Source organism: Streptomyces sp. NC-S4 (genome assembly GCF_054353315.1).
Map to the genome: position 1 here is coordinate 6,340,007 of NZ_CM135937.1, position 57,671 is coordinate 6,397,677.

Annotated in this window: 37 protein-coding genes and 1 riboswitch (2 of these 38 running past the window's edge); of the genes, 16 read left to right on the forward strand and 21 right to left on the reverse strand. The window is 73.3% G+C overall.

Annotation, left to right across the window (positions count from 1 at the left end):
* Positions 1-302, forward strand: partial view of a DUF485 domain-containing protein gene (locus ACXNSR_RS28655; RefSeq protein ID WP_458638246.1) — the 3' portion only. It extends 187 nt beyond the left edge of the window; 302 of the gene's 489 nt are visible here — the last part of the coding sequence; its start codon lies beyond the left edge, outside the window; the stop codon is at positions 300-302.
* Complete coding sequence (locus ACXNSR_RS28660; RefSeq protein ID WP_458638247.1) at positions 299-1,891, forward strand: solute symporter family protein; 1,593 nt, start codon at positions 299-301, stop codon at positions 1,889-1,891. Before ACXNSR_RS28655 ends, ACXNSR_RS28660 begins: the two co-directional genes overlap by 4 nt.
* Positions 1,892-1,940: 49 nt before the next feature.
* On the opposite strand, the gene ACXNSR_RS28665 is transcribed toward ACXNSR_RS28660, so the two are convergent.
* The 5 genes from ACXNSR_RS28665 to ACXNSR_RS28685 form a co-directional block, all read right to left on the reverse strand.
* Entirely contained in the window at positions 1,941-2,600 is a 660-nt protein-coding gene (locus tag ACXNSR_RS28665; protein ID WP_455680291.1) for a response regulator, read from the reverse strand.
* Between the two features lie 38 nt (positions 2,601-2,638).
* A complete protein-coding gene (locus ACXNSR_RS28670) occupies positions 2,639-4,255 on the reverse strand; it encodes a sensor histidine kinase (protein WP_458638248.1) in 1,617 nt (538 codons plus the stop codon).
* A 72-nt stretch (positions 4,256-4,327) separates the two neighbouring features.
* Complete coding sequence (locus tag ACXNSR_RS28675; RefSeq protein ID WP_458638249.1) at positions 4,328-4,822, reverse strand: cupin domain-containing protein; 495 nt, start codon at positions 4,820-4,822, stop codon at positions 4,328-4,330.
* Positions 4,823-4,896: 74 nt separating this feature from the next.
* On the reverse strand, positions 4,897-5,316 hold the full coding sequence (locus ACXNSR_RS28680) for a DUF4267 domain-containing protein (protein ID WP_458638250.1): 420 nt from the start codon (positions 5,314-5,316) through the stop codon (positions 4,897-4,899).
* Between the two features lie 48 nt (positions 5,317-5,364).
* On the reverse strand, positions 5,365-5,760 hold the full coding sequence (locus tag ACXNSR_RS28685; protein WP_458638251.1) for a hypothetical protein: 396 nt from the start codon (positions 5,758-5,760) through the stop codon (positions 5,365-5,367).
* Positions 5,761-6,188: 428 nt separating this feature from the next.
* On the opposite strand from ACXNSR_RS28685, the gene ACXNSR_RS28690 reads away from it, so the two are divergent.
* A complete protein-coding gene (locus ACXNSR_RS28690) occupies positions 6,189-9,566 on the forward strand; it encodes a BTAD domain-containing putative transcriptional regulator (RefSeq protein ID WP_458638252.1) in 3,378 nt (1,125 codons plus the stop codon).
* 73 nt (positions 9,567-9,639) lie between these two features.
* Here ACXNSR_RS28690 and ACXNSR_RS28695 read toward each other — a convergent pair whose 3' ends face one another.
* Complete coding sequence (locus ACXNSR_RS28695) at positions 9,640-10,875, reverse strand: citrate synthase (RefSeq protein ID WP_458638253.1); 1,236 nt, start codon at positions 10,873-10,875, stop codon at positions 9,640-9,642.
* Positions 10,876-10,940: 65 nt separating this feature from the next.
* Here ACXNSR_RS28695 and ACXNSR_RS28700 point away from each other — a divergent pair, with 65 nt between their 5' ends.
* Positions 10,941-12,107 carry a citrate synthase gene (locus ACXNSR_RS28700; RefSeq protein ID WP_458638254.1) on the forward strand — a complete coding sequence of 389 codons (1,167 nt, stop codon included), beginning with the start codon at positions 10,941-10,943 and terminating at the stop codon, positions 12,105-12,107.
* A 24-nt stretch (positions 12,108-12,131) separates the two neighbouring features.
* Positions 12,132-13,226, forward strand: a complete 1,095-nt coding sequence (locus tag ACXNSR_RS28705; protein ID WP_458638255.1) for a CobW family GTP-binding protein — start codon at positions 12,132-12,134, stop codon at positions 13,224-13,226.
* A 16-nt stretch (positions 13,227-13,242) separates the two neighbouring features.
* Here the strand turns inward: ACXNSR_RS28705 and ACXNSR_RS28710 are convergent, their stop codons facing one another.
* Both ACXNSR_RS28710 and ACXNSR_RS28715 read right to left on the reverse strand, forming a co-directional pair.
* The gene (locus ACXNSR_RS28710; RefSeq protein WP_458638256.1) at positions 13,243-15,330 is read right to left on the reverse strand and encodes a restriction endonuclease; all 2,088 of its coding nucleotides are present in this window, start codon (positions 15,328-15,330) and stop codon (positions 13,243-13,245) included.
* Positions 15,331-15,437: 107 nt separating this feature from the next.
* On the reverse strand, positions 15,438-17,894 hold the full coding sequence (locus ACXNSR_RS28715) for a DNA gyrase/topoisomerase IV subunit A (RefSeq protein WP_458638257.1): 2,457 nt from the start codon (positions 17,892-17,894) through the stop codon (positions 15,438-15,440).
* Positions 17,895-18,159: 265 nt separating this feature from the next.
* Here ACXNSR_RS28715 and ACXNSR_RS28720 point away from each other — a divergent pair, with 265 nt between their 5' ends.
* The 4 genes from ACXNSR_RS28720 (at position 18,160) to ACXNSR_RS28735 (ending at position 22,965) form a co-directional block, all read left to right on the forward strand.
* Positions 18,160-19,521 (forward strand): M16 family metallopeptidase, encoded by a 1,362-nt coding sequence (locus ACXNSR_RS28720; RefSeq protein ID WP_458638258.1) that lies wholly within the window; start codon positions 18,160-18,162, stop codon positions 19,519-19,521.
* Between the two features lie 20 nt (positions 19,522-19,541).
* Complete coding sequence (locus tag ACXNSR_RS28725) at positions 19,542-20,909, forward strand: M16 family metallopeptidase (protein WP_458643421.1); 1,368 nt, start codon at positions 19,542-19,544, stop codon at positions 20,907-20,909.
* A gap of 216 nt (positions 20,910-21,125) precedes the next feature.
* A riboswitch (cyclic di-AMP (ydaO/yuaA leader) is annotated at positions 21,126-21,285 on the forward strand.
* Between the two features lie 12 nt (positions 21,286-21,297).
* Positions 21,298-22,101: a M23 family metallopeptidase gene (locus ACXNSR_RS28730; protein ID WP_458638259.1), complete on the forward strand. Its 804-nt coding sequence runs from the start codon at positions 21,298-21,300 to the stop codon at positions 22,099-22,101.
* 186 nt (positions 22,102-22,287) lie between these two features.
* On the forward strand, positions 22,288-22,965 hold the full coding sequence (locus tag ACXNSR_RS28735) for a GntR family transcriptional regulator (protein WP_458638260.1): 678 nt from the start codon (positions 22,288-22,290) through the stop codon (positions 22,963-22,965).
* Positions 22,966-23,444: 479 nt separating this feature from the next.
* Here ACXNSR_RS28735 and ACXNSR_RS28740 read toward each other — a convergent pair whose 3' ends face one another.
* Positions 23,445-23,726 carry an HPr family phosphocarrier protein gene (locus ACXNSR_RS28740; RefSeq protein WP_030012489.1) on the reverse strand — a complete coding sequence of 94 codons (282 nt, stop codon included), beginning with the start codon at positions 23,724-23,726 and terminating at the stop codon, positions 23,445-23,447.
* Between the two features lie 183 nt (positions 23,727-23,909).
* Between ACXNSR_RS28740 and ACXNSR_RS28745 the strand changes: the two genes are divergently transcribed.
* The 4 genes from ACXNSR_RS28745 to ACXNSR_RS28760 all read left to right on the forward strand — a co-directional run bounded on the left by ACXNSR_RS28745 (position 23,910) and on the right by ACXNSR_RS28760 (position 29,274).
* On the forward strand, positions 23,910-26,699 hold the full coding sequence (locus tag ACXNSR_RS28745) for a bifunctional acetate--CoA ligase family protein/GNAT family N-acetyltransferase (protein WP_458638261.1): 2,790 nt from the start codon (positions 23,910-23,912) through the stop codon (positions 26,697-26,699).
* Between the two features lie 50 nt (positions 26,700-26,749).
* Positions 26,750-27,349 (forward strand): DUF5998 family protein, encoded by a 600-nt coding sequence (locus tag ACXNSR_RS28750; RefSeq protein ID WP_069924106.1) that lies wholly within the window; start codon positions 26,750-26,752, stop codon positions 27,347-27,349.
* Positions 27,349-28,551: an alkaline phosphatase family protein gene (locus ACXNSR_RS28755; protein ID WP_458638262.1), complete on the forward strand. Its 1,203-nt coding sequence runs from the start codon at positions 27,349-27,351 to the stop codon at positions 28,549-28,551. Before ACXNSR_RS28750 ends, ACXNSR_RS28755 begins: the two co-directional genes overlap by 1 nt.
* Before the next feature lie 72 nt (positions 28,552-28,623).
* The gene (locus ACXNSR_RS28760) at positions 28,624-29,274 is read left to right on the forward strand and encodes a thymidine kinase (RefSeq protein WP_030009682.1); all 651 of its coding nucleotides are present in this window, start codon (positions 28,624-28,626) and stop codon (positions 29,272-29,274) included.
* A gap of 90 nt (positions 29,275-29,364) precedes the next feature.
* Here the strand turns inward: ACXNSR_RS28760 and ACXNSR_RS28765 are convergent, their stop codons facing one another.
* The 3 genes from ACXNSR_RS28765 to sbnA form a co-directional block, all read right to left on the reverse strand.
* Positions 29,365-37,443, reverse strand: a complete 8,079-nt coding sequence (locus tag ACXNSR_RS28765; RefSeq protein ID WP_458638263.1) for an amino acid adenylation domain-containing protein — start codon at positions 37,441-37,443, stop codon at positions 29,365-29,367.
* Positions 37,440-45,440, reverse strand: a complete 8,001-nt coding sequence (locus ACXNSR_RS28770; RefSeq protein WP_458638264.1) for an amino acid adenylation domain-containing protein — start codon at positions 45,438-45,440, stop codon at positions 37,440-37,442. Before ACXNSR_RS28770 ends, ACXNSR_RS28765 begins: the two co-directional genes overlap by 4 nt.
* Positions 45,441-45,556: 116 nt before the next feature.
* Complete coding sequence (gene sbnA / locus ACXNSR_RS28775) at positions 45,557-46,537, reverse strand: 2,3-diaminopropionate biosynthesis protein SbnA (RefSeq protein ID WP_458643422.1); 981 nt, start codon at positions 46,535-46,537, stop codon at positions 45,557-45,559.
* A gap of 264 nt (positions 46,538-46,801) precedes the next feature.
* Here sbnA and ACXNSR_RS28780 point away from each other — a divergent pair, with 264 nt between their 5' ends.
* Positions 46,802-47,449 (forward strand): response regulator, encoded by a 648-nt coding sequence (locus tag ACXNSR_RS28780; RefSeq protein WP_458638265.1) that lies wholly within the window; start codon positions 46,802-46,804, stop codon positions 47,447-47,449.
* Between the two features lie 26 nt (positions 47,450-47,475).
* Here the strand turns inward: ACXNSR_RS28780 and ACXNSR_RS28785 are convergent, their stop codons facing one another.
* The 7 genes from ACXNSR_RS28785 to ACXNSR_RS28815 all read right to left on the reverse strand — a co-directional run bounded on the left by ACXNSR_RS28785 (position 47,476) and on the right by ACXNSR_RS28815 (position 54,125).
* On the reverse strand, positions 47,476-48,624 hold the full coding sequence (locus ACXNSR_RS28785; RefSeq protein WP_458638266.1) for an acyl-CoA dehydrogenase family protein: 1,149 nt from the start codon (positions 48,622-48,624) through the stop codon (positions 47,476-47,478).
* Positions 48,621-49,253: a hypothetical protein gene (locus ACXNSR_RS28790; protein WP_458638267.1), complete on the reverse strand. Its 633-nt coding sequence runs from the start codon at positions 49,251-49,253 to the stop codon at positions 48,621-48,623. The genes ACXNSR_RS28785 and ACXNSR_RS28790 overlap by 4 nt, the downstream gene beginning before the upstream one ends.
* Complete coding sequence (locus ACXNSR_RS28795) at positions 49,250-50,125, reverse strand: hypothetical protein (protein ID WP_458638268.1); 876 nt, start codon at positions 50,123-50,125, stop codon at positions 49,250-49,252. Before ACXNSR_RS28795 ends, ACXNSR_RS28790 begins: the two co-directional genes overlap by 4 nt.
* 2 nt (positions 50,126-50,127) lie before the next feature.
* A complete protein-coding gene (locus ACXNSR_RS28800) occupies positions 50,128-50,400 on the reverse strand; it encodes a phosphopantetheine-binding protein (protein ID WP_327737849.1) in 273 nt (90 codons plus the stop codon).
* Between the two features lie 66 nt (positions 50,401-50,466).
* Complete coding sequence (locus tag ACXNSR_RS28805; RefSeq protein ID WP_458638269.1) at positions 50,467-51,756, reverse strand: type III PLP-dependent enzyme; 1,290 nt, start codon at positions 51,754-51,756, stop codon at positions 50,467-50,469.
* Positions 51,753-53,168, reverse strand: coding sequence for a preATP grasp domain-containing protein (locus ACXNSR_RS28810; RefSeq protein ID WP_458638270.1), 1,416 nt, complete (start codon positions 53,166-53,168; stop codon positions 51,753-51,755). The genes ACXNSR_RS28805 and ACXNSR_RS28810 overlap by 4 nt, the downstream gene beginning before the upstream one ends.
* Before the next feature lie 30 nt (positions 53,169-53,198).
* Positions 53,199-54,125, reverse strand: coding sequence for a 3-oxoacyl-[acyl-carrier-protein] synthase III C-terminal domain-containing protein (locus tag ACXNSR_RS28815; protein ID WP_458638271.1), 927 nt, complete (start codon positions 54,123-54,125; stop codon positions 53,199-53,201).
* 457 nt (positions 54,126-54,582) lie between these two features.
* Here ACXNSR_RS28815 and ACXNSR_RS28820 point away from each other — a divergent pair, with 457 nt between their 5' ends.
* Positions 54,583-55,626, forward strand: coding sequence for a hypothetical protein (locus ACXNSR_RS28820; protein WP_458638272.1), 1,044 nt, complete (start codon positions 54,583-54,585; stop codon positions 55,624-55,626).
* 530 nt (positions 55,627-56,156) lie between these two features.
* On the forward strand, positions 56,157-56,867 hold the full coding sequence (locus ACXNSR_RS28825) for an AfsR/SARP family transcriptional regulator (protein ID WP_458638273.1): 711 nt from the start codon (positions 56,157-56,159) through the stop codon (positions 56,865-56,867).
* 13 nt (positions 56,868-56,880) lie between these two features.
* Here the strand turns inward: ACXNSR_RS28825 and ACXNSR_RS28830 are convergent, their stop codons facing one another.
* On the reverse strand, positions 56,881-57,594 hold the full coding sequence (locus ACXNSR_RS28830; protein WP_458638274.1) for a 4'-phosphopantetheinyl transferase family protein: 714 nt from the start codon (positions 57,592-57,594) through the stop codon (positions 56,881-56,883).
* Positions 57,595-57,597: 3 nt separating this feature from the next.
* Positions 57,598-57,671: the final stretch of an ATP-binding cassette domain-containing protein gene (locus ACXNSR_RS28835; protein WP_458638275.1), read on the reverse strand. It continues 880 nt past the right edge of the window; only the last 74 of its 954 coding nucleotides appear in the window; its start codon lies off the right edge, out of view — the gene reads right to left on this strand; its stop codon occupies positions 57,598-57,600.

Genomic DNA, 57,671 nt, shown 5'->3' on the forward strand with positions numbered 1-57,671 from the left:
AGGTGCGCAGCCGCTACCGCAGGTTCGTCGTCCCCGCCACCGCCGGGTTCTTCCTCTGGTACGTCGCCTACGTGGTCGCCGCCACCGCCGCGCCCGGCCTGATGGCCCGGCCCGTGGTGGGCGCGGTCAACGTGGCCATGCTGGCGGGGCTCGGACAGTTCCTCAGCACCTTCCTGCTGACCTGGGCCTACGCCCGGCACGCGCGGCTGCGCCGGGACCGGGCAGCGCTCGATCTGCGCTGGACCGTCTTCGAGCAGGAACGCGGTCAGGAGCGGACGCGGGCGAGGAGGGCCGGCCGGTGACCACCGAGCACCAGACCCTCGCGCTGATCCTGTTCAGCCTCTTCATCGCCGTGACCCTCGGCATCACCACCTGGGTCAGCCGGAACCGGCACGGTTCGGCCGAGGAGTTCTACGCGGGCGGGCGCTTGTTCTCCCCGATGGAGAACGGCTTCGCCATCGCCGGCGACTACATGTCCGCGGCCTCGTTCCTCGGGATCTCCGGCCTGATCGCCCTCTTCGGCTACGACGGGCTGCTGTACTCGGTGGGCTTCCTGGTGGCGTGGCTCGTGGTGCTGTTCCTCGTCGCCGAACTGGTCCGCAACTGCGGGCGCTTCACCCTCGCCGACGTGATCGCCGCCCGGATGAGCGAACGTCCGGTGCGGATCGCCGCCGGCATCTCCTCGGTCGTCGTCTCCGTCCTCTACCTCATTGCGCAGATGGTCGGAGCGGGCAGTCTGGTCGGCCTGCTGCTGGGGAATTCGGGCGCCGTCGCCCGGACCCTCACCGTGGTGGGGGTGGGCGCGCTGATGGTGGTCTACGTGTCCTTCGGCGGGATGCGGGCCACCACCTGGATCCAGATCGTGAAGGCCGTACTGCTGATGGGCGGCGCGGTCACCCTGACCGTGCTCGTGCTGCTGCGCTTCCACGGGAACTTCGACCAGTTGCTCACCAGCGCCGCCGACCGCAGCGGGCACGGCCGGGCGTTCCTGGGCCCCGGCCTCAAGTACGGCGGGGACTGGACCGCCCGCATCGACTTCATGAGCCTCGGTCTCGCGCTGGTCCTCGGGACCGCCGGGCTGCCGCACATCCTGTCGCGGTTCTACACCGTGCCCACCGCGCGGTCGGCGCGCCGTTCGGTGGTGTGGGCGATCGCGCTCATCGGCGGGTTCTACCTGATGACCATCGTGCTCGGCTTCGGGGCGGCCGCGCTGGTGGGGCCGGACGAGGTACGGGCCTCCAACGCCTCCGGGAACACGGCCGTTCCGCTGCTCGCGGCCTTCCTCGGCGGGGGCGCCGACTCCACCGGGGGCGCGGTGCTGTTCGCCTTCGTCGCCGCCATCGCCTTCGCCACCATCCTGGCCGTGGTCGCCGGTATCACCCTGGCCTCCTCGGCCTCCGTGGCGCACGACCTGTACGCGTCCCTCAAGCGCCGGCACGCCCGCCAGCGCAGCGAGGTCGCGGTGGCCCGGGGCGCGGCCGTCGGCATCGGGGCGGTCGCGATCGCCCTCGGGCTGCTCGCCCAGGACCTCAACGTGGCGTTCCTGGTGGGGCTGGCCTTCGCGGTGGCGGCTTCGGCCAATCTGCCGGTGCTGCTGTACTCGCTCTTCTGGCGCGGCTTCACCACGCGCGGAGCCGTCTGGTCGGTGTACGGCGGTCTGATTCCGGCGGTGCTGCTGGTGCTGGTGTCGCCGGTGGTGTCGGGCAGCGCCGATTCCCTCTTCCCCGGTGTGGACTTCCAGTACTTCCCCCTCCAGAACCCGGGGATCGTCTCGATCCCGTTGGGCTTCCTGGCGGGCTGGCTGGGCACGGTCACCTCGGGCGAGGAGGCGGACGAGGCGAAGCACGCGGAGACGGAGGTCCGTTCCCTGACCGGAGCCGGAGCGGTCTGAGGGGTGGAGCGGCCGGTCGGGCAGGAGGCCGGGCGGTCGGCCGTCGCTGTCAGGCAGGCCCCTCCGACGGGAGCCAGGTGTAGCGGTGTTCCGGGCGGCCGGTCTCGCCGTAGCGCAGGGCGAGGCTGACCCGGGCGGTGCGTTCGAGGAGCTTGACGTAGCGCTGGGCGGTCTGCCGGCTGATGCCCGCACGGTCGGCGATCTGCTGGGTGGACAAGGGGCCTTCGGCGGACCGCAGCACCTGGCGGACGAGCTCCGCGGTGCTGGCGGAGTGGCCTTTGGGGAGCTCGTTCGGGGATCCCGCGGCGGCGAGGGCGCCGAAGATCCGGTCCACCTCGGCCTGTTCGGCCTCACCGCCCGTGTCCAGGGTGCGGCGCAGGGCCCCGTACGCCTCCAGCCGGCTGCGCAGTCCGGCGAAGGTGAAGGGTTTGACCAGGTACTGCAGGGCGCCGAGGCGCATGGCGGCCTGCACGGTGGCGAGGTCGCGGGCCGCGGTGACCATGATCACATCGGTGCGGTGGCCGAGCTGGCGCAGCCGCCGGACGAGGTCCAGGCCGTTCTCGTCGGGGAGGTAGTGGTCCAGGAGGACGAGGTCCACCGGATGTGAGGTGAGCAACTCCAGGGCTTCGGCGGCCGAATGTGCCTGTGCCGTCACCAGGAATCCGGGAACCTTTGCGACGTACGCCGCGTTGATCCGGGCAACACGCATGTCGTCGTCGACGACCAATACGTGGATCGGGGTCTCGTTCACCGCAGGGCCTCCGGGAGTACGACGGAGAATTCCGCCCCTCCGTCCGCTGCTTCACCGGCCCGGGCGCTGCCGCCCTGCCGCTCCGCGAGGCGGCGTACGAGGGCGAGACCCAGCCCGCGCTCGCGGTGGGCCTTGGGCTGCTTGGTCGACCAGCCCTCTGTGAAGATCTCCTCGCGGCGCGCGGCAGGCACCCCGGGGCCGCTGTCGCGCACCCGCAGCACGGCGGTACGGCCCTCCGCGCGCAGCTCCACCTCGACCAGGGGCGCCGCCGAACCCGCTGCGGCGTCCAGGGCGTTGTCCACGAGGTTGCCGAGGATCGTGACGAGGCCGCCCGGGTCCACAAGGCGGTCGGGCAGCAGGGTGGAGCCGGCCAGCCGCAGGGGAACGCCGCGCTCGGCGGCGACGGCCGCCTTGCCCACCAGCAGGGAGGCCAGAAGCGGATCGTGGACCTTCTCGGTGACCTGTTCGGCCGTCGTGCGGTGCACGCCGGCGACCTCGGTCACGAACTCCACGGCCTCCTCGTGCAGGCCCAGCTCCAGCAGGCCGAGGAGGGTGTGGAGGCGGTTGGCGTGCTCGTGGTCCTGGGCGCGCAGGGCCTCGATCAGGCCCCGGGTGGAGTCGAGCTCGCGGCCCAGGTGCTCCAGTTCGGTGCGGTCGCGCAGGGTGGCGACGGCGCCGCCGTCCTCGGTGGGCATGCGGTTGGCCACCAGCACCCGGGGGCCCTGGACCGTGAGCAGGTCCCGGCCGACGACACGGCCCGACAGGACGTCCGCGGTGCGGCCCGCGCCCAGTACGTCCTCCAGCGGGCGTCCCGCACAGCCGTCGGCGCCGTCCGGGGCGAGGCCCAGCAGACGGGCGGCCTCGTCGTTGACCAGCCGGATCCGGCCGTCGGGGGCCAGGGCGATCACGCCCTCGCGGATGGAATGCAGCATGGCCTCGCGTTCGGCGAGCAGGCCGGCGATGTCGGAGAAGGCCAGGTCGCGGGTCTGCCGCTGGATGCGGCGGGAGAGCAGGTAGGCGGCGAGGGCGCCCGCGGCCAGGGCGCCGCCCGCGTAGGCGAGCAGACCGGGGATCGCGCCGAGCAGCCGGTCGCGGACGCTGTCATAGGCGATGCCGACCGAGACGGCGCCGACGATCTCGCCGTCGGCCGCGAGGAGCGGGACCTTGCCCCGGGCGGAGCGGCCCAGGGTGCCCTCGTCGATCTCCATGACCTCGCGTCCCGCCAGGGCGTCGCTCGGGTCGGTGGAGACGGGCAGCCCGATCCGGTCGGCGCTCGGGTGCGAGCGGCGGATGCCGTCCAGGTCGAGCACGACCACGTACTCGGCTCCGGTGGCGCGGCGGATCCGCTCGGCCGAGGACTGTACGGGGCCGTCGGCCGAGGGCCCGGAGCTCAGGACCCCGGCGGCCAGCGCGGGGTCGGCCGCGGCGCTCTGCGCTATGGCCAGGGCGCGCCGCATGGCCTGGTCGTCGAGCTGGGCGCTCAGCGGAGCCAGGAACAGGCCGGTCGCCAGTACCGCGACCCCGGCGGCGATGGCCAGCTGGGTCAGCAGGATCTGGGAGACGGCCCGTCTGGGCAGCCCGAGGCGCCGAGAGCTCGTGAGGGGGAACCGCATGGGCAGCAACGGTAGGTCGGCACCGGCGCAAGCGGAATGCTTTCGCCCGGCTTGTCGGGTACCCCACTCCCGTCATGCCCGGACCGTGTTCCACACCTCACTGCGGGTGAAGTAGGTGTCGTAGAGCTCCTGGACCTCCAGGAGGGAATCCGGCGGCACCTTTCCGTAGGCGATCCGTTCCAGGTGGCGGAAGTACTCGAACCGCTCGATGCCCGGCGTGATCACGATGAGGATGTCGGCGTTCTCGCCGGGCGCGGCGGCGAACGCGTGGTCGAGGCCGGGCGGCACGATGACGAGGTCGCCGCGTTCCGCGGTCACCACCTGGTCGCCCGACAGGAGCTGCGCGGTGCCGTCGAGCAGGTAGAAGAGCTCGGCGGACCGGGAGTGGCGATGGGGCGCGGCGCCATTGGCGCCGTCCAGCAGGCTCACCCGCTGGGTCGACAGGGCGCCGCCGGTGGAACCGCCGTCGGCGAGCAGCCGGATGGTGGTCGGGGCGGCGCCGAGCGTCTCGGCCTCGGCCGAGCGCACGATCACCGATTCGTCGAAGGAAGGCACGATCAGGGACATGTCGTCGTCTCCTGGGAGATGGGAGAGGTGGGAGGTGAGGGCCGGAAGCCGGTGCGGGCGGGCGGGTCCGGTGCTCACGCCCGGGCCGGTGCGGCGGCGCTGACGGGAGGGGCCGGACGCTCGCGCAGCAGGAGCCCCGCGGTCAGGGCGACGGCCAGGGCGGTGACCCCGTGGACCCCGTAGGCCTGAGCCGCCGGACCGCCGCCCGCGAGGACGATCACCATGTCGCCGGCGGGGACGAAGGCGATCGCCGCCATCGCCCAGCCGAGCGCCCGGCGCTGCCGTGCGAGCAGGAGGGCGAAGATGACCAGCCCGGTCGCGATATCGCGGACGCCCTTGACGGCGAGGAAACCGGCGCCGTCGTGCCGCGGCCAGGTCGGCAGACCGAAGCCGGCGGCGGTGGCCTGCGGCGCGAGCAGGTAGCTGAGCCCGACGTACACGATGAACGCGGCGCCGATGGCGGCCAGGGCGGTGGTGAGGTGCTTGAGGGACATGGGAGGTCTCCTGAAAGCGGATGGGAGGGCCGGCGGACGTGCGGGGGATCAGCGCGCAGCGCGGGCGCGGCGGACGGCGCGCGTCCGGCGGACGTAGGCGGGACGCCCGACGGTGTGCCACAGCAGGCGCCCGGCGAGGGGCAGCGCGGCGAGCATCGCCGCGCGCTCTGCCCGGTCGGCGTCCTCCAGGACCATCCCGAGGAAGAACAGCAGCTTCGGCTTGGGCGTGCTGGTCAGGAAGTGTTCGCCCAGCCGGTCCCACTCGTGCGCGGACAGGTGGCGGGCGGCGAGCGGCAGCAACGATTCCTCCTCGTCGGCCAGGTGCTCCAGGAGCACGGTCCGGTGCTCCGCGAGAACCGACACGAGAGCGTCGCGCTCCGCCTCCCCGGCCCCGCCCTCCCAGGCGGGCAGCGCCTCCCCGGCGGCCGCGAGACTCGCGGCCACCCGCTCGTGCTGGGCCCATGCGCAGGACGAGATCCGCTTCGAGGTCGACCCGGGCCATCAGCGGCGGCCACAGGTACGCGTCCTCGCCGTGGTGGTGGCCCGTCAGACCGAGCCGGTAGTCACGGAAGTGGTCCCCGAGGAGCTGTGCCCGGGCCGTGTCGCCGGGGGCCACCGAGGCGATCAGCTCGACCAGCAGGCGCGCCTCGCGGCGCAGGCCCCGGTGGATGACCACCATCTCGTGGGTGTTCGGCCGTGCCGTGCTCCGGTGCGGTCGCGGCGCCCGTGCCGCTCGTTGCTGCGTCGTCTTCATGGGAAGAGACTCGGCGCCGGTACATGGAGGGTTCTTGGAAGGCACTTGGAAGGTTCCGTGACCTCATCCGGTCCAGGGCGGGCCGGAGTTGGCCGAGGCGGCGTACGTTGGTGGCGTCATGGTCCACATACGCGTACTCGGCTCCTTCGTGGCAGAGCGGGACGGCGAGGCGATTCCGCTCGGCGGCCACCGCCAGCGCTCCGTGCTGGCCCTGCTCGTATCGGCGCGCGGCCGGGTCGTGTCCGTCGACCGGATGATCGAGGAGCTCTGGCAGGGGGCGCCGCCCGCCCGGGCCGTCGCCTCGCTCCAGGCCTACGTCTCCAACCTGCGCCGCCTCCTCGAACCGGGCCGGGCCCCGCGCACCCCCGCCCGGCTGCTGGTGAGCGCCCCGCCCGGGTACGCGTTGCGGCTTCCCGAGGACTCCGTCGACGCCTGGCGCTTCGAGCGGCTGCTCGGACGGGCCCGCGAGGCCCTGCCCGCCGAGCCGGACACCGCCGGAGCCCTGCTCCGCGAGGCGCTGGCGCTGTGGCAGGGGCCGGCGTACGCGGACACGGCGGACGAGCCGTGGACCCATGCCGAGATCATGCGGCTCGGCGAGCTGCGGCTGGCCGCCCGCGAACTCGGCATCGCCGCCGGGCTGCGGGGCGGCGGCGACATCGCCGGGGCGGTCGCCGAGGCCGCGATGCTGACCCGGGACGAGCCGCTGCGGGAGGAGGCCTGGCGGCTGCACGCCCTCGCGCTGTGGGCGGCGGGCCGGCAGGCCGACGCGCTCTCGGCGCTCCGCAGGGCCAGGACGGTACTCGCCGACGAGGTGGGACTGGACCCCGGGGCCGCCCTGGTCGAGCTGGAGAAGGCGGTCCTGGCCCAGGACCGCCGGGTGCTGCGCGAGGCCACGCGGCCACCGGAGCACGTGCGACACGTGCGACACGTGCAACACGTGCAGCAGGTGCTGCCGGTGCCGGATGCGCCGCCCGTACCCGAGGTGTCCGCGGCGCCGGCCGCCACCGGGTCCGGACTGTTCGTGGGGCGCGCGGAGGAACTGCGTCGGCTGACGGCGGCGGCGCACCGGGCCCGCGCGGCCGGCCCGGGCGTCGCGCTGGTCACCGGCGAGGCCGGGATGGGCAAGTCGGCGCTGCTGCGCGCCCTGGGCGACCGGCTCCGCGCCGAGGGCTGGCTCGTCGCCTTCGGGCGCACCACCGACGCCGAGGGCGCGCCACCCGCCTGGGCCTGGGTCGAAGCGCTGCGCGCCGTCGCGGCGACCGCCCCGCCCGCTCCCGAGTCGGCCGCCGCGCTGGAGCCCCTGCTGACCGACGGACCTCCCGCCACCGGCCGCGCGCCCGGCGGCGAGGACGTCGCCGCCGGGCGGTTCCGGCTGCACCGCGCCGTCGGCCGGTGGCTGGCGGAGGCCGCGCGCGGGCGGCCCGTCGCCGTCGTCCTGGACGACCTGCACTGGGCCGACGCCGAGACCCTGGCGCTGCTGTCCGGCGCGGCCGATCTCCCCCCGGGCAGCGCGCTGCTCCTCGTGGGTGCCTACCGGCCGGAGGAGGCGGACGGCCGGCTCGACGACACCCTGGCCGGACTGGCGCGGCGTTCACCGGCCCGGATCGCGCTGCGCGGCCTCACCGAGGAGGCCGTGGCCGAGGTGGTCCGAGCCGTGGGCGGCCCGCAGATCGACGCGGAGGTCGTGACCGCGCTGGCCGACCGCACGGGAGGGAACCCCTTCTACGTCCGGGAGAGCGCCAGGCTGCTGGGCAGCGAGGGCTCGCTCGTGGCGCTGTCCGAGGTGCCCGAGGGCGTGCGGGACGTGCTGCGCCGGCGGCTCGGACGCCTCCCCGAGGCCGTGGTGGCCGTACTGCGCCTGGCCGCGGTGGCCGGCCGGGAGTCCGGGGTGGAGGTGCTGGTCGGGGCGGCGGACACCGGGGAGGACGGCGTACTGGGTGCGCTGGAGGCCGGTCTGCTCGCCGGGCTGCTGGCCGAACCCGGGCCAGGGCGGGTCCGGTTCGCCCACGCGCTGGTACGCGACACCCTGCTGGCGGACCTCAGCCGGCTGCGCGCCTCGCGGATGCACGGCCGGATCGCGGCCTGCCTGGAGCGGCTCGCCCCGGACGACGTCTCCGCGCTGGCCCACCACCACGTACGCGCGGCCTCCTCGGCGACGGCGGCGAAGGCGGTCGCGTACTGCCTGCGGGCCGCCCGGCTCGCCGAGAGCCGGTTCGCCCATGACGTGGCCGCCACGCTGCTCACCGAGGCGGTGGAGTGCTTCGAGCGGGTGCCCGCGGGGTCCGGCGGCGACCGGGACACCGAGCGCGCCGAGCTGCTGGGCCGGCTGGTGCGGGCCCAGGTGCGGGCGGGAGCGGTCATGGCGGCCCGTACGACCCGGCGTACGGCGATCGACCGCGCGGTCGGCTCCGGCCGGGACGACCTGCTGATCGCCGCGTTCACGGCATGGACCGAGCCGACCCCGTGGCAGACGCGGCCCTACGGCGTGGTCGACGGCCCGGTGGTGGAGCTGCTGGAGCGCCTGCTGGCCCGGCCCGGTCACGAAGGCGCCGTACGGTGCGGGCTGCTGACGGCGTACGCCGCCGAGCTGTCCGACGCCAAGGTGGCGGGCGTACGGGCGGCGGCGCGCGAGGCGCGCGTCCTCGCGGAGGGCACCGGGGACCCCGCGCTGCGGGCGGGGGCGCTCGCGGCGCTGGTCAAGGAACTCGACGCCGACCTGGAATGGCCCGAACGCGCCGCGCTGGGAGGCGAACTCGAACGGATCGGTGCCGCGCACGAACTGCCGGGGCACCAGTGGTACGGGATGTTCGTCCGCTCCACGGCGCTGGCCGCCGAAGGCGATGTGGCCGGTGCCCGTGGGCTCGTGGAACGGTGGACACGGTTCGCGCGGACCTACCGGATGCCCGGACCGGTGGCCGTCGGCGAGACGGTCGAGGCGACCTGGGCCCATGTGGAGGGTCGGTTCGAGGAGGCGGAGCACCTCTACCGGCAGGCGGCCGCGCGGATGGCCCGGCAGGGTTCCCCGCACGCGGAGGGCATCCTCGCGATCGCGATCGCGACGCTGCGGGCGAGCCAGGGGCGGCTCGCCCAGTCGCTGCCGGGGCTGCGGCAGGTGTACGCGGCCTTCGGCCCGCCGGCCGGGGACCTGCTCGCGGTCGCGCTGGCCGCGGCGGGCGAGGAGCGGGAGGCCCGCGAGGTCCTCGACCGGGCGGGACCCCTGCGGACGGACTACTTCTTCAAGGTCTTCGCGACCTTCCGGGCGACGACCCTGGTCATGCTCGGGGAGCGGGCGGGTGCCGGGGAGCTGTACGCGGCCCTGCTGCCGTACCGCGACGCCCCGCCGACCTCCTCCGGGTTCACCGTGGCGGTCCGCCCGGTCGCCCGCACCCTGGGGGAACTCGCCGTGCTGCTGGGCCGCGAGGGGGAGGCCGCCGGCCACTTCGCGCGCGCGGCGGACATCGCCGAGCGGTGGCACAGCCCGTGGGGGGCGGCCTGAGGTCGGGAGCCGCCCCGACGTCAGGGGCCGGGACCTCGGAGGCGCGGGCCGGGCCCCGGGCGGCGCGGACCCGTCACGGCATCGGCCGGGGCGGGCGGGGCCCGTGGTACTGCCCGCTCGGCCGCATCCGTAGCGGCCGTTCCTGGTACTCCTCCAGGGCGTGCGCCATCCAGCCCGCCGTACGGGCGACCGCGAAGACCGTCTCCCCGGCCTCCGCCGGCATTCCGCACGACACCGTCAGCACGGCCAGCGCCAGGTCCACATTGGCGTGCAGCCCGCCCTGCCGGGCCATCACCGTGGCCACCTCGCGCGCCGCGCCCAGCGCCGGACCGGCCTGTTCCAGCCCTTCCAGCCGCGCGAAGAGCACCCGTGCGCGAGGGTCCTCGCCCCGGTACAGCCGGTGGCCGAGCCCGGGGACCCGCCGTCCCGCCCGCAGGTAGTCCGCCACCACCGGCGCGGCCCCGCCCTGTTCCAGCACCTCCACCAGCATCCGGTGTGCGAGCCGTCCGGCCGCACCGTGCAGCGGGCCCTCCAGGACACCCAGCCCGGCGGACACCGCCGCGTACGGATGGGCCCGTGCGGAGGCGGCCACCCGTACGGCCAGGGTCGAGGCGGCCAGGTCGTGGTCGACCAGCAGGGCCAGCGCGAGGTCCAGCACGGCCAGCGCGTCGGGGTCCGGCTCCCGCGCCGTCAGCCGCGGCCACAACTGCCGGGCGATGCGGCCGTCCCCGGCCCACCGGGCCGCACCCACCATCGGCAGCGCGCCGACCAGCGTGGGGATCAGGGCCCGCGCGGAGCCGAGCACCGCAGCCTCGGACAGGTCGAAGCGCAGCGGATCCGCCACCGCGGCGGCGGCGACCGCCACCCGCAACCGGTCGATGGGGCCGCCGTGTTCCGGCAGCGCGGCCACCGCCCGCCGGGCGGCCTCCAGGGTCTGCGGGGGCGCGGTGAACCGGGCCCCGGGCGTGAGGGTGCCCGTCCAGAGCCACTCGGCGACCTCCTCGTAGCGGTACCGGGAGGCCAGCTCCACGGCGTCCACGCCGCGGAAGTAGTACCGGTCGGGCTCGATGAGGGTGAGCGCCGTACGGACGGAGAGTTCCCCGGTGGGGGCCGCCGCCTCGCGCCGGCTCCGCCGGGCCAGAGCCTCCACCTCGGCGGCGTCGAAGCTGCTGCCCCGCCCGGCGGGATCGCGGCGGCTGCTCAGCTGGCCCCGGCTGACGTACGCGTACACCGTCGCCGGTTTCACCCCGAGTGCGCGGGCCGCCTCCTGGGTGCTGAGCCTGTGCCCGCTGTCCGTCTGGTCGCTCATGACGAACACCCTACAGATGGATAGACATGTTGATTCAATCAATATTGACATCGATTGAATCCATCATGGATGGTCGATCCATGAACACCACCTTGGAAGTACCCCGCGGCCTCGCGGGAGTCGTCGTCACCGAAACCGGGCTGGGTGACGTCCGGGGCCGGGAGGGCTTCTACCACTACCGCCAGTACTCGGCCGTCGAGCTCGCCGCCGCCCGCAGCTTCGAGGACGTGTGGCACCTGATGTTCCGCGGCACGCTCCCGGCGGACGCCGCCGAGCGCGCCGCCTTCGCGGCCGAGATCGCGCCCCTGCGCCGCCTGCCCGAGGAGGTACGGGACGCACTGCCGGCCCTGGCCCGGGCCACCCGGCTCTCCGGCCCCCTGGCCGGGCTGCGCACCGCGCTCTCGCTGCTCGGCGCCTGCGCCGGCTTCCGTCCGGTCTACGACCTCGACCCCGGCCGCCGGGCCGCCGACGCGCTGGCCGCCTGCGCCGCCGTACCGACCCTGCTCACCGCCCTGCACCGGCTGGGGCAGGGCCTGGAGCCGGTGGAGCCGCGCGAGGACCTCCCGTACGCCGCCAACTACCTCTACATGCTCACCGGCCGGGAACCCGACCCGGTCAAGGCCCGCGCGGTCGAGCGGTACCTGATGTCCACCGTCGACCACGGCTTCAACGCCTCGACGTTCACCGCCCGGGTGATCGCATCCACCGGCGCCGACGTCGTCGCGTGCCTGACCGGGGCGATCGGCGCGCTCTCCGGCCCCCTGCACGGCGGCGCCCCCAGCCGGGCCCTGGACACCCTCGACGCCATCGGGACCGTGGACCGGATCGGGCCGTGGATCCGCGAGCGGGTCCTGGCGGGCGACCGGATCATGGGCTTCGGCCACCCCGTCTACCGCACCGAGGACCCCCGTTCCCGCATGCTGCGCGAGATCGCCCTCCAGTTCGGCGGCCCCCTCGTGGACTTCGCCGTCGAGGTCGAGCGGCAGGTCGAGGAGATCCTCGCCGAACTGAAGCCCGGGCGGGAACTGCACACCAACGTGGAGTTCTACGCGGGCGTGGTCATGGAGCTCTGCGGGCTCCCGCGCGAGATGTTCACCCCGACCTTCTGCGCGGCCCGCGTGGTCGGCTGGAGCGCGAACATCCTCGAACAGGCCACCGATTCGAAGATCATCCGCCCGGCCGCCCGGTACACCGGCCCCACCCCGCCCCACCCGGTGCCGCCCCTGCACTGACGGAGCCTGGCTACGATCGACCGGGTGAACAGCAGGCAGCCCATCCCCGTCGTCGTCCTCGCCGGTTTCCTCGGATCCGGCAAGACCACCGTGCTGAACCACCTCCTCGCCGGACGCGGCGGAACCCGCATCGGGGTCGTCGTCAACGACTTCGGATCGATCGAGGTCGACGCGATGTCGGTGGCCGGACAGGTCGGGGACTCCATGGTCTCCCTCGGCGGCGGCTGCCTGTGCTGCGCCGTCGACGGCAGCGAGCTCGACGCCTACCTGGAGAAGCTCTCCGCCCCCGTCCACCGGATCGACGTGATCGTCATCGAGGCGAGCGGACTGGCCGAGCCCCAGGAGATGATCCGGATGCTCATGGCCAGCGAGAATCCCGCCATCCGCTACGGCGGGATGGTGGAGGTCGTCGACGCCGCCGAATTCGACGCCACCCGGGCCAGGCACCCGGAGACCGACCGCCACCTCGCCGTCGCGGACCTGGTGGTGCTCAACAAGACGGACCGGGTGGACGCGGCCGAGCGGGCCCGGATCGAGCAGGAGCTCGCCGTGCTCTGCGCCCCGGGCACCCCGGTCGTCGGCGCCGACCACGGGCGGATCGACCCGGAACTGCTCTTCGACCGCAGGCCCTGGACCGAGACCCGCGGGCAGCTCTCCTTCGAGGACCTGCTCGCGGAGGCCGACGGCGACGACCGCGGCCACGACCGGTGCGGCCACGCGCACGCCGCTTACGAGAGCACGGAGTTCACCTCCGAACAGGCCCTGTCCCCGCGCCGGTTCATCGACTTCCTCGACCGGCGTCCGGCCGGGCTCTACCGGATCAAGGGCTTCATCCACTTCGGCGTACCCGGGCACCAGGAGTGCTACGAGGTCCACGCGGTCGGCCGCTTCCTCCGCTTCGCCCCGAGGCCCTGGGGGCGGGGCGAGGCACGCCTGAGCCGGCTCGTCCTGATCGGCTCGGGCACCGACGGGCCGGGCCTGCTGCGCGAGCTGGAGGCCTGCCGCGAACCGGCCCCGCACGAGGCGCGCCCCGAGAGCATGTGGGGCGTACTGCGCTACGTGGCCCGCCCCGCGGAGCCGGGGCCCGAAGCTTCCGTGACCGACCGGGACGGGAGCTGAGACCGGCCTGGGCGGCCTAGGCGACCTCGACGCCGTACTCGCGCAGCAGGTCCTCCAGGCCGCCCCGGTAGCCCTTGCCGCCGATCACGAAGTCCCAGTCGCCGTTGGAGCGGTGCCGGAACGAGCCGAGGACCAGGGCGGTCTCGCCGGCGCGCCCGTCGGAGACGTCCAGCCGACCCAGTTCCTCGCCGCCCGCGGACAGCAGCCGGATGTGGGCGTCGGTGAAACCGGCCAGGTCGGCGTGCGGATCGGCCTCCGGGTCGACGGCGGCCACCAGCACCAGCCGGTCGGCCTCGCGCGGCAGAGCCTCGAAGGAGACCTCCAGCGCCGCCTTGTCGGGCGCCGCGTGCGCGCGGGCCCGCACCGAACCATCGGGGGTCCGCGGGTTGTTGAAGAACACGAAGTGGTCCTCGCTGAGCACCCGGTTGCCCGTGCAGACGAGGGCGCACACGTCCAGTGCGACCCGGCCGGACCAGGTCATGCCGAGCACGTTGTGGTCGGCGGTCGGGGCGGGCTCGGGAGAACGCTGCGCCGGGACCGGCCCCGCCGGACCGCCGCCGAGGCGCCCGCGCAGCCCGTACTGGTGCAGGAGCTCCACCAGCTTGTCCCCGGGAACCAACTCCAGCGGCTTGCCGTTGGAGAAGGTGTACGACGTGGGGCCGAAGGACGAGGTGGTGACCAGCACCCCCTTGTTCGCGCCCTTGTCCTGGACCGTGCCGTACAAGTCCCTTACCGCCGTGGGCGGCACGGTATTCCGGTAGCGCTTGACCTGCACCACGATGCGTCCGCCCGTGATCGGGGAAGGGTCGTTCGCCTCGATGTCCACACCGCCGTCCCCGGATCGCTGGGTGGTCACCGCTTCCATGCCCATCGCCCGGAAGAGCTCCGCCACCAGGTTCTCGAAGGCAATGGGGTCCATCACGAAGAGGTCCGGCTCGTCCTCGTCGCCCGCGTGCCCGCCGTGGCTGACGACTCCTCCGCCGACCTCGTCGGGCCTGCGTCCCGGGCGCACGGCCGTCAGCTGGTCGGGGCGCGCCGACAGCTGCCCGCGCAACCCCTCCACCAGGCAGTCCACCGCGCTGACCTGCTCCAGCCGCAGCCCGGCGAAGGCGGAGCGGGCCGCCGACACCGAACCCAGGACGATCTGCGCCTCCTGCCCCGTCACCGGATCGTGGTCGTCCACGAAGCCGTTGACCACCACCGACTCCAGGGCGCCGAACTCGTCCGCCGCGTAGAGCTCACGCACCACCAGCAGCAGGCACTGCGCCAGCAGATCCCGGTACAGTGCGCGCCGCTGCGTGGCGGGACGGGCCGTCTCCTTGTCCTGGTCCGTGCTCGGCATGTACCGGACCGACTTGGCCTCGGGAACCACCTGGAATCCCGGAAGCTGCCAGTCCAGAACCAGCTCTCGCCCGCCCCGGTCGTAGGCGGCGGCCAGCTGCCTGGGCAGCGCTTCGGGCCAGGCGGTGGAGGCGTAGAGCGCGGCCGAGAAGTACTCCACGGCGGCATCGGCGTCCCCCGCGCGCAGGGCCCTGCCCAGCTCGGCGAGACCGTTGTTGTGCTCGCGGATCCCGGCGAGCTGCTGCGCCGCCCACTGGTCGTATTGCTGTCGGTACGCCGCCAGTTGCTGCTGCCGCTGCAGTTCTGCGGTATGGGCCGCCTGCCAGGCCTGGGTGTAGCGGGCGTGCGCGTCGCGCTCCGCCTGCGCCCTTCTGTTCGAGCCGAGGGTCCAGCCGGTGTTCTGCTGCTGGAACTGCTCGATGCGCGGCATCGGCAGAGGATGCGCCAGGTTCCCCGGGGCGAAGGGTTCCAGCCGTTCGGACCTGACCAGCGCGGCCGTGCGGAACGCGGGTGTCCGGCAGCCCGAGGCCAGCAGTCCCTGCAGGGCGGCGACCTCGGCCTCGATGTGCTCGGTACGCCGTCGTGCCTCGGCCTCCCGGTGCTGACGGTACGCGGCCTGCTGCTCGCGCTGCCCCCGGGCCGCCTCACGTGCGTACGCCCGCTGCCTGCGTTCCGCCTCGCGGTGCTGGATCAGCTGTGTCTGCTGCATCCGGCGCTGGGCCTCGGCCCAGTCCCCGATCAAACCGCCCGACCGACGACTCATCAGCTCTGTGTTCTCCCGCCCCACCCGACAGTGCCAAGAGGGAAAACACTAGTCGCCATTCGGGTGGTACGTCCCCAGGACGTACCACCCGAATGGTCTGGAACCTCCTACAGCACGGCTCCCGCCAGCGCCGCGACCGCCGACGGCAGCGCCGCCCCCGAGCCGTCCCGGCGCGGGTCCACGGCCGGCAGCTCGGCCGGAGTGCCGTTCGCCGCCGCGGCGCGGACGGGGGAACCGCCCGCCCAGGCCAGGACCAGGACGTCCTCGCCCTTCAGGAACCGCTGGCAGCGCACGCCGCCCGTGGCCCGGCCCTTGCGCGGGTACTGGTCGAAGGGGGTCAGCTTCCCGGACAGCACCGAGCCGTCCAGGGTGCCGTGCGAGCCCGCCACCGTGAAGACCAGGGCGTCCCGCGCCGGGTCCACGGCCGAGAAGTGGATCACCTTGGCGCCGTCGGCGAGCTTGATGCCCGCCATGCCGCCCGCCGGACGGCCCTGCGGGCGGACCTGGCCCGCCGGATAGCGCAGCAGCTGGGCGTCGTCGGTGATGAAGACCAGGTCCTCCTCGCCCGTGCGCAGCTCGACCGCGCCGACGATCCGGTCGCCCTCCTTGAGGGTGATGACCTCCAGCTCGTCCTTGTTCGCCGGGTAGTCCGGCACGACGCGCTTGACCACGCCCTGTTCGGTGCCCAGCGCGAGGCCCTGCGAGGACTCGTCCAGCGAGGTCAGGCAGACCACCCTCTCGTCCGCCTCCAGCCCGGAGAGGAACTCCGAGACCGGGGCGCCGCCCGCCAGGTTCGGCGCGGCGTGCGTGTCCGGCAGCTGCGGCAGGTCGATCACCGACAGCCGCAGCAGCCGCCCGTACGAGGTGACCGCGCCGACATCGGCGCGGGCGGTCGCCGCGACCTGCGAGACGATCAGGTCGTGCTTGGCGCGGGCGCCGCCCTCCTCCTGCGGCAGCGCGTCGCCGTTGGCCGTACGCGCCAGCAGGCCCGTCGAGGACAGCAGGACCCGGCACGGGTCGTCCGCGACCTCCAGCGGAACGGCCGCCACGGCGGTGCCCGCGGACTCCAGCAGCACCGTACGGCGCGCGGTGCCGAACTTCTTCGCGACCGCCGCCAGTTCCGCGGAGACCAGCTTGCGCAGCTCGCTGTCCGACTCCAGGATCCCGGTCAGCTCGTCGATCTCGCCCGTCAGCCGGTCGCGCTCGGACTCCAGCTCGATCCGGTCGAACCGGGTGAGCCGGCGCAGCGGGGTGTCCAGGATGTACTGGGTCTGGATCTCGCTCAGCGAGAACCGCTCCATCAGCCGGGACTTCGCCTGCGCGGAGTTGTCGCTGTCCCGGATGAGCCGGATGACCTCGTCGATGTCGAGGAGCGCCACCAGCAGACCCTCGACCAGGTGCAGCCGGTCGCGGCGCTTGGTGCGGCGGAACTCGCTGCGCCGCCGGACGACCTCGAAGCGGTGGTCGAGATAGACCTCCAGCAGCTCCTTTAGGCCCAGCGTCAGGGGCTGCCCGTCCACCAGCGCCACGTTGTTGATGCCGAAGGACTCCTCCATCGGCGTCAGCTTGTAGAGCTGCTCCAGCACGGCCTCCGGGTGGAAGCCGTTCTTGATCTCGATGACCAGGCGCAGGCCGTGCGAGCGGTCGGTGAGGTCCTTGACGTCGGCGATGCCCTGGAGCTTCTTCGAGCCGACCAGGTCCTTGATCTTCGCGATGACCTTTTCGGGGCCGACCGTGAAGGGCAGTTCGGTGACGACCAGGCCCTTGCGGCGCGCCGTCACGTCCTCCACGGCCACCGTCGCGCGGATCTTGAAGGTGCCGCGGCCGTTCTCGTAGGCGTCCTTGATGCCCGAGAGCCCCACGATCCGGCCGCCCGTGGGCAGGTCGGGACCGGGCACGAAGCGCATCAGCGCCTCCAGGTCCGCCTGCGGGTGGCGGATCAGGTGGCGGGCGGCCGCGACGACCTCGCCGAGGTTGTGCGGGGGCATGTTGGTGGCCATGCCGACCGCGATCCCGGACGCGCCGTTGACCAGCAGGTTCGGGTACGCGGCGGGCAGGGCGACCGGCTCCCGCTCCTGGCCGTCGTAGTTGGCGGTGAAGTCGACGGTGTCCTCGTCGATCGACTCCGTCATCAGCGAGGTGGCGTCGGCCATCTTGCACTCGGTGTACCGCATGGCGGCCGGCGGGTCGTCGTTGCCGAGCGAACCGAAGTTGCCGTGGCCGTCGACCAGCGGCAGCCGCATGGAGAAGGGCTGGGCCATGCGCACGAGGGCGTCGTAGATCGACGCGTCACCGTGCGGGTGGAGCTTGCCCATGACCTCGCCGACGACACGGGCGCACTTCACGTAGCCGCGGTCGGGGCGCAGGCCCATCTCGTTCATCTGGTACACGATGCGCCGGTGCACCGGCTTCATGCCGTCCCGGGCGTCGGGCAGGGCACGGGAGTAGATCACCGAGTACGCGTACTCGAGGAAGGAGCCCTGCATTTCGTCGACGACGTCGATGTCGAGGATCTTCTCCTCGAAATCCTCCGGCGGCGGGGTCTTCGTGCTGCGGCGGGCCATCGCTGCGCGGCTCCTTAACCAAAATGGGGTGTGCTGGGTGTCGGGCGGGGTGTGTGGCTGGGTCTGGCGGTCTTGTGGTGTCCGGCGAGGGTACGACGCGGACCATTGTGGCCCGACGCACCGACAACGCCGACTCCGACCCCGGGGGTCCCCCGGACGGAGTGCGGGGGAGTGACCCGGGAACTTATACGGCGGTCGGCGCGCTTGCATACAGTGGCAGGTCGATAAGAAATCTCTGCATCGCGATCGAAGGGACCACATGCCCATGGGTCACACGGCCACAGCCCAGGCCGGCTCCGGCGGCCTGACAGCGACCGAGCACCGGCTGGCCAACGGCCTGCGCGTGGTGCTCTCCGAGGACCACCTGACCCCGGTCGCCGCGGTCTGCCTCTGGTACGACGTCGGCTCGCGCCACGAAGTCAAGGGACGCACCGGCCTGGCTCACCTCTTCGAGCACCTGATGTTCCAGGGGTCGGCGAGCGTACCCGGCAACGGGCACTTCGAACTGGTCCAGGGCGCCGGCGGTTCCCTCAACGGCACCACCAGCTTCGAGCGCACCAACTACTTCGAGACCATGCCGACCCACCAGCTGGAGCTCGCGCTCTGGCTGGAGGCGGACCGGATGGGGTCCCTGCTGGCAGCCCTGGACGACGAGTCCATGGAGAACCAGCGCGACGTCGTCAAGAACGAGCGCCGCCAGCGGTACGACAACGTTCCCTACGGCACGGCCTTCGAGCGGCTCACCGCCCTGGCCTACCCCGAGGGCCACCCGTACCACCACACCCCGATCGGCTCCATGGCCGACCTGGACGCCGCCTCCCTGGAGGACGCGCGCGCCTTCTTCCGTACGTACTACGCGCCCAACAACGCGGTGCTCTCGGTCGTCGGGGACATCGACCCCGAGCAGACGCTCGCCTGGGTCGAGAAGTACTTCGGCACCATCCCCGCCCACGACGGCAAGCAGCCGCCCCGCGACGGCTCGCTGCCCGACATCATCGGGGAGCAGCTGCGCGAGGAGATCGTCGAGGAGGTCCCGGCACGTGCGCTGATGGCCGCCTACCGGCTGCCGCACGACGGCACCCGTGAGTGCGACGCCGCCGACGTGGCGCTGACCATCCTGGGCGGCGGCGAGTCCTCGCTGCTGCACAACCGGCTGGTGCGCCGCGACCAGAGCGCCGTCGCCGCCGGCTTCGGCATGCTGCGCCTGGCCGGGGCGCCCTCCCTGGGCTGGCTGGACGTCAAGACCTCCAGCGGGGTCGAGATCCCCGCCATCGAGGCGGCCGTGGACGAGGAGCTCGCGCGGTTCGCCGCGGAGGGCCCGACGGCCGAGGAGATGGAGCGCGCCCAGGCACAGCTGGAGCGCGAGTGGCTGGACCGGCTGAGCACGGTGGCCGGCCGCGCCGACGAACTGTGCCGCTTCGCGGTGCTGTTCGGCGACCCGCAGCTGGCGCTGACCGCCGTCCAGCGCGTCCTCGACGTCACCGCCGAGGAGGTGCAGGCCGTGGCCGCGGCCCGACTGCGCCCGGACAACCGCGCGGTGCTCGTCTACGAACCGCTCGCGGCCGACGAGTCCGACCAGCACGACGAGTCCGAGGACTCCGACGAGAACGAGGGGGCGGAGCAGTGAGCGACACGGCAGCCGTCACGATGACCTTCCACCCGCAGCCGCAGGCCGGCGAGCCGCAGCCGTGGGCCTTCCCCGCCCCCGACCGCGGGCAGCTGTCCAACGGGCTGACCCTGCTGCGCTGCCACCGGCCCGGCCAGCAGGTCGTCGCGGTCGAGGTCAACCTCGCCGCCCCGCTCGACGCGGAGCCCGAGGGCCTGGACGGCGTGGCGACCATCATGGCGCGGGCGCTCTCCGAGGGCACCGACAAGCACTCCGCCGAGGAGTTCGCGGCCGAGCTGGAGCGCTGCGGTGCCACCCTGGACGCGCACGCCGACCACCCGGGCCTGCGGGTCTCGCTGGAGGTCCCGGCCTCCCGGCTGCCCAAGGCGCTGGGCCTGCTCGCCGAGGCGCTGCGCGCCCCCGCCTTCGCCGACGCCGAGGTCGACCGGCTGGTGCGCAACCGGCTCGACGAGATCCCGCACGAGCTGGCCAACCCGCAGCGCCGCGCCGCCAAGCAGCTCTCCAAGGAGCTCTTCCCGGCCGCCCTGCGGATGTCCCGGCCGCGCCAGGGCACCGAGGAGACGGTCGCCCGGATCGACTCCGCCGCCGTACGCGCCTTCTACGAGGCCCACGTACGCCCCGCCACCGCCACCGCGGTGGTCGTCGGCGACCTGACCGGGATCGACCTGGACGCCGTGCTCGCGGACACCCTGGGAGCCTGGACGGGCAACACCGCCGCCGCCCGCCCGGTGCCGCCGGTGACCGCCGACGACACCGGCCGCGTGGTCATCGTGGACCGGCCCGGCGCGGTCCAGACGCAGCTGCTGATCGGCCGGATCGGGGCGGACCGCCACGACCGGGTGTGGGCGGCCCAGGTGCTGGGCACGTACTGCCTGGGCGGCACCCTCACCTCGCGCCTGGACAAGGTGCTGCGCGAGGAGAAGGGGTACACCTACGGCGTGCGCGCCTTCGGCCAGGTGCTGCGCTCCACCGCGGACGGCAAGGGCGCCTCGATGCTCGCCATCAGCGGCTCGGTGGACACCCCGAACACCGGACCGGCGCTGGATGACCTCTGGAAGGTGCTGCGCACCCTCGCGGAGGGCGGCCTGACCGACGCCGAACGCGATGTCGCCGTGCAGAACCTGGTGGGCGTGGCCCCGCTGAAGTTCGAGACGGCGTCCTCGGTCGCGGGCACCCTCGCCGACCAGGTCGAGCAGGAGCTGCCGGACGACTACCAGGCGCAGTTGTACGCCCAGCTCGCCGCGACCGGCACGGTGGAGGCGACCACGGCGGTCGTCCAGGCCTTCCCCGCGGACCGGCTGGTCACCGTTCTGGTGGGTGACGCGGCGCTGATCGAGGAGCCCGTTCGGGCCCTTGGGATCGGCGAGGTCACGGTCGTCTCCAACTGACCGTCGGATGACGGCTGATTGAGAGCCGGCTGAAGGTTTCAGCAAGGGGTTCTGGTGACTTGTCACCAGAACCCCTTTTGTCCGTTTAATGGTGAGGTTGCTTTTATGTGGTGTGGCGTACGCAACAAAAAGCCGTGTCTGTTTGGCGATTGACTGATGATCCGCCTAGCGTCGGCCGTGCTGCCCGTCAGTTGTGCCCGCCGCATCCGCGGCACCGGTCAGCGATCGCCGAGTCCCCGTCAGGCGCGAGCCTGGGGAGCCGGGGACCCACATGAGTCCCTGGGGTGAATCGGACCCCCTCGCAAGAGGAGATCCGTAGGAGACCTTCCTGCTCCGAACCCGTCAGCTAACCCGGTAGGCGAGAAGGAAGGAAAGGATCAAACCCTTCATGGCGTTTGGCAGTCGTCCCGCTGGTACCGGTAAGCACCGTGGCTCCAGCCGTCTGAGCAAGAAGACCGCCGGTTACGCCGGTATCGCCGCGATCGCCACCACGGGTGTCGTCGGCTCCCTCGCCGCCCCGGCCTTCGCCGCGGACAACCACAGCAGCACCATCGGCCAGGACAACGGCCTGGGTGCCGTGGTCGTCGCCGAGGACCTCGCGGGCGACATCGCCGACCAGGCCGAGTCCCAGCACCGCGGCGCCGAGCAGGACGCCGTCAAGGCGCAGGCCGAGGCCGACGCGAAGCAGCGGGCCGCGGAGGCCAAGCGCCTCGCCGAGGCCAAGGCGAAGGCCGAGCGCGAGGCCGCCGAGCGCGCCGCCCGCGAGGAGGAGCGCAAGCGCCTCAACACCTTCGTCGCCCCGGTGGACGGCTCGTACGTCAGCACGCAGTACCACGCGGGCGGCGGCATGTGGTCCTCCGGTTCGCACACGGGCATCGACTTCCACGCCGCCTCCGGCACCTCGGTCCACGCGGTGGGCGTCGGTACCGTCGTCGAGGCCGGCTGGGGTGGCGCGTACGGCAACAACGTCGTCATCAAGCACAACGACGGCACCTACACCCAGTACGGGCACATGACCTCGCTGAACGTCTCCGTCGGCGAGCAGGTCACCCCCGGCCAGCAGATCGGCCTGTCGGGCTCCACCGGCAACTCCAGCGGCCCGCACCTGCACTTCGAGGCCCGCACCGGCTCGCAGTACGGCTCGGACATCGACCCGATCGCGTACCTGCGCTCGCACGGCGTCAGCCTCTGACACCGCCCCGCACCGCTTCACCGAAGGCCCCGGCTCCCCGAGCCGGGGCCTTTGTGTGTTGCGTCCTTGTGCAAATGTTTCGTATTTCTGGCCGCTCTCGGAAATTATCGTGTGTTGCAATAGAGTCGCAGCACACGCATGTGCGTGCAATGAGGCTGGCAGACGGAAATAGGCGGAGGTTCGGTCTTGCGTATTCCTGCGCACGCGGTATGCACGGCAATCCGCGACGACATCGTCTCCGGGGTGTTCGAGCCGGGCGGCCGGCTGACCGAGGAGGTGCTGGCCCGCCGGTACGGGGTCTCGCGCGTCCCGGTGCGCGAGGCCCTGCGGACCCTGGAGTCGGAGGGGTTCGTGACCACGCGGCGGCACGCGGGGGCCTGTGTGGCGGAGCCGACCGAGCAGGAGGCCGCGGACCTGCTGGAGCTGCGGATGCTCCTGGAGCCGCTGGCCGCCGCGCGGGCCGCCCGGCGGCGCACCGACGCGCACCTCAAGGTGCTGCGGGGGCTGGTCAGACTGGGGCAGGAGCGGGCCAGGCGGGGCCAGGGCGAGGACCTGCGGTCCCTGGGCGGCTGGTTCCACGAGACGCTCGCCCAGTCCTCCGGCAGCCCCGGGCTGATCGCGCTGCTCACGCAGATGCGGCACAAGATCGCGTGGATGTACGTGGTGGAGGCGCCGGCCCGGCCCGTGGACTCCTGGGCGGAGCACGGGGCGATCGTGGACGCGGTGGCGCGCGGCGACGCCGAACGGGCGCGGGCGCTGACCGCCGTCCACGCCGACCGGGCGGCGGGGGCGCACCGGCTGCGGATCCGCCCGACGGTGAGCACTTCGCAACCTGCCGTAAACATGTCGAGCGGCCGGCATTAACAGGAGCCGTATACAAAGGGCGGGACCGTGAATTCGCTGCGCGGTATCCGAACCGTTCCGTGTCGGATCGGTTTTCCGTGCGGAATTCCTGCGGAGCGGAATTCGGCGTGCGCGGACCGAATTCCGCCGAGCGGTATTTCCTCGGCGCCCCGTGGGCGTGCGGCGCGCCGGGCGGGCCCAGGTTTCGCCGAGGGATTCCCCCGGACCCCGAGTCCCGGGCCGGCTCCGGCGTCCCGGCCGGAATCCACCCGGGCCGGACCGCGGGCCCCGGGTGGAGGCCGGTCGCGATCCTGATTCCGGCTTCCGGCCGGCGTCTGCTCCCCGGGCCGGAGGCGGCCCCGGGCGTCGTGAGCCCGGCGGGATCCGCAGGAGACGGGCCGGACCCTGGTTCCGGGTCTTGGGCCCGTCCTCGTGGACGACGAAGCCGCGGTCCCCGGAGCGGGGGCCGCGGCTTCGCGCGTGAAGTCGAACCCGAAGGGTCAGACGGTCTCGGGGAGCTCCTCGAGACCCTCGGCGACCAGCTTCGCGAGGCGGTCGAGCGCGGCATCCGCACCCTCGGCCTCGGAGGCGAGGACGATCTCCTCGCCGCCCTGGGCGCCCAGGCCCAGGACCGCCAGCATGGAGGCGGCGTTGACCGGGTCGCCGCCGGACTTCGCGATGGTCACCGGGACGCCGGAAGCGGTCGTCGCACGGACGAAGATCGAGGCGGGACGAGCGTGCAGGCCCTCGGCCCAACCAACGTTGACGCGGCGCTCTGCCATGGTGATGCCCTTCAGGTTCTTACGGTTGTCTAGACCAGTCTCTCACGGCACCCGGAATGCTCGGACCTACCTTCGGCCAGAATTTTCCGCCGTTCGGCCTCCCCCAGCTTGCCCTGGTTCGTCCCGTCCCGCCTCGGCGCCGCGCGAGGGCTCTGCGGCCCGATCCGGCCGTAAGGTGGGCCCATGACCATCGAGTCGGACCCCTCGTACCCGGCCCACTGGGAAGCCGACGTCGTCCTGCGCGACGGCGGCACCGCCCGGATCAGGCCCATCACCACCGAGGACGCGGGCCGGCTCGTCAGCTTCTACGAGCAGGTCTCGGACGAGTCGAAGTACTACCGGTTCTTCGCCCCCTACCCCCGGCTCTCCGACCGCGACGTGCACCGCTTCACGCACCACGACTACGTGGACCGGGTCGGGCTCGCCGCGACCATCGGCGGCCAGTTCATCGGCACCGTCCGCTACGACCGCATCGGCCCCGACGGCCGCCCCGCCTCCGCCCCCGCCGACGAGGCCGAGGTCGCCTTCCTCGTCCAGGACGCCCACCAGGGCCGCGGAGTCGCCTCCACGCTCCTCGAACACATCGGCGCGGTGGCCCGGGAGCGCGGCATCCGGCGGTTCGCCGCCGAGGTGCTGCCCGCCAACACCAAGATGATCAAAGTCTTCACGGACGCGGGCTACCAGCAGAAGCGCAGCTTCGAGGACGGCTCCGTCCACCTCACCCTCGACCTCGAACCCACTGCCGAGTCCCTCGCCGTGCAGCGCGCCCGCGAACAGCGCGCCGAGGCCCACTCGGTGCAGCGGCTGCTGGCCCCCGGCTCGGTGGCCGTCGTCGGAGTCAGCCGCTCCGGCGCGGGCGTGGGCGCGGCCGCACTGCGCAACCTGCGCGACAGCGGCTTCCGCGGCCACCTCTACGCCGTCAACGAGGCCGCCACCCGCGACCTGCTCGACGGCGTACGGGCCTACCCCGCCGTCGCGGCCATCGGGGCCCCGGTCGACCTCGCGGTGATCGCGGTCCCCGCCGACCGGGTCCCCGAAGCGGTGGCCGCCTGCGGCGAGCACGGGGTGCAGGGCCTCGTCGTCCTGTCCGCCGGCTACGGGGAGAGCGGTCCGGCCGGACTCGCCCGCCAGCGCGAACTGGTGCGGCAGGTGCGTTCGTACGGGATGCGGCTGATCGGGCCGAACGCCTACGGCGTGATCAACACCGCTCCCGAGGTGGAACTCAACGCCTCCCTGACCCCCGCGCCGATGCCCACGCGCGGCCGGATCGGCCTGTTCACGCAGTCCGGGGCGATCGGGATCGCCCTGCTCTCGGCCCTGCTCCGGCGCGGCGAGGGCCTGTCCTCCTTCGTCTCCGCGGGCAACCGCGCCGACGTCTCCGGAAACGACATCCTCCAGTACTGGTACGACGACGAGGCGACCGACGTCGCCCTGCTCTACCTCGAAACCCTCGGCAACCCGCGGAAGTTCACCCGGCTCGCCCGCCGGACGGCGGCCGTCAAGCCGGTGGTCGTCGCCAAGGGCGGCCGGCACAGCCCGGCCGGGCACGTCGTCCCCGACACCCGGCTGCCGGAGGCCACCGTCTCCGCCCTGCTGCGCCAGGCCGGCGTCATCCGCGTCGACACGGTCACCGAGCTGGTGGACGTCGGCCTCCTGCTGGCGGCGCAGCCGCTGCCCGCCGGACCCCGGATCGCGATCCTCGGCAACTCCGAATCCCTCGGGATCCTCACCTACGACGCCTGCCTCACCCAGGGCCTGCGGCCGCTGCCGCCGCTGGACCTGACGACGGCGGCCGCGCCGGCCGACTTCCGCGCCGCCCTGACCGACGCGCTGCGCTCCGAGGACTGCGACGCGGTGGTGATCACGGCCATCCCGTGGGTGAGCGAGGACGCTCCGGCGGACGACCTCGCCGGTGCCCTGCGCGAGGCCGTGGCCGCGTACCCCGGCAAGCCGGTCGCGGTGGTCCACGTAGAGCTGGCCGAGCTCGTCGAGGCACTGTCCGCCGTGCGGGGCGCCCCGAACCCGGCCCCGCCCCGGAGCTGGGGCCCCGCGGCGGACCCGGCACCCCACGCCCCGGCCGGCCCGCTGTCCGCCGCCGGCGACAGCATCCCCAGCTACCCCGCCGCCGAGCGGGCGGTCAAGGCCGTCGCCGAGGCCGTCCGGTACGGGCAGTGGCGCCGGGCCACCGCCGAGGACGACGGGCGGGTCCCCGAGTACGAGGACATCGACGAGGCCGCCACCGCGGACCGGCTCGCCGGGCTGCTCGCGGAGGTCGACCCCGGCGCCGTGCTGACCCTGGCCGACCCGGACGCCCGCGAGCTGCTCGCCGGCTACGGGATCCGCGTCCTGCCCACCCTGCCCGCGCCGAGCGCCGACGCGGCGGTCCGCGCCGCCGGGGTGCTGGGCTACCCCGTGGCGCTCAAGACCACCGCCCCGCACCTGCGCCACCGCGCGGACCTGGGCGGCGTACGCCTCGACCTCACGAACGAAGCCGAGCTGCGGCGCTCGTACGAGGAGCTCACCGACGCGCTGGGCAAGCCGGCCGAGCTCCAGCCCGTGGTGCAGGCCATGGTGGCGCGCGGGGTCGACACCGTCGTCCGCTCCGTCATCGACCCCGCCGCGGGCGCCGTCCTCTCCTTCGGGCTGGCCGGCGTCGCCTCCGAGCTGCTCGGCGACACCGCGCACCGGCTCGTCCCGGCCACGGACCGGGACGCCGCCGGACTGATCCGGTCCATCCGGACCGCACCCCTCCTGTTCGGCTGGCGCGGCAGCGACCCCGTCGACACCCCCGCCCTGGAAGAACTGCTCCTGAGGCTGTCCCGCCTCGTGGACGACCACCCCGAGGTGATCGGCGTCTCACTGGAGCCCGTCGTGGTCGCCGCCGAGGGCGTCTCCGTGCTCAGCGCCACCGTCCGCGTCGCCCACCCGCCGGCCCGCGGCGATCTCGGGCCGCGGACCCTCCCCAGTTACTGACCGGGTCCGGCGCGGCCTGAGGGCCCCGTACGGGCCTTAGGATGGACCTCATGGCGAAATCCGGTACGACGACCCAGGGGCTGCGCACGGCGATCGAGCGCAGCGGCTACTACCCGGCCCTCGTGGCCGAGGCGGTGGAGGCCGCGGTGGGCGGCGAGCCGATCTCGTCGTACCTGGTCCACCAGGAGACGACCTTCGACTCCAACGAGGTACGCCGCCACGTCACCGTGCTGGTCCTGACCGGCAACCGCTTCATCGTCAGCCACACCGACGAGCAGGCCGCCGACGCCGGGTCCCCGTCCCCGTACGCGACCACCTCCACCGAGTCGGTCAAGCTGTCCAGCATCTCCTCCGTGGTGCTCAGCCGCGTCGTCGCCAACCCGGAGTCCTACACTCCGGGCACCCTGCCCCGCGAGGTCGTCCTGACCATCGGCTGGGGCGCGGTCTCCCGGATCGACCTGGAGCCGGCCGCCTGCGGCGACCCGAACTGCGACTCCGACCACGGCTACACCGGCAACTCCACCGCCGACGACCTCAGCCTGCGGGTCAGCGAGGCCGGCGACGGCCCGGAGGCCGTGCGCCAGACCCTGGTCTTCGCGCAGGCCCTCAGCGAGGCGACGGCGGCGACGTCCTCCCCCTCCGCCCGCTGATGGCGTACTCCGCGGCACAGGAGTGGCCCGAGCCGGAGCTGCTGGACCTGGCGGGCGCCCCCGTCCCGGAGTACGGCGCCGGGTCGCTCGCCGACCTGCTGCCCACGCTCGTGGCGGGACAGGGCGTCCCCGGATTCACCGCCGCCATCACCGAGCTGACCCCGGCCGACCGGAACTGCGTGTTCCTGGTCGACGGCATGGGCTGGGAGCAGATCAAGGCCCATCCGGACGAGGCCCCGTACCTCACCTCCCTGCTCGGCAGCTCGCGCGGCGGCACCGGCCGCCCGATCACCGCGGGCTTCCCGGCGACCACCGCCACCTCGCTCGCCTCCGTGGGCACCGGCCTGCCGCCGGCCCGCCACGGCCTGCCCGGCTACGCCGTCCGCAACCCCGCCACCGGCGAACTCATGAACCAGCTCCGCTGGCACCCGTGGACCGCGCCGAAGCCCTGGCAGCCGTACCCGACCGTCTTCCAGCAGGCCGACAAGGCCGGGGTGGCGACCGCCCAGGTGTCCTCGCCCGCCTTCCAGACCACCCCGCTCACCAAGATCGCGCTGAGCGGCGGCACCTTCCTCGGCCGGATGACCGGCGAGGAGCGGATGGACCTGGCGGCCGAGCGCCTCGCGGCCGGTGACCGCTCGCTCGTCTACACCTACTTCAGCGAGCTCGACGGGGCCGGCCACCGGCACGGCGTGGACTCCGACGCGTGGCGCGGCCAGCTGATGTACGTGGACCGGCTCGTCCAGCGGCTCGCCGAACAACTGCCGCCGCGCACCGCCCTGTACGTGACCGCGGACCACGGCATGGTCGACGTCCCCTTCGACGAGGACTCCCGGATCGACTTCGACGAGGACTGGGAGCTGAGCGCCGGCGTCGCCCTGCTGGGCGGCGAGGGCCGGGCCCGGCACGTGTACGCGGTGCCGGGCGCCGAGGCCGACGTGCTGACCGTGTGGCGCGAGGTGCTCGGCGACCGGTTCTGGGTCGCGAGCCGCGAAGAGGCCCTGGAACTGGGCTGGTTCGGCGCGCCGGGGGAGTGCGACGAGCGTGTTCTCGGCCGCATCGGCGACGTGGTGGCGGCCGCCCAGGCCGATGTCGCGATCACCGCCTCGCGCAACGAGCCGAACGAATCCGCCCTCACCGGAATGCACGGCTCCATGACCGCGGCGGAGCAGCTCGTCCCGCTGCTCGAAATCCGCACCTGACCTCCGCCGACGGACCGCCCGGCCGCCCGGCCACCACCTTCTCCCCCCGACCCGAAAGGTCCCGTACTTCCCATGCCCGAGCTGGTGTTCTTCTCCGGAACGATGGACTGCGGAAAGAGCACTCTGGCGCTCCAGATCGCCCACAACCGTGACGCGCGTGGGCTCCAGGGCGTGATCTTCACCCGTGACGACCGGGCGGGCGAGGGCAAGCTGTCCTCCCGCCTCGGACTGGTGACGGAGGCGGTGGAGGCGCCGGAGGGCATGGACCTGTACGCGTACCTGGTCGCGCAGATCTCCAAGGGCGGCCGGGCGGACTACGTGATCGTGGACGAGGCCCAGTTCCTGGCGCCCGTGCAGATCGACCAACTGGCGCGCATCGTCGATGACTTGGACATGGACGTCTTCGCCTTCGGCATCACGACGGACTTCCGTACGAAGCTCTTCCCGGGCTCGCAGCGCCTGATCGAGCTGGCGGACCGGCTGGAGCAGCTCCAGGTGGAGGCCCTGTGCTGGTGCGGTGCCCGCGCCACGCACAACGCCCGTACGGTGGGCGGGGAGATGGTGGTCGAGGGCGCCCAGGTGGTGGTCGGCGACGTGAACCGCCCCGCGGGCGAGATCGGCTACGAGGTCCTCTGCCGCCGCCACCACCGCAAGCGGATGACCTCGGCCGCGGCCCACGCGGGCGCCCTCTCCCCGGACGTCCTCCCCGTCAACCACGCCTGACCGCGGCGGACGCGCCCGTCCACCGGAAGGCGGGCCGGTGGCGGGGCTCCGGGGCTGCCCGGGGCGGGCGGGTCCGGAGCCCCGTGGGGGTTACGCGGCCGCCCGGCGGAAGCGGCTCAGGCTCGCCCACACCGTGCCGACCAGCAGCACGGCGAACCACATGGCCACGACCAGGTGCGGGTGCTCGCCCGGGAAGCTCGTGCTCTGCGCCGTGGGATTGCCCCACAGGTGACGGCAGGAGTCGGCCACCGCGCTGATCGGGTTCCACTCGACGACCGGGCGCAGCCAGCCCGGCATGGACGCGGCGGGGAAGACCGCGTTCGACAGGAAGGTGCAGACGACCAGGATCAGGGCGCCGATCGAGTCGATGGACTCGATGTTCTTGACCATCATCCCGAGCGTGATGCCGACCCAGATCATCAGGAGGATGAACCCCCCGGCCACGGCGAAACCGGCCGCCACGGAGAGCGGGTCGCCGTGCGGGCGCCAGCCGATGCCGAGGCCGACCAGGGTGATCACCGTGAGGACGCCGAGACCGACCAGCAGGTCGCCCAGTGCGTGCGCCACCAGCACCGCGGCCCGCGAGATGGGCAGCGACCGGAAGCGGTCCATCAGCCCCGCCCGCAGGTCCATGGCGATGCTGATCGCGGTCGGCCCGATGCCGGCCAGGGCGACCTGCACCGCGATGCCCGCCATCAGGTACTCCTGGTAGTCGCCCCCCTGGGGGGCCACGATGGCCTCCTTGAAGAGGTAGCCCACCGCCAGCAGCATCACCAGTGGGTTGAGCACGATCCCGACGAGCCGCCCCGGTGTACGGCGCAGATGGCGCAGCCGCCTGCCCGCCAGGGCGAACGTCTCCGTGAGGGGGTGGCCCTTGGTGACCGGGGCGACGGGCGCGGGGCCGGCGGCCGGGTCCGGGCCGGGGGAGGTCTCCACGACCGGACTTTCGACGAGTGTGCTCATGGGTCCGTTCCCTGGGGTGGGCCGGTCGATCCGCCGAAGCTCCGCGTCGACGATCACGCCGACCTTCGCCTGCGGTTCCGGATGCATCAGATATTCGTGGGCGTAGGGGAGTTCATGGACCCGTACGGCTCCGCCGACGTGTCCGTCCCAGCGGCGGGCCGCGGCCTCGGTCTCCGCCGCCGACCGTTCGGACGTCGCGACGAACAGCGTCACGTCCCCGTCGAAGCGGCCGGGTTCGAAGCGCTCGGCGAGTTCGACGTGGTGGCGCATCACCGTCACCAGGCGTTCGACGTCCTCTGCGGTCAGCGAACCGAAGGCGCCGCCGTGGCGCCGCAGCACCGCGGCCACCGCCGCCGGGTCCGCGGCTTCTCCCGCTGCCGCTGCCTGTTCCTCCCCGAGGTACTCCAGGAAGCGGCGGAGCAGTTCGCCCCGGTCGGGCAGCGGCCCGTCCAGCGTGCGGTCGTAGGGGAACGCGTCCAGGTTGGCGAGGAAGGCGACCTCGTCGCCGTCGGCCCGCAGCCGGACGGCCAGTTCGTGGGCGAGCAGTCCGCCGAAGGACCAGCCCAGCAGGTGGTACGGGCCCTCGGGCTGCACCTCCCGGATCCGCTTCAGGTACGACTCGGCCTGCGCCTCGATGCTCGGCGCCGGCTCGGCCCCGCCGACCTGCGGCGCCTGGAGCCCGATGATCGGCCTCTCCTCGTCGATGTACCCGGCGAGCCCGAGGTAGGGCAGGCTCGTGCCCAGCCCGCCGTGCACGCAGAACAGCGGGGGCAGCGAGCCGGTGGGCCGGATCGCGAGCACGGGCGCGAACGGGTCCTGCGGGTCCCCGCCGAGCGCGCCGGTCCGCAGCTGCCGGGCCAGGTGGTCCGCGCCCGACGTGCGCCCGTCCACCAGGGCGGCGAGCGCGGCGGCCGTCCGCCGGGTGAACACCTCGGCCACGGTGAGCTCCAGCCCGCTCTTCGCGGCCCGGGCCACCACCTGGACGGTGCCGATGCTGTTGCCGCCGAGGGTGAAGAAGTCGTCGTCGGCTCCGACGGCGTCGAGCCCGAGCACATCGGCGAACGCCCGGACCAGGGCCTTCTCGGTCTCGGTGACGGCCTCACGGCCGGCCGCGGCGCGGAGGTCGGGCGCGGGCAGTGCCGCCCGGTCGATCTTGCCGTTCACGGTCACCGGCAGTTCGGGCAGCGTGACCAGCGCGGACGGCACCATGTAGTCGGGCAGGCGCCGGGCGAGCAGGTCGCGTACGCCGCCGTCCTCGGCGCCGGAGCCGGGGACCGTCACCAGATAGGCCACGAGGGTCTGGACGCCCGGCCGGTCCTCCCGGGCGATCACCACGGCCTGCGCGATCCCCGGGTGCTCCAGCAGCACGCTCTCGATCTCGCCGAGCTCGATGCGGAAACCGCGCACCTTGACCTGCTGGTCGGACCGGCCGAGGTAGTCGAGATTGCCGTCCGCGCGCCAGCGTACGAGGTCGCCTGTCCGGTACATCCGGGACCCGGCCGGTCCGTACGGGTCGGCGACGAACCGCTCGGCGCTCACACCGGGCCGGTTCACGTAGCCGATGGCGAGGCCCGTGCCGCCCACGTAGAGCTCACCGACGACGCCGGCCGGGACGGGGGCCAGGTTCCGGTCGAGGACGTAGGCGCGGTGGCCGGCGATGGGCCGGCCGATCGGTGGGCGGCCGCCGGTGATCCGGTCGCTCGCGGTGGTGACCACGGTGTTCTCGGTCGGCCCGTAGAGGTTGTGGAGCCGGGTGACGGGCGCCCAGCGTTCGACGAGCTCCGGGGTCATCGCCGCTCCGCCGACCGTCATCACCAGCTCCTCGGGCAGGCGCGCCTCCTCGGGGAAGGCGTCCATGACCACCGGCGGCAGCAGGGCGATGGTGATCCGGTGCCGGGTGATGAACTCGGCGAGCGGCAGGCCGGCCCGCCGGTCGTCCGGGACCTGCACGAGCGTGCCGCCGACGAGCAGGGAGACGCACAGCTCCCAGACGGCCGCGTCGAAGCTGAAGGTGGCGAACTGCAGGGCCCGGGTGTCGGGCCCCACGCCGAACCGCTCACGGTGGTCGGCCGCGAGGGCCGTCGCCGTGCCGTGGGAGACCAGCACGCCCTTGGGCAGACCCGTGGAGCCGGAGGTGTAGATGAGGTAGGCCGGGTCATGGGGCCTCAGCGGCCGGCCGCGCTCGGCGTCGTCGAGCGGGGCCGCGGAACGGTCCGCGATCAGGGTCCGGGTGTCCGGGGCGTCCAGGACGAGGTGCCGTGCCCCGCCGGAGGTCTCCGGCGGCAGGGCCCCGGAATCGAGCACCGCGGCCGAGGTGACCAGCAGGTGGGCCCCGGAGTCGGTCAGCATGTGGGTGATGCGGTCGACCGGGTAGGCCGGGTCGACGGGCAGGTACGCGGCGCCGGACTTGAGCACCGCCAGCACGCAGACCACCAGCTCGGGCGACCGGGGCAGCACCAGGGCCACGAAGCGCCCCGGGCCCGCCCCGCGGGCCACGAGTTCGCGCGCCAGGCGGTTGGACCGCTCGTCCAGCTCCCGGTAGCCGAAGGTGACCTCCTCGGAGACGAACGCGGGATGTCCGGCCCGGCGGGCGGCCCAGGCCTCGAAGAGGCCGGGCATGGTGTCGGTGGACTCCACCGCGGTACGGGAGGCCGTGCTCCAGTCGTCGAGCAGCCGGCTCCGCTCCCGGGCGTCGAGGACGTCCAGGCGGCTGAGCGGCGCGGCGGGGGTGGTGACGGCCGCTTCGAGCAGCCGCAGGAAGGAGGTGACGAACAGCTGCGCGGTGGTGCGCAGGTACAGGTCCGTCGCGAACTCCAGCCGTCCCGCGAGGCCTTCGCCGGGGCCGCCCTCGGTGAACTCGAAGACGAGGTCGAACTTGGCGGCCGTGGAACCGGATTCGACGAACTCGGACTCCAGACCGGGGAGGTCGAACTCCGGCCGGGCGGTGTTCTGGAAGGCCAGCATCACCTGGAACAGAGGCTGGCGCGACAGCGAGCGGACCGGGCTCAGCGCGTCGACCAGCCGTTCGAAGGGCAGGTCCTGGTGCTGGAAGGCGCCCAGGTCGGCCTCGCGGACACGGTGCAGCAGCTGCTGGAAGGTGGGATCGCCACTGGTGTCGGTCCGCAGGACGAGCGTGTTGACGAAGAAGCCGACCAGATCGTGCACCGCCTCGTCGGTGCGGCCCGCGATGGGCGAACCGAACGGGATGTCGGTGCCGGCGCCCAGCTTGCCGAGGGTGGCGGCGAGGGCGGCCTGGACGACCATGAAGGTGCTCACGCCGGACGCGCGGGCCAGGCGGACGATCCGCTCGTGGAGCCCGGCCGGGACGGTGAACGGCACGGCGTCGCCCGCGTAGCTCGCGATCGGCGGCCGCGGGTGGTCGCTCGGCAGGGCCAGCTCCTCCGGAATGCCGCGCAGGGCCTCGGTCCAGTACGCCAGCTGCTGACGGAGCAGGCTGTCCGGGTCCTCCTCGGAGCCCAGCACCCGCTCCTGCCAGAGGGAGAAGTCGGCGTACTGGACGGGCAGCCCGGCCCGGTCGGGGAGCTCGCCCGCGGTCCGGGCGCGGTAGGTACGGGCGATGTCGGCGGCCAGCACCGGGACGGACCAGCCGTCGAAGGCGATGTGGTGCACGACCAGCAGCAGGACGTGGTCCCGCTCGCCGAGCGAGAAGAGCCGGGCGCGCAGCGGCAGGTCGCGGGTCAGGTCGAAGGGGCGGTCGGCCTCCGCGTCCAGGAGCGCGCCGAGGGCGGACTCGCCGTCCGGTACCGGGACGGCGTCCAGTTCCTGCCGGGCGTCCTGCGCCTCCCGTACGACCTGGCCCGGCTCCTCGCCGAAGCTCGGGAAGACGGTCCGCAGCACCTCGTGGCGCTCGGTCACGTCGCCCAGGGCGTCCCGCAGGGCGTCGCGGTCGAGCGCACCGCGCAGCCGGACCGCGAGGGAGATGTGGTAGCCGCCGGCCTCGGGGGCCAGGCGGTTGAGGAACCACATGCGGCGCTGCATGTGCGACAGCGGCAGGAAGCCGGGCCGGGGCAGGGCGCGCAGCGGGGTGCTGGCTGAGGGCGTGGTGACCAGGCGGGCCGCGAGGGCGGCCGGGGTCGGGTGCTCGAACAGGGCCCGTACGGACAGTTCGGCGCCGAGAGCGCCGCGCACCCGGCTCACCAGCCGGGTGGCCAGCAGGGAGTGCCCGCCGAGGGCGAAGAAGTCGTCGTCCACGCCCACTTCGGGCAGTCCGAGGACGTCGGCGAACAGCCCGCGCAGGATGTCCTCGGCGGGGCCGTCGGCCTCCCGGCCGGCTGCCCGCTCCAGCTCGGGCGCGGGCAGCGCCTTGCGGTCGACCTTGCCGCTGGGGGTCAGCGGGAAGGTGTCGAGCGGCACGAACACCGAGGGGACCATGTACTCGGGCAGGGCGCCCTTGAGGCGCTCCCGGACGGCCGCGCCGTCCAGGGCGGGCGCGCTCCCGCCGGCGTCCGCCGCCGGTACGAGGTAGGCGACGAGCCGGGTGTCCCCGGGGCCGACCTCGCGGGCGACGACCACGGCCCGGGCGACTTCGGGCAGCTCGGTCAGCACGGTTTCGATCTCGCCGAGCTCGATGCGGTAGCCGCGCACCTTCACCTGGTGGTCGACCCGTCCGATGTAGTCGAGCTGCCCGTCGGAGCCCCAGCGGACCAGGTCACCCGTACGGTACATCCGGGTTCCGGCGGGTCCGTAGGGGTCGGCGACGAAGCGTTCGGCGGTCAGCGAGGGGCGCCCCAGGTAGCCGTGGGCCAGGCCGGTTCCGGCGATGTACAGCTCGCCGACGACTGCGCGGGAGACCGGCCGCAGCGCCTGGTCCAGGACGTACACCCGGGTGTTCGCGATGGGCCGGCCGATGGGCGGGGCACCCGGGCGGGTGCCGTCGAGGACGGAGGCGGTGGACCAGATGGTGGTCTCGGTGGGGCCGTACACGTTGAGGACGGTGGCGGCGGCCTCCACGAGCGCGGCGGCCAGCGGCTCCCCGAGGGCCTCCCCGCCGGTCAGCAGCCTGAGTCCGGCGAGGCATTCGGGGGCCGTGGCGACGAGCGCCTGCCAGTGGCTCGGCGTGGCCTGCACGACGGTCGCGCCGCTCGCGGTGATGGCCGCCGCGAGGGCCGCCGGGTCCTGGACGGTGGACCGGTCCGCGAGGACCAGGCCGGCGCCGGCGAGGAGCGGTACGAACAGCTCCAGCATGGCGATGTCGAAGCCGAACGTCGTCACGGCGAGGAAGCGGTCCCGCTCGGTGACGGCCACCCGGCGGGCCATGTCGTCGACGAGGTTGACGAAGGCGCCGTGCGGGACGACGACCCCCTTGGGGCGGCCCGTCGAACCGGAGGTGTAGATGACGTACGCCGGGAGGTCCGGGCTCAGGCTTCCGCCGCGTTCGGCGTCGCAGACCGGTCCGGAGGGCTGTCGGAGCAGGTCCGCCGCGGTGTCCGCGTCGTCGAGCAGGACGGTGGCGCCCGTCCACCGCAGGGCCTTCGCCGTGTCCGCGGTGCTCAGCAGCACGGCGGGTGCCGCGTCCTCGAGCATGAGGCCGATGCGGTCGGCGGGATGGCCGGGATCGATGGCCAGGTAGGCGGCGCCGGTCCTGAGCACGGCCAGCGCGGCGACCACCAGGTCGGCGGAGCGCGGCAGGGCGAGCGCGACCAGGCTGCCGGTCCGGGTGCCGCGGCCGATCAGCAGCCGGGCGAGGCGGTCGGCGCGGTCCTCCAGGGCGGCGGCCGTCACGGCCTCGTCCGCGTACTCCACCGCGACCCGGCCGGGATCCGCCGCGGCACGCCGGGCGATCAGGTCCGGGAGCAGCGCGGCCGGTGCGGGCGCCCCGGTCCGGTTGTAGGTCCGCAGGACCAGTTCCCGTTCCGCGGGCTCGATCAGTTCGAGCCGGCCGAGCGGCAGGTCCGCGGCGGCCGGCACCCGGGCGAGCAGTCCGGCGAGGCGGCGGACCAGCAGGTCGGCCTCCTCGGCTCCGAAGAGGTCAGGACGGTACTGGACCGTCAGCTCCAGTTCGGTCCCGGGCAGGGCGACCAGGCTCAGCGGGAACTCGGTGGCGTTGCGGATCTCGGAGTGGCGCAGCACCAGGCCGGTCAGGGCGGTGAAGGCGGCGGCGTCGGTGCGGGGGTAGTTCTGGAACATCACGGCGGTGTCGAACAGGCCGCCCACGCCGATGAGTTCCTGCACCTCGGCGAGGCCGAGATGGCGGTGGGGGAGCAGCTCGCCCTGCTGCTCCTGGAAGCCGGTGAGCAATTCGGCGACGGTGCGGGCCGAGTCCAGGCGGACGCGGGCGGGCAGCGTGTTGGCGAACATGCCGACCATCGACTCGACGCCGGGCAGTTCGGCCGGGCGACCCGAGTCGACCATGCCGAACACCACGTCGGTGCGGCCGGTCAGGTGGCCGACGAGCAGGCCCCAGCAGCCCTGGACCACCGTGCCCAGGGTCAGTTCGCGCGAGCGGGCCCACGCGGTGAGGCGTGCGGTCTCCTCGGGGCCGAGGACGGTGCTCACCGCCCGGGGGAGCGCCGGGGTGCCGGACGGGTCGGGCAGGGCGACGTTGGTGGGCTCGTCCACCGCGGCCAGGGCGGAGCGCCACGCGTCGCGCGCGGCGTCGCGGTCCTGCCGCCCGAGCCAGGCGAGGTAGTCCCGGTAGTGCGGCGCGGGGAGGGCGGTGGCGGCCGGCTCCCCGGTCGCGTACCGGGTGAACAGCTCGTCCAGCATGATCGGCATCGACCAGCCGTCGAGGACGATGTGATGGACCGTCAGCAGCAGCCGGAAGCGGTGTCCGCCCAGCCGGACGAGCGTGCAGCGCAGCAGCGGCGGGCGGTCGAGGCGGAAGGGGCGCACCCGGTCCGCCTCGGTGGTCCGCGCCAGCTCCGCCGCCTGCTCGTCCCCGGCCAGGGCGGAGAGGTCCACGGTCTCCCACGGCACGTCGACGCCGTGCGGGACGACCTGGACCGGTTCGCCGTTGCGGCGGGTCCGGAAGCACGCCCGCAGACCGGCGTGGCCCTCCAGCAGCCCGCCCACCGCGGCACGCATCCGGCCCTCGTCCAGGGGGCCGTCCAGGTCGGCCACCAGCTGCAGCACATGGATGTCCAGGCCCTCTTCCACGAAGTCCGCGTGGAACAGGAAGCCCTGCTGCAGCGGTGCGAGCGGCAGGAACTCGCTCTTTCGCGCGGATTTCACCGTGTGCTCTCTCATGACTCCAGCTCAGTGTCGAGTTCGTCCATCTCGTCGTCGCTCAGTTCCAGGAGCGGCGGCTGCGGAGCGGGGGCCGGCCGGTGCGCCGGTACGTCCGTCCCGGTGGCGGCGACGACGGCCGCGAGGGCGAGGGGGGTGCGGTGCCCGAAGACGTCCCGGGGGGTGATCGTGATGCCGTGGGCGCGGGCCCGGCCCACGACCCGGATGGAGCTGATGGAGTCCCCGCCGAGGGCGAAGAAGTTGTCGTCGATGCCGACGGAGTCGACTCCGAGGACCTCGGCGAACACCGCGCACAGCGCCCGTTCGACCGGGTCGCGGCCCTCCCGCCGGGTCCCGGCGGCTGCCGGGTCCGCCGCTCCGGCCGGGTGGGGGAGGGCCTTGCGGTCCACCTTTCCGTGGGCCGTCAGCGGCAGGGCGGGCAGGGAGACCCAGGCGGACGGGACCATGTGGTCCGGCAGCACCTCGGCGAGCGCGGCCCGGGTCGCCGCGAGGTCCCCGGCGCCCGGTGCCACGACGTAGGCGACGAGACGGGTGGCCCGGGACGGGTCCGTGAGGGTGACCACCACGGCGTCGGCCACCTGCGGCAGGCCCCGCAGGGCGGCCTCGATCTCGGCGAGTTCGATCCGGTGGCCCCGCACCTTGACCTGGTGGTCGCGGCGCTCCACGAATTCCAGCTGCCCGTCCGGCCGGCGCACCACGTGGTCGCCGGTGCGGTACATCCGGGCGCCCGGGGCCCCGGCGAAGGGATCGGCGAGGAAGGCGGCGGCGGTCTTGGCCGGGTCGCCGAGGTAGCCGCGGCCGACGCCGGCCCCACCGACGTACAGCTCGCCCACGGTGCCCGTCGGAACCGGGCGCAGCTCGTCGCCCAGGACGTACAGGAAGGTGTTGCGGACGGCCGCGCCGATCGGCACGCGGGCACCGGGCCGGTCCTGCGTCCGGAGGACGGCGTGGGTCACGTCGTCCGAGCACTCGGTGGGGCCGTACGCGTTCACCAGGGGGACGGCGGGGAAGTGGCCCCACCAGCGGTCGCACAGGTCGGCGGGGAGTGCCTCGCCGGTGACCACCAGCTGCCGCAGGCTCCCGGCGCCGGCGGCGGGGCCCGCCGCGTCCCACGTGTCGAGGGCGGCGCGCAGCAGGGACGGTACGACCTCCAGGATCGAGATGTCCTCGGCCGGCACGATGCCGAACAGCGCGTCGGGGTCGGCGGCGACCTCGCGGGGGACCACGCGGACGGTGCCGCCGACGACGAGCGGGGCCAGCATCTGCCAGACCGACACGTCGAAGGTGACGGGGGCGTTCTGCACGACCCGGTCGGCGGAGGTCAGCGCGAGGTCCTCGACCTTGGCCAGGAGGTGGTTCTCCATGCCGCGGCGGTGGACCATGGCGCCCTTGGGCCTGCCCGTGGAGCCCGAGGTGAAGATCACGTAGCCGAGGTCGTCCGGGAGGCCGAGGGGCCGTGCCAGACCCTCCGGTCCCCGCGGTGGCTCCGCGAAGCCGACTGCCGTCTCCAGGGTGCTCAGGCCGGCACCGGCCAGGTCCAGCACTTCGGCGGCCAGGCGTGCGCAGCCCGGGCCCACCAGCAGGCACCGGGCCCCGGAGTCCGCGACCAGCGAGGCGATGCGGGCCACCGGAGCATCGACGTCCAGGGGGACCCAGGCGGCTCCCGCCTGCAGGACACCGAGCACCGAGCCGACGAAGGCCGCGCCCGGTTCGGCCAGCACCGCGACGAGGGAGCCGGGGCCCGCTCCGGCCGCGGTCAGCCGCCCGGCCAGCTCGTCCGACCAGTGGACGAGGGAGGCGTAGGAGACCTCGTGCTCGCCGTCCGCGACGGCGGTCGCTGTGGGCGAGACCCGCGCGAACTCGCGTACGCGTTCCACCACACCACCGGGGATGCCGACGCCGGTGGCGCTCGCGGTGTCGTTCCACTTGTGCAGCAGCGCGCGCTCGTCGCCGGTCAGGACGTCGAGCCGGCCGACGGCCCGGCCCGGTGCGGCGGCGAGGTCCAGGAGCAGCCCGTGCAAGCGCTGCGCGACGGCCGCCACCTCGTCACGGGTCAGGAGGTCCGGCGCGTAGTCGAAGCGGACCTCGAGCTCCCGGCCCGGCAGGACGACCATGCTGAGCGGGTAGTGGCGGGCGTCGCGGGCCGTGACGTCGCCGATCCGCAGCCCGCCCCGGCCGGCCGGGGCACCGGCCGCCTCGGCCATGGGGAAGTTCTCGAAGACGAGCGCGGTGTCGAAGGGTTCGCCGTACGCGGCCAGTGCCGGACTGCCCCCGAGCATCTCGGCGAGCCCGAGGTGGTCGAAGTCCCGCAGGGCGGACTGCGCGTCCTGGAGCCGCAGCAGGAACGGGCCGACGGGTTCGGCGGGGTCGAGGACCACCCGGACCGGGAGCGTGTTCAGGAACGGTCCGACGATGCTCTCCACACCGGGCAGCGTGGCCGGCCGGGTGGACACGGTCGACCCGAACAGCACGTCGGAGCGGCCGGTGAGCCGGCCGAGCAGGACGGCCCAGCCGCCCTGGAAGACCGTGTTGGTGGTCAGGCCCTGGCGCGCGGCGAAGCCGGCGAGCTCGGCGGTCTCCTCGGCGGTCAGCCGCAGCGGCACGGACTCCGGCGGGGCCGGCAGCCGGTCGGGTGCCGCCCCGCACAGCAGGGTCGGCTCCTCCAGCCCGGCGAGCGAGGCGGTCCACGCCGCCCTGGCCGCGTCGTGGTCCTGACCTGCGAGCCAGGTGAGGTACGTGCGGAAGGGAACGGCGGGCGGGAGGGCCCCGGCGGCGTCCTCGCCCTCGTAGCAGGCGAGCAGTTCGCGCACCAGTACGGGCATGGACCAGCCGTCCACCAGGATGTGGTGCAGGGTCCAGACGAGGCGGTGGCGCTCCTCGTCCAGCCGTACGAGGGACCAGCGCATCAGCGGCGGACGGGCCATGTCGAAGCGCAGGCTCCGGTCGCGGTCGGCGAGCCGGTCCAGTTCGGCCTGCCGCTCGGCGGGCGCGAGCCCGGACAGGTCGACGCGGCCCAGCGGTACGCGGACTCCCGCGCGCAGGACGGAGACCGGTTCGCCCGAGTCCCGGTGGTGGAAGGTCCCGCCGAGGCCGGGATGCCGGTCCAGGAGGGTGGCCAGCGCGCGCTCCAGGGCGTCCGCGTCCACCGGGCCGATCAGATCGGCCGCGACCTGCAGGGTGTAGAGGTCGGTCGTCCGCTGGTCGAACTCGGCCTGGAACAGCATGCCGCGCTGCATGGCCGTCAGCGGCAGCACGTCCGTGACCGTGGTGCCCTCCGGAGCGTTCCCGGCGTGCTCGATCTCGTCGATCTCCTCCTGGCCCAGCGCGACCAGGGGCAGGTCGGAGGGCGTGCGGCCGCCGGCTCCGGGCAGGTCCAGGTGGGTGACGAGGGCACGCAGGGCCGCGAACCAGGACTCGGCGAGTTCACGGACCTCGGCCTCGCCGAGGAGCTCGTCCGCCCACAGCCAGTCGGCGACCAGACGCGGGCCGTCGGCGTGGTCCTCGGTCACCGGGGTGACCGACAGGGGGTGGCGCAGCGGGGTGTCCGGGTGGAATCCGGTGGAGATGACCGAGGAGCCGCCGGCGAGGGTCCAGGGGCCGGCCGTCCCGTCGACGCGGAACCGGCCGAGGTAGTTGAAGCCGAGGCTCGGGGCGGGTGCCGCGGCCAGGAGCCGGGCGGTGCGCGGGTTGAGGTGGCGCAGCAGGCCGTAGCCGATCCCGCGGTCGGGGACGGCGCGCAGCTGCTCCTTGACGCGCTTGACGGCGGTGGCGAGGGCCGGACCCGAGGCGCGGGCCTCCTCCCGGTCGACGTCGCCGAGGTCGAGCCGGACGGGGAAGACGGTGGTGAACCAGCCGACCGTACGGGAGAGGTCGACCTCGTCGGTGATCTGCTCCCGGCCGTGTCCTTCGAGTTCGATGAGGAGGGGACGCGCGCGGTCCGGTGCGCGGCGGCCGCGCCAGTCGGCGGCGGCCAGGGCCAGCGCGCCGAGCAGGACATCGTTGATCTCGCCGTGGAAGGCGGCGGGCACCGCGGTCAGCAGGGCCGCGGTCTGGTCGGCGGGCAGTTCCAGCCGCAGTCGCCGGGCCGTGGCGTAGGTGTCCCGGGACGGGTCGAGCGGGCGACCGGTGAGGACGGAGGGCTCCTCCTCGCACTGGGCCTGCCAGTAGGGCAGTTCGGCGATCCGCGCGGACGTGCGGGACTGCTCGGCGAGGGTGGTCGCCCAGCGGCGGTAGGAGGTCGCGACCGGCTCCGGCGCGGGCGCCCGGCCGGCCGCGGTCGCGGTCCAGGCCGCCTCCAGGTCGCCGGTCAGGATGCGCCAGGAGACGCCGTCGACGACGGTGTGGTGGGCGAGCAGCAGCAGGTGCGAGACGGGGGCCGGGCCGCCGTGGAGCAGTACGGCCTGGAGCATGACCCCGTCGGCCGGGGAGAGCCTGGTGCGGGCGGTGTCCGCCGCGGCCGCGGCCAGCCGGTCCAGCGCGCCGGGATCGTCGGCGGCGCCGGAGGCGTCCACGGTGCTGATCAGCCGCTCGGCGGCCACGGAGCCGCGCTCGGCCGTCCGCAGGGACCAGATGCCGGGGGCGGGCTCGGCCACGGTCAGGCGCAGCGCGTCGTGCCGGTCGATCAGGGCCTGCAGCGCGGGGGCGAGGGAGCCGGCCGTCATCGTGGCGGGTACCCGCAGCAGGACGTGCTGGTTGAACTGCCCCGCGGGACCGCCGATCCCACCGAGATCCTCGGCCAGCTGGGCGATGATCGGGGTCGGCTCGACCTCGCCGACCCCGTCCTCGGCGGCCGGCGGGGAGGCGGCAGCCGGCCCGGCCGCGTCGCCTGCGGTCGCCACGAGGGCGGCGAGGGCGGCGGGGGTCTTGAGGGCGAAGACGTCGCGCGGGGTGAGCACGATGCCCCGGGCCCGGGCGCGGCTGACCACCTGGATGGAGCTGATGGAGTCCCCGCCCAGCATGAAGAAGCCGTCGTCCGCGCCGACCGTGTCGAGGCCCAGGACCTGGGCGAAGATCTCGCGGAGCACCTGCTCGGCGGGGTTGCGGGGGAGTGCGGCGCGGCGCCCGGTCGTCGCGGACGGCACCGGAGCCGGAGCCGGAAGCGGGGCCGCAAGCGGGGCCGGTGCGGGCAGGGCGCGGCGGTCGACCTTGCCGTGCGCGGTCAGGGGCAGCGCCGGGAGCGGGACCCAGACGGCCGGGACCATGTACGAGGGCAGCAGCTCGGCCAGCGCGTCCCGGACGGCCGCCGGCTCGGTGCCGGGAGCGACCAGGTAGGCCACCAGCCGTGCGGTGCCATCGGCGTCCTTGGGAGCGGTGACGGCGACATCGGCGACGTGCGGCAGGGAACGCAGCGACGCCTCGATCTCGCCGAGTTCGACGCGGTGGCCGCGGATCTTCACCTGGTGGTCGCGCCGTTCCAGGAACTCCAGCTGCCCGTCCGGGCGCCGGACCACGTGGTCGCCGGTGCGGTACATGCGGCTGCCCGGTACGGGCGCGAACGGGTCGGCCACGAAGGTGGCGGCGGTCTTGACGGGGTCCAGGAGGTAGCCGCGCCCGACGCCCTCGCCGCCGACGTGCAGCTCGCCGATCGCGCCCGGGGCCACGGGGCGCAGGTCGTCGCCGAGGACGTAGAGCCGGGTGTTGCGGACGGGGAGGCCGATGGGCACGCGGACGCCGACCGGGGAGCCGGCGCGCAGGACGGCGTGCGTGACGTCGTCCGAGCACTCGGTGGGCCCGTACGCGTTGACCATCGGGACCCCCGGGTGGCGCTGCCACCAGCGCGCGCAGAGGTCCGGCGGGAGGGCCTCGCCGGTCACGACGAGCCAGCGCAGGTGCCGGGCGGCCGGCGCGGCGGGGGCGGTGTCCCAGTTGTCGAGGGCCGCCCGCAGCAGCGTGGGGACCACCTCCAGCACGGTGACGTGGTCGTCGGTGGCGGTGGCGAACAGCGCGTCGGGGTCGGCGGCGACCTCGCGGGGGACCACGTGGACGGTGCCGCCGACGACGAGCGGGGCCAGCATCTGCCAGACCGACACGTCGAAGGTGACGGGGGCGTTCTGCACGACCCGGTCGGCGGAGGTCAGCGCCAGGTCGTCGATCTTGGCGCCGAGGTGGTTGAGCATGCCGCGGCGGTGGACCATGGCGCCCTTGGGCTTGCCCGTGGAGCCCGAGGTGAAGATCACGTAGGCGAGGTCGTCGGGGTGGCCGAGCGGTGCGCGCAGCCCGTCCAGCGGCACCGGGTGCGGGGTCAGGCCGCCGGGCAGCGGGTGGGTCCGTACGCCGCCGTCGCCGAGCTCCGCGGCCAGGCCCTGCAGACCGGGCCCCACGAGCAGGTGACCGATCCGGGCGTCGGTGATCAGGCTGTCGATGCGGGCGGCCGGCGCGTGCACGTCGAGGGGGACCCAGGCCGCACCCGCGCCGAGGACGCCCAGGACGGCGCCGACGAAGGCGGCGCTCGGTTCGGCGAGGATGCCGACCAGGCTCCCGGGACCGGCTCCGGCCGAGGTCAGCGTCTCGGCGAGGTCGTCCGCCCAGATCGCCAGCGAGGAGTACGAGACCTCCGCGGTGCCGTCCGTGACGGCGAGGGCGGCGGGCGTGGAGGTGGCGAACTCCCGTACGAGCTCCACCACGCCCCCCTTCAGCGCCTCGCCGCGGGGCCCGGTGCCGGAGGCCAGGAGGGCGTCGCGCTCCTGCTCGGTGACGAGGTCGAGGCGGCCCAGCGGCGTGGCCGGGTCGGCGGCCGCGAGGCCCTGCATGAACGCGCCGAAACGGCGGAGGTGGTCCACCACCTCGGACTCGGAGTACCGCTCGGGGTTGCCGTTCATGTGCAGTTCGAGGCTGCCGTCCGCGCCGTCCAGCACCGTGATCATGAGGTCGTCGACGATGCCCGTGGAGAGGTTGTGCAGCCGCGCCCCGCAGGGACCGAGCCGGAACTCCGGTGTCTGCGGCAGCACGTTGACGAAGGGACCGAAGGGCCGCCGGTCGGCCTGCATGCCGAGGGCGCGGCGGATGCGCTCGGCCGGGTAGCGCTGGTGGCGAAGGGAGCGGGCGACCGCCTTCGAGGTGTTGCCCAGCAGTTCGGACACGGTGGTCGCGGGACCGACGCGGGCCGGGAGCGGCAGGTAGTTGGCCACCATGCCGGGCACGTTGCGCGCGGTGGCGGTCAGGCGAGCGGTCATGGGGAGGGTCAGGAGCACGTCGTCGCGGCCGGCGGCCTTGCCCACGTACGCCGCGGCCGCGGCGATGGCGAAGGTGGGCCAGGTGACCTGGGCGGCGGTGGCCGCGGCGCGCAGGCGCCCGGCGGTGGCCGCGTCGAGTTCGTGGGTGCGGCGCAGGAACGCGGTGCCCGGGACCGGGTCGCCGGGGGCGAGGGTGACCGGCTCACAGGCGCCGTCGAGGTGGGCCTCCCAGAAGCGGCGGTCGCGTTCCAGGGCGGGCGACTCCAGGTACGCCGCCTCCTCCTGGAGGAGCAGCTCCAACGGGGGCAGCGGGGCGCCCGGCAGTTCCTCGCCCGCGCTCAGCGCGCCGTAGACCTCGCTGAGGCGGCGGTAGACGGCCAGCCGGCTGTAACCGTCGGACAGCAGGTGGTGCATGGCCAGGTAGAGCAGGGCGCGGTCCTCGGACACGCGGAAGAGGACCGCGCGGAAGAGCAGCCCGCCGGCCGGCTCGAACGGCTGGTGCAGGTCCTCGTCCATCAGCCGCAGCGCCTCGGCGACCGGGTCCGGGCTCCCGCCGAGGTCCAGGACCTTCAGGGGGAGCCCGTCCAGCGGCTCGATGCGCTGCACCGGCAGTCCGTCCACGTCGAAGAAGCGCGCACGGGTGCATTCCGCCTCGTCCAGGACCAGCGCCAGCACGCGTTGGAGCAGCGGCTCGTCGAGCGGCCCGCTGACATCCAGGTAGTCGGCCATGTTGTACGCGAGCCGACCGCTCGACAGCTGCTCGTCGAACCAGATGCCTTTCTGGGCCCCCGTCAGGGGCAGGTCCGGAAGGGTGGGCGAAGTCATGACGGTCTCCATGAGTGCTGCGGACAAGGTGTGCCGGTGAGGACGCCCGCCCGGTGGCGCAGGACGTGCGGTGCGGAGGGGCCGGGGCCCGGCGGGGCCGCGGCCGGAGGCGGGTTTCAGAGGCGCTCGGCCGACACCGCCTCCTGGAGGACGCCGGGGCCGTAGAGGTCGCTCACCCACTGGTCCTGGTAGACGGTGTCCAGGTAGCGTTCGCCCAGGTCGGGGGCGATGGCCACGGCCGAGACATCCGCTGCGACGGGGTGTTCGGCGAGCCATGCGGTGGCTCCGCTGACGACGGTCCCGGTGGAGCCGCCGAAGAGGAAGCCGCGTCGGGCCAGCTGCCGGCAGGACCGGATGGTGTCGATCTCCGGAACGATGACCACGTCGTCCACGTAGGACTCGTCGAGCAGTTGCGGCCGTACGCCCGTGCCGAGACCGGGGATCATCCGGGGCTGTGACGGCCCGCCGAAGGTGACCGATCCGACGGCGTCGATCGCGACGATCCGAACGGAAGGCTTGTGTTCCCGCAGGTAGCGGGCACAGCCCATGAGCGTCCCGGTGGTGCCGGCGCCGACGAAGAGGATGCCGAGATCGGGGAACGCCTTGAGGATCTCCGGGCCGGTCAACTGGTAGTGCGCCATCCAGTTGTTCGGGTTCGCGTACTGGTTGAGCCACACGGAGTTGCTCGTTCCCGCGCACAGTTCACGGACCCGCTGGATACGGGCCCCGAGCAGGCCGTCGACCGGATGCGGCTCGGTGACCACGTGCACCTCGCTGCCGAGCAGCTGCATGAGCTGGCGCGCGGCGAGGGTGCAGCGGGAGTCGGTGACGCAGATGAAGCGGTAACCCCGGCTGCAGGCGACGATGCTCAGCGCCACGCCCAGGTTCCCCGAGGAGCTTTCCACGATGGTCGAGCCCGGGCGGAGTTCTCCCGAGCGTTCCGCGGCGGAGACCATCGCATGGGCTGCTTTGAGCTTGATTGAGCCGGCGAAATTGAATCCCTCGCACTTCAGGATCAAACGTTCGCCGACAACGGATTCAAGGTCGACGTAGAGGTCGTCGGCATTGAATTCATGCGGGGCAGATATGACTTGAATGGGACACTCTCCACGTCGATGTGTCCGGCGGAGGTGGTGAACCAGGCCGGCTCGCCTGCTGCTGAGATGTCTTCATCGGCCATGAGTGGTCAAATGCCCTTTCGGCGTCGGACTCCGAAATCTTGCCAAACGCCGCTGACATTCGGTTGACCAGGCGCTGACCGCTCGATGCGCCTTGCCCGTGGCAACCGGGCATTGCTAGCTTGTGGCCGGGGGCCCGCCCCGACCGGGTCTGGGCCGACGGGGATCAGTGGGGGATACGACATGCGTCTGGTACTCGCAGAGGACCAGTTCCTGCTCCGCGAAGGACTGACGCGGCTATTGGAGCTGAACGAATTCGAGATCGTGGCCGCCGTCGGTACCGGTCCCGAACTCACCAAGGCGCTCGCCGAACACGAGCCGGACGTCGCGCTCGTCGATATCCGGATGCCTCCCACGCACACCGACGAGGGACTGCGCGCCGTCCTCGAGGCCCGGCGCCGGCGGCCCGGCCAGCCCTCCCTCCTGCTGTCGCAGTACGTCGACCAGCTCTACGCGCAGGAGCTCCTCGCCGACGGTGCGGGCGGGGTCGGCTACCTGCTCAAGGACAGGGTCTTCAACAGCGCCCAGTTCATCGAGGCACTGCATCAGGTCGCCGCGGGCGGAACGGTCATGGACCCGGACGTGGTGTCCCGGATGATGAGCCACAACTCCCAGGACCAGCAGATCTCCCGGCTGACCGACCGTGAGCGCGAGGTGCTCGGGTACATGGCCGAAGGCCGGTCCAACGCGGCCGTGGCGGCCGCGATGGTGATCACGGAGAAGGCGGTGGCCAAGCACGTCAACAGCATCCTGGCCAAGCTGGACCTGCCGCCGTCGAAGGACGACAACCGCCGGGTCATGGCCGTGCTGACGTACCTCAACAGGGTCTGAACACCCGCGGGGAGCCCCTGAGGCGTTCATGCGCCGACCCTCCCGGACCTCAGCCCCTGGAACAGGTTGAGGTGCTGGATGTTGCGGGTCCCCTCCATGAACTCGACGCCCCGTGCGTCCCGGACCAGCTTGTCCAGGAGCGGATGGGCCGGCCGGGCCGCGGGGCCGAGCAGGTCGCAGGCCGCCAGCGTCGTCTCCTCCGCCAGCGCGCAGGCCCGGGCCTTAGCGGCGGAGGCGAGGTACCCGTCCCCGGTCGCGTCCACGACCGCCGCCGCCCGGTGCACCAGCGCCCGGGTGGCGTCGATCCGCCGGCCCAGCACCTCGATGAGGTCCCGGTCCTCGCCGCGCGCCCCGGCGTAGTGCTCCCGTACGTACGCGTGGGCCGCGCTCGCGATGCCCACGGCGAGCGCCGCGACCGAGGGCCGCAGCGCGTTGAACACCTGGACGGACGCCCAGATGCCGCGCCGCGTGGGCGACAGGTGCCGGCCGAGGACACGGTCGCGGGCGACCGGTGCCCCGTCCAGGGTGACGGCTGCGATCTGGGCGCCGCGGATCCCCAGGCTGTCCAGGGGCTCGGCATGGTAGCCCCCGGCCTCCGTGTCCAGCAGGACGGCCGTCACCCCGAGCGGGCCGGGCCGGGTCCGGGCGAACACGGCGGCGTACCGGGCGCGGGCGGCGTTGCCGACGTACCGCTTCGCACCGGTCAGCCGCAGCTCTCCGTCCTCCTCGCGCAGGGCGGTGCCGAGCGCGGAGGCGTCCGATCCCCGTTCGGGCTCGGTCAGCGCGAAGCAGGTCCAGGTCGGGGCGGCGGCCATCCGGCCGAAGAACCACTCCTGCTGCTCCTCGTCGCCGAGCTTCGCGACCAGGACACCCGACATGGACGGCCCCGGCGCGGCCAGGGTCATGCCGATGTCACCGGCGGCGAACTCCTCCAGGACCACGGCCCGTTCCAGGCCGTTCGTGCCGTCGAACCGGTACGGGCCCACGGTCGGCGGGTCCGTCGCGAAGGCGGCGGGCACCCCGAAGGTGCTCAGGCAGCGCACTCCCGGCAGATCGAGGTAGTCCTTGATCAGCTCGGGATCCCGGTCCAGCTCCAGCGCGGCCGCGCGGAAGTCCTCCGCCCACTCGCGTGCCTGCCCGCGCAGGGCGGTCAGCCGGTCGTCCAGTACGCTCACCTGTCCTCCTTCGCGGGACGGTGGATGTCGGCCAGCAGCTCGGAGACCTCGGCCACCGCTCCCGGCCCGTCCGCGAGGTAGCCGCGGGCGCCGAGCAGGCGCAGCAGCGACCGCCCGTTGCGGGTGATCCGGCCGTGCACGCTCCGCAGGAACGGCCCCTGCACCGGGGCGCCGGAGTCCAGCAGCGCGGACAGCTCCAGCTGGTCCGCGAGCGCCTCCGCCAGCTGCCCCTTGACCATCTGCTGCATCAGGACGGTGCTCTCGCCGCTGGGCCGGGCGGCGAGGTGCTCGACGCACGCGTCGCGCAGGCCCTCCGCCACCCCGAGCCGGAGCCGCAGCAGATCCGTCCCGTCGACGGAGCCGCCCCCGTCGGCAGGGGCGGGCGGCCGCTCGGCGACGACCACGACCGGGCCGCCGGGGAGCCGGTAGCGGCGCAGGACGGTGCGGCCCGCCGCCCACTCCTCGGGAAGCAGGGCGAACCCGGAGGTCCCGCGGGGTGCCGGGCCGGGGCCCTGCCCGCCCAGGAGCAGCCGCAGGGCCGGCGCGAGGCCCTCCCTGCGCGCCACGTCCTGGAGGGAAGGGGTCGACGGGGCGGCGACGGACACCGCTCCGCGGTCCGTCGCCGTCATGCGGCCGCCACCGGATCGACCCTGCAGGCCGACAGGTCCCCCAGGACCGGGTCGTACTCGACGAGCAGCGACGCGCCCCCGCCGGCCGACGGCAGCCGCTCGGCGAGCGCGCCGAACACGGACGTGCACGGGTAGCCCTCCGGCGCCCGCCGTACCGGCCTCGGCGCCGCCGGCAGCTCCCAGGCCGGATCGATCCCGGGACCCGCCACCACGTCGGCGGTGCCCTCCGGGTCGAGTTCCCGGATCAGCGCGGCCAGCCGCCCGGGCACCTCCTGCGGGCTCAGCCCGCAGGCCTGGCGCACCCGGCAGTCGTCCCCGGAGGCCTCCAGGACCAGGGCCACCGCGCCGTCCCCGGCCAGGCCGCGCGGGCCCGAACGTGGTACGTCGTACGGCATGACGTGCTGGTCGAAGGCGAGCACCAGCACCCGCCGGAACCCGTACCGGCGGGCGTAGCTCCGGGCGAGCACCAGGGTGCTGAACGGGGCCGTCGGCCCCTGGTCGGCGACCGCGAGGAGCAGTGGCCGGCCGGGCAGCCGTTCCGTCAGCGTGGGCGCGGTCAGCACGGTCGGCAGGAGGTCCGGTGTGGAGTAGGCGAGGATCACGAGGTCGGTCTCGGGCTGCTCGCCCAGTTCGGCGAGCAGCGCGGCGCCCATGTCCTCGAAGGTGTTGCCCACCGCGGTGTCGAGGAGGTCCTCGTGGAGGACCACCCCGGCGTGCGCGGTGTGACTGGGGAAGTACCGCCGCTCGGCGTCCTGGCCGAGCGCGGTGGTTCCGGTGCCGAAGGTCCGGTGGACGGCCCGGGTCACCGCGAGCCCCGCGAGGGGGGCCGGCCGGGACCCGGTGCCGGCCGGCGGCACTGCTGCGAGGGACATGATCAGCGGCCGAGCTCGGCGGTGATGAAGTCGGCGAGCGACTGCACCGTGGCGAAGTGGCTCATCTCGAGCTCGTCGGTGTCGAACTCCCCGTCGAGCAGCTCCTCCAGACGCAGCAGCAGGTCGAGCACGCCGGTCGAGTCCAGGCCCAGGGTCTCGAAGAGCTTCGTGTCGGGGGCGAGGTCGCCCAGGTCGCGCTGGAGGACGGCCCCGAGGGCCTCGGTGATCGCGTTGATGACCTGCGGGCCGGCCGTGGTCTCGATGATCTCGGTCATGTGGATAGCGCCCTTTCGCGGCGTCGGTGCGGTGTTCGGGTACTGCGGCAGGAGGTACGGGGACGCTCAGTGATCGGCCCGGGTCGGGTCGATCAGGTGCTGCTTGGCCAGCAGGTCCTCGGCGCTGTCGGCCTCGCGCACCAGGTGCGCACGGCCGCCGTCGACGAGGACCTCGGCCGGATAGCCGTGGCTCAGGAAGTTCACGGGCGAAGCGGTCGGCCCGTACGCACCCGAACGCTCGACGCCGATCAGGTCGCCCTCGCGCAGCGGCGGGAGGTCGACCTTCTTGCCCAGCGTGTCGTTGGGCGTGCACAGGGGACCGGTGATGTTCCAGACCTCCGTGGCGGGCTCGTCGTAGCGGTTGAGCACCCGGATGGGGAAGTTGCGCTTGACGAAGGAGCCGATGCCCACGGCGGCCATGTGGTGGTTGGTGCCGCCGTCCGCGACCGCGAAGTTCTCGCCGAGCGAGGTCTTGGTGTAGCGCACGCGGGTCACGTACGTCCCGCTCTCCGCCACCAGGTAGCGGCCCAGCTCCATGACCAGCCGGGTCTGCGGGTGGCTCTGCGCGAAGGCGTCCAGGACCGGGTTGACGGCTTCCGCCAGCACCCCGAGGTCCAGGTCGCGCTCACCCTCGAAGTAGGAGACGCCCAGGCCTCCGCCGACGTCGACCATGTCCAGGGCGAAGGCATGGTGGTCCGCGATGCGCGTGGCCAGTTCGAGGATGCGGCGGGTGTTCTCCACGATCGCGTCCTCGCTGAGGATGCGTGTGCCCATGTACGCCTGCACGCCCATCAGCCGGACGTGTTCGAACTGCTTGCCGAGCGGTCCGGCGGCGAACAGCTGGGCCTCGTCGATACCGAACTGGCGCGGCTTGCCGCCCATGGTGAGGCCGGATCCCTTGACCGCGAAGCTGGGGTTGACGCGCAGTGCCACCGGGGCCACCACATCGAGCTCCGCGGCGAGTTCCTCGATCAGGTCCAGCTCGGGGAGCGACTCGCAGATGATCGCGTAGATGCCCTGGGTGAGGCACTCCGTCAGCTCCGCACGGCTCTTGCCCGGACCGAGGAACATGATGTCGCGGGGCTGTACGCCGGCCTTGCGGGCGGTGAGCAGCTCGGCCATCGAGGAGACCTCCGCCCGGGCGCCGTGCGCGTGGAGCAGCGCGCAGACCGAGACGTTGGGGTTGGACTTGAGCGAGAAGAAGATCTCCAGGCGCGGGTGCAGCAGTTCCCCGAGGGCGGTGATCCGGGAACGCAGGGCCTCGCCGTCGTAGAGGTACAGGGGCGTGCCGAACTCGGCCGCGAGGTCGGTGATCCCGAGGCCCTGTACCCGGAACTCCGTTGACTCGAACGTCATTTCTGACCTTTCCATGAGGGCCGCGCGGTGTCCTGGACCCGGGAGGCGTCGAGCGCGCCGCCCGGTCCGAGCCGCTCCGTGACGGCCGCGTCCAGCGCGGCGAGCTGCTCCGCCGAGTCGCCCGTGATCAGGCCGTAGAGACGGCCGTTGAACGGGCTTCCGGAGGCCGCGCCGGCGTTGACGGTGGCGTAGTTGTTGACGACCAGCCCGCTGCCGCCCGGGCGGTCCAGCAGGAGACCGGCGAGCACCTGCCGCAGGGCGTCGAAGGGCAGCTCCCGGTCGAGGACCAGGGAGTAGTGGCGGGCGAGGGCCAGCTGGCCCTCACCGAGCAGCTGCTCCTGCAGCCGGGCCTGGTACGTCGACATGTTGTTGCGGGCGTTGATCTCGATGACGGGGTACACCCCGCCGTCGGGGTCGAGCATGGCGTCCACGCCGACCACGCCGAAGAAGCCGTCGTCGGCGAGCCGGCGGCCGAGGAGGCCGGCGGTCCGGTCGATCACCTCGTGCTGCTCCGCCGTCAGGCGCGGCGGGAAGCGGTGCCCCTTGTGGACGCCGCCCTCGGTGATGGCCTCCTTGACGAAGTCGAGGCGCACGGCACCCTCGCGGGCGATGGTGAACTGGAAGTTCAGGTCGGTGACCTTGGCCACCTTCTCCTCCAGGACGAAGGCGATGCTCTCCGAGCCCGACTTCCGCGCCGCGTTCGCGACCAGCCGCTCCAGCCGCTCCAGCCGCCGGGTGCTCTGGATCTCCGCGATGCCCTTGCCGGAGACGCCGAAGGCCTCCTTGACGAGGATCGTGGTGCCCGCGTCGAGCAGTTCGGCCGCGGCGGCTACGGCGGTGCGCAGTTCGTCGAGGGTCTCGCAGGCCCAGCCGCGCGGCTGGCGCAGTCCCAGCTCGTCGGCCACGCGGCGGCTGTAGACCTTGCTGTTGACCGACTTGCACAGCTCGGCGGAGGGCGCGGCGAGGGCGATGCCCGCCTTCCCGGCGAGGTCCTCCTCCCACTCCGAGACGCCGTGCGGGGACAGCAGGGCGCCCTGTGCGCCGAGTTCGGCCAGGACGGCCAGCAGCCGGGAGTCGGCCAGGGCGTCCTGGGTGACGGTGTTCCCGGGGTCCTGGCCGCGCACCACGTGGACGGCGGGCAGGCCGAGGCCCAGCTCGCGCAGGTAGGCCAGGTAGCCGGGGTCGGGCTCGGTCTTCAGGACGACGTGGTCGTCGACGTCGCCGAGCAGCAGCGCGAACTCGTCCATCCGGTTGACCACGGCGGTGTTGCCCGCGGAGGAGATCCGGGGCAGCCCGGTCTCGCCACGGGCCCACTGCTCCTCGACCTCGAAGTTGCCGAGGAAGACCAGGGAGCCCGAAGGGCTGCCGGCCACCGCGCTCTTCAGCCGCCGGTTGAATTCCGTGCCGGTCACCGCAGGCCTCTCTCTCGCTGTGCGTTCACGTCAGTGCTCCACGACCATCGCGGCGAAGCTCGCTCCGAGCCCGACCGAGACCATGAGGTAGCGGTCGCCGGGGCTCAGCCGGCCGAGTTCGGTCGCGGTCGCGTAGTTGATGAAGGGGTCCGCGCCGAAGCAGTGCCCGGTCTGCGGGATGTTGTCCAGGAACATGCGCTCCACCGGTACGCCGAGCCGGTCGCTGAGCCTGACCCAGGCGATCCGGTTGACGTTGTGGGGGAGCACCAGGCTGATGTCATCGGCCGTGAGCGAGGCCTGGTCCAGCGCGCTGCCCACGACCTCCATGAGGACGTCGGCGTACATCTCCCGGAAGCGGACGAAGGCCTCGTCGGGCATGATCAGGCCGGGGTCGCCCACCGACACGGTCCGCGTGGCGAAGCCCAGGACCCGGTCGCTGGTGCCGTGGGCGGAGACCAGCACGGCCGCGGTTCCCTCGCCGGTGATGCCCATGCCGCCGAGGACCTGGGAGACCTCGCCGTGCGCCTTCTCGCCGACGAGGACCAGCGCCAGCGCGTCGGGGTCCTCGTCCGCCAGCAGCATGCCCGCCACGTCGACGGCGAGCAGGCCCGAGGCGCAGGCCTGTTCGGTCAGGGCGAAGGTCCTGGCGTGGCGCAGGCCGGCCTCGCGGCGCACTTCGTGCAGCGGGCTCAGCGGGTAGGGCGAGGTGAACCGCTGCGTCCGGGCCCGGAGCACGTAGCGGACCCGGTCCTCCTGGCCCGGCAGCAGGGCCAGCTTCCGGACGGCGGCCAGCAGGCTCTCCGTCTCGGACTCCGTGTCGTCCCAGCAGATCTCCGACAGGCCGAAGCCCCGGCCGTAGCGGCGCAGTTCGGTATCGGTCAGGCCCAGGGCCTCCTGGCGGCTCGTGATGGAAACCTGGGTGGGCCAGTGGGCTGATACTTCGGTCAGCGAGGTCACGGCTGGCCGGCTCCTCTCAGCGCAGTCATGGAAGAACAGGTCGGCGCGGAGCGCTGAATGCGGACCGCCGTTGTTCCGACCGGCCGGGCGTTCCCCGTGCGCACCTGATCCCCCGGCCTTGCGCTCCAGGGGACGCTGATCAAGTTAGTGGGCCGAATTGACACGCTGCTGACCGAGCGCTGACGGGAATCGACCGGAGGGGATCAGATCGGTTTCCCGTGGGCGCCTGCGGCATCGCCACGGGATGTTCACACGAACTCCCCTACTGACAACGGGAGATGGTCGGCTACTCTGCGACAGCTCTCCGCATGGCGCAGCCCGGGTCCGTGTGCACTCCGCGATTCCGGGGCGGCCCTTCATGGGCGGGTGTGCCGGCCGGTCGCCATACGATCGGCCCTCGCCGCAGCCGTGCCATAGCGCCGGAGCGCATTCCAATTCTCAAAGGTGAGGAAAACGCATGTCCCAGGAGAGCCTGCTCTTTCTCAGCCGGCCGGCCGTACTCGCCTGCCTGGACAAGCTGGACCCGGTCGAGGTCGCCGCGGACGTCCTGCGGATCCAGGCCGCAGGGCGTACCGAGATCCCGGCCGAGGGCTACCTGCCCTGGACCAACAGTGACGGGGCCTACAGCCGCGCCATCGCGATGCTGGGCGCCCTGCACCGGGAGGAGGGCCCGGTCTACGGCATGAAGCTCATCAACGCCGCGGTGAACAACCCCTCCAAGGGGATGGAGCGGGCCGGCGGGCTGAGCTTCGTCTTCGATCCCGAGACCGCCCGGCCCAAGCTGATCGCGGAGGCCGGCTACCTGAGCGCGGTCCGTACCGCCGCATACACGATGGTCAGCCTGCGGGCGGTCGGGCCGCAGCACTGGGACGGCATCACGCTCATCGGTACGGGAGCCCTGGCCCGCGCGCACCTGGACCTGCTCGTCGGTGCCTTCCCGGACGTGCGCAGGGTGGTCGTCTTCGACCTGTCCGCCGACCGCGCGGCGGAGCTGGTCTCCTGGTCGGGCGAGAAGCATCCGCAGCTCACGGTGACGGTGGCGGCCACGGCGGCCGAGGCCATCAGCGCCACGCCCGTCACGGTCACGCTGACCACGAGCAGCGAACCGTACCTGCCCGCCTCCCTGTTCGCCCCGGGGAGCTTCGTCGCGCACGTCTCCCTCGGCGACCTGACGGAGGAGGTCTTCCTCGGGGCGCAGGCCGTCTACGGGGACGACCTCGACCTGATCGAGGAGAACCCGCGGCGGATCCTGGGCAGCCTGCTCCAGGAGGGGAAGGTGACCCGGCCGGGCACGCAGGGGGCTCCGGCGCGCGGGGCGGGCCGGTCCGTCGAGGGCACACTGGGCCAGGTGCTGCTCGGTCGGGTTCCGGCCATCCGTCCGACGACCGGCTATGTGGTGAGCAACCCGTTCGGCATGTCGATCCTGGACGTCGGGCTGATCGACGCGGTCCACCGCACGGCGCTGGAACTGGGCGTCGGCCAGCGGCTCGACCTGCTGTGATGCAGCCGGGGGCGCCCGGTTCCGGGTGCCCCCCGGGGCCGGCCGGTCCGCACGGCGGGGGAACTGCCCGCACCCTCGGCTGTTTTCGGCCAATGAGGGTGTGAATTCAAGCAAGGTGCTTGTTTGTTCAATTGCGGAAGTCGCGCGCGTGCGCGGCGTGTTAGGTTGCAGCCGAGGAAATTGAGGTTTGGGAACCGGAACGGACATATCGCGACTGGCCAGGCGCGATGAAGTCCGGCGGCAGTTCCCGGCGCGAGCGGTGTCCGGGGGGACTTCTTGCGCACGGCCTTGCGGTTCCGCGCACCTCGCAGCAGCATCTGCCCTTCCACGAATCCCTCGGATTCCCGCCGGACCTTGCCCCAGGTGAGTTCCGGAATGGGGAACAAAGGTCGACCATTTAGTGTTCGAAGCTCTTGGGACGGGGACCAGTGATAACTTACCGACCGGTAGATGTGCGACTTTCGATACAGGTGCTCGGATCGACGCAGGTCACGGTGGGGAACCATACGCGTAGCCTGGGGGCGAATCGCGTGCGAACACTCCTGGCGGTTCTGGCATTCACCCCGGGAGAGGCCGTATCGGTCGACCTCCTGATGGAGGAGCTGGCCACCGACCAGGACTCCAAGAACCCGAAGAACGCGCTCCAGGCCAACATGCGCCGGCTCCGGACCTCCCTGGAGGACATGACCGGCGTGCCCGGCAACCTGCTGGTGCGGACCTCGGCCAACAGTTACCTCCTCGACCTCCCCCGGGACGCCGTCGACGCGCACCGGTTCGACGAGCTGGCCACCCGCGGCTCCGCACTCCTGCACGACTCGCCCCACGAGGCGGCGCAGCTCCTGGACGAGGCGCTGCGCCTCTGGCGCGGTCAGGCGCTCGCCGACGTCGCGGGCGGACTCACCTGCATCGCCCACGCCAACCGGCTCGCCGGGCGCCGGCTCGGCGCGCTGGAGGACTTCTACGAGGCGAGGCTCAGCATCGGCCGGGAGGCCGCGGTCGTCAGCGCACTGGAGCAGCTCGCCTGTGAGCACCCCGAACGGGAGCGGATGTCCGAGCTGCTGATGCTCGCGCTCTACCGCGTCGGCCGCCAGGGCGATGCGCTGGCCGTCTTCCAGCGGGTGCGCGCCTGGCTGAACACCGAACTGGGCCTGGAACCCAGGAAGAGGATGCGGCGGATCCAGGAGGCCATCCTCATGCAGGACCCGGCGATCGACGCCGGCATGGTCTTCGCCGACCGGTAACCGGTACGGGGCATCAGGGCACGTCCAGCGGATCGTCGAGGTGCCGCTCGTCCAGGTCGATGGGCCCGGGGGTCTCGACGGCGAGGGCCGCCGCGTACCCGGGGCCCGGCCGCAGGTCGGACATGGCGATGTCCGGCGGAACGAAGCCGGCTTCCCACCGAGTCAGTTCCGCCGGGCGGTCCGGCCCGGACACGGTGATGCCGCGCAAGGGGGCGGAAAGCCCCCGGCCGACGGCCTTGAGGACCGCCTCCTTGCGCGTCCAGTACACGTGGTAGGCCGCAGACCTGTCCGCCGGCGGCACGGCCTCCAGAGCACGCAGCTCCGGGGCGGACAGCACGCGCGGCGCCAGCCGTCCGATCCGCCGGGGGGCGATCCGTTCCACGTCGACCCCCGGCTCGGCGTGCTCGGCGAGGGCCAGGACCACGCGTCCGCCGGAGTGGGAGAGCGAGAACTTCACGGCCGCGCCGGGTACCCGCGGCTTCCCGTGCGGGCCGCCGCAGTACCGGCACCGCCGGTCGAACCGGACGAGGTCCGGGGCGGTGCCGGTGGCGCGGCCCATCGCGGTCCGGACCAGCGCCCGCGCCGTGGCGAACCGCGCCCGGTCGGAGGGCTCCGCGAACTGCTCGTACCGGGCACGCTCCTCGGCCGACATGAGCCCGCGGATCTCGGCCCGGTCGAGCGCGGGCGCCCACAGGACGAGGCACGCGACCGCTGCCCGCTCCGGCATGCGCTACGCCGCCCGCTGGCCGGTCAGCGTAAGGAACACCTCGTCCAGCGAGGGCCGCCGCTGGGCGAAGTCGGACA

Coding starts and splice junctions, on each gene's coding strand:
- ACXNSR_RS28665 (WP_455680291.1), bottom strand. CDS start 2,600: ATGCGTGTTGCCCGGATCAACGCGGCGTACGTCGCAAAGGTTCCCGGA.
- ACXNSR_RS28670 (WP_458638248.1), bottom strand. CDS start 4,255: ATGCGGTTCCCCCTCACGAGCTCTCGGCGCCTCGGGCTGCCCAGACGG.
- ACXNSR_RS28675 (WP_458638249.1), bottom strand. CDS start 4,822: ATGTCCCTGATCGTGCCTTCCTTCGACGAATCGGTGATCGTGCGCTCG.
- ACXNSR_RS28680 (WP_458638250.1), bottom strand. CDS start 5,316: ATGTCCCTCAAGCACCTCACCACCGCCCTGGCCGCCATCGGCGCCGCG.
- ACXNSR_RS28690 (WP_458638252.1), top strand. CDS start 6,189: ATGGTCCACATACGCGTACTCGGCTCCTTCGTGGCAGAGCGGGACGGC.
- ACXNSR_RS28695 (WP_458638253.1), bottom strand. CDS start 10,875: ATGAGCGACCAGACGGACAGCGGGCACAGGCTCAGCACCCAGGAGGCG.
- ACXNSR_RS28700 (WP_458638254.1), top strand. CDS start 10,941: ATGGATGGTCGATCCATGAACACCACCTTGGAAGTACCCCGCGGCCTC.
- ACXNSR_RS28710 (WP_458638256.1), bottom strand. CDS start 15,330: ATGAGTCGTCGGTCGGGCGGTTTGATCGGGGACTGGGCCGAGGCCCAG.
- ACXNSR_RS28715 (WP_458638257.1), bottom strand. CDS start 17,894: ATGGCCCGCCGCAGCACGAAGACCCCGCCGCCGGAGGATTTCGAGGAG.
- ACXNSR_RS28720 (WP_458638258.1), top strand. CDS start 18,160: ATGGGTCACACGGCCACAGCCCAGGCCGGCTCCGGCGGCCTGACAGCG.
- ACXNSR_RS28725 (WP_458643421.1), top strand. CDS start 19,542: ATGACCTTCCACCCGCAGCCGCAGGCCGGCGAGCCGCAGCCGTGGGCC.
- ACXNSR_RS28730 (WP_458638259.1), top strand. CDS start 21,298: ATGGCGTTTGGCAGTCGTCCCGCTGGTACCGGTAAGCACCGTGGCTCC.
- ACXNSR_RS28740 (WP_030012489.1), bottom strand. CDS start 23,726: ATGGCAGAGCGCCGCGTCAACGTTGGTTGGGCCGAGGGCCTGCACGCT.
- ACXNSR_RS28745 (WP_458638261.1), top strand. CDS start 23,910: ATGACCATCGAGTCGGACCCCTCGTACCCGGCCCACTGGGAAGCCGAC.
- ACXNSR_RS28750 (WP_069924106.1), top strand. CDS start 26,750: ATGGCGAAATCCGGTACGACGACCCAGGGGCTGCGCACGGCGATCGAG.
- ACXNSR_RS28755 (WP_458638262.1), top strand. CDS start 27,349: ATGGCGTACTCCGCGGCACAGGAGTGGCCCGAGCCGGAGCTGCTGGAC.
- ACXNSR_RS28760 (WP_030009682.1), top strand. CDS start 28,624: ATGCCCGAGCTGGTGTTCTTCTCCGGAACGATGGACTGCGGAAAGAGC.
- ACXNSR_RS28765 (WP_458638263.1), bottom strand. CDS start 37,443: ATGAGAGAGCACACGGTGAAATCCGCGCGAAAGAGCGAGTTCCTGCCG.
- ACXNSR_RS28770 (WP_458638264.1), bottom strand. CDS start 45,440: ATGACTTCGCCCACCCTTCCGGACCTGCCCCTGACGGGGGCCCAGAAA.
- ACXNSR_RS28780 (WP_458638265.1), top strand. CDS start 46,802: ATGCGTCTGGTACTCGCAGAGGACCAGTTCCTGCTCCGCGAAGGACTG.
- ACXNSR_RS28790 (WP_458638267.1), bottom strand. CDS start 49,253: ATGACGGCGACGGACCGCGGAGCGGTGTCCGTCGCCGCCCCGTCGACC.
- ACXNSR_RS28795 (WP_458638268.1), bottom strand. CDS start 50,125: ATGTCCCTCGCAGCAGTGCCGCCGGCCGGCACCGGGTCCCGGCCGGCC.
- ACXNSR_RS28800 (WP_327737849.1), bottom strand. CDS start 50,400: ATGACCGAGATCATCGAGACCACGGCCGGCCCGCAGGTCATCAACGCG.
- ACXNSR_RS28805 (WP_458638269.1), bottom strand. CDS start 51,756: ATGACGTTCGAGTCAACGGAGTTCCGGGTACAGGGCCTCGGGATCACC.
- ACXNSR_RS28820 (WP_458638272.1), top strand. CDS start 54,583: ATGTCCCAGGAGAGCCTGCTCTTTCTCAGCCGGCCGGCCGTACTCGCC.
- ACXNSR_RS28830 (WP_458638274.1), bottom strand. CDS start 57,594: ATGCCGGAGCGGGCAGCGGTCGCGTGCCTCGTCCTGTGGGCGCCCGCG.